This window comes from Anabaena sp. UHCC 0204 (genome assembly GCF_009711975.1).
Classification (GTDB): Bacteria; Cyanobacteriota; Cyanobacteriia; order Cyanobacteriales; family Nostocaceae; genus Dolichospermum.
On record NZ_VIKW01000033.1, the window covers coordinates 1 to 44700 of the forward strand.

The window sequence follows — 44700 nt, forward strand, 5'->3', positions numbered from 1 at the left end:
CACATTTAATTTGTTATCTTTACCAATAATCTCGGCAATGCGTCTGTGTTCAGCTTTAATTTCAATAACTTTGATCCGAGTTGGGGTTTCCTTAATATGCAGAATGTTCTGTGATTCTGGTAATTTGGGCGAAAATTCCAAGGTGAGACGACCTTGTTTTTCTTTTTTCACCAGTAGTTCTGGTTCTCCTTTAACTATTTCTACGCGGATATTAGGAGTATCTTCCCAAAAAACTGCGGGGTGTCCAATTAAAGCTAAGATAGCTTTTTCACTGAAGTTATACTCGACTTTACCGTAATAACCACCATCATTATATGCCTCAATACAACTACAGACCCGCATATCTTGAGATGTAACGTAGTTAAATTCACTCAAATTATTACTCAGACGCTTGATAGCAATGGGGCGACCTTTACTCCACTCACCCTTAGCATTAACTTTTTGTTCCTTTGGTTGCAAAACACATCTACTGGGATAGAAGGTAATAAACCATGCTAACCGCATTTCTGACTCTGGTTTGCCGGGTGTTTGTGGTTGTTTCTGGAGATTTGCTAGGGCATTAAGGCACATTTCCCAAGCAGCTTGGGGTTGAATGAGGTCTACTATGGTTTGGATGCTGCTATCTTCTCGGAGTGCTGCTGCCTGTTGTTTATAGTTACTACTAGGTTTAAGTCGGGAGAGGAGTTCTGCTGCTTCCATTGCCAACCAGTGATGACCGGATGCGATCGCTCTCCGATATAATGGTTCTAATATGTTAGGTAAGCGTTTTTTTGCAATCTCAACATCCATCCAATAAAGACACAAAGAACAAAACAATGTTTGTAAACTATTTTCTTCTTCCACCGAAGCAATATAGGCACTTACTATAAGTTCTTTTTGAGTAATATCACCTTGCTGAACTTGCAGTACCATTTTCAATCTGGCATAAACAAATGTGAGCCAATGATTTGATTGACGGGACATTAATGTGGCATACTCTTCTGCTTCTTTGAGGCGTTCTGCTGAACCATCTTTTAACAATGCTAAAATAAAAAATAAACCACCAATTGTATGAAAATATATTTGGCGTTTACCCATAGCTTTTTTCAGGATTTTTAGAGCATCTGTATAATATTTAATAGCTTGTTCATTTTCACCCCGCAGAAAACTCAACCAACCCCAAACAATAGCAGCGTTATTTTTATATTCTTCTGATATTCGTCCCAAACTATCTTGTGCGTCTTCAGTATCACCCCGTAACAGCAATTGTTCTGTCAAAACCAAATGCAGATAATCTGAGCCATGTTTTCCAGATTCATAACATTTTTCTTCCAAGAGCATAAAGGCATCTTCAGAATTAGACAATTTTAATACTGAATTGAAGAGAATACTTGATATACTAATTCTATATAATTCCGTTGGTAGAGTATTCAGCCAAGTTTCATCAAACGGGTTATTGCATATCTGCTCGAAGATATTTTCTATAACAATTGGTTCTTCACTATCACTATAATTTCGATAATCTTCAATTTGCTTATTAATAAAACTAACATCTTGACGATAAAAACCAATGCGGATTTCCCTAATACATTGACGGAGATTATAGAAAATTCGACATTCATGTTTCCAGTGAGTGTGTATAGGTAATTTGATTTCTACGGCTATAACTAATGTTTCAAATTGTTCAGTTTCCACAGCATGACGAGTAGCAATTTCTGTGAGTAACGGATGACACTCAACCCCGCTGCGGTTTTCCTGAACTAACAAACCTGCTTTTATCAACTTATCAATTATCAGACTCAGGGTTTTAGTCCCCCAAGGTTTGTTATTTTCATCTAAAATATCAGTTTTACTAAGACAACTTATAAATGAATTCTTATCTATTGGTGCATAAATTACCGAAAACAATTGGATAATTTTTTGTGCAGAAGGGTGTAACTCAAAGTATTTTTCAGTGAGTTGTGTTTGTACTTTGGTGTTATCAAGTTTAAAATTAATCATAATACAACAGGAGTCAAGAGTCAGAATTTGTAGGGGCGAAGCATTCGGAAAATAGCCTTAGACAAAAACCGATAATTTATCGCCCGAATGCTTCGCCCTTACTTGGAAAAAAACCGATAATTTATCGCCCGAATGCTGATGCTTCCAATCCCGTTAGGGATACGCCCCTACAGGCTTTGTGTATAGGTTTCAATTTAGATTTTATAGGAGTTATAGGAATCCTATTTGATTTTTATTAGCGCAGCGTAGCCGAGCCACCAAAGCAAATAAGCTGCATAAAGCTCTTAAAGACTTGCTTAACGCACCCTACAAATACTAAGATTTTTTCAAAATTCAAATACTATTGCCATAGTATCATTTGGCGTTACAGAATCGAAATATGAAAGTTAAAAATCTCATCTTTCCCTCTTTGCGCCTCTGCGCCTCTGCGTGAATAAAAAAAATAAAGAGATGCTCCACAGAACATCTCTAACTTAAAAATGGGTGGCCCGGGATTCGAACCCGGAACAAATCGGTTAAAAGCCGAGTACTCTACCGTTGAGTTAGCCACCCTTTTGCTGTTTTTCCAACTTTCCCAATATACCAAACAGCCATAGTCTTGTCAAGGGGTTTTTAGAAAAAATTTGCCGTTAACTGGAAAGAAGCCGTACAACTAGCTCCTGGTGCTAACACAGTCAGATTTTCACCAGTGTTGAAAGCATTGCGAGTGGCGCTCCAAGGCTCTAGACAGTAGAATTCTTTGCCCTTAATAGTCCAGAACACCAACCAGGTAGAGAAATCATCGTAATCTAGAGTTAACTTCAACTTGCGGCTGTTATCTGTCACAGATGCAGATTTACTGGTTAATCCTCCAAAAGCAAAATCAATTTCCTCTTGATTAAAATCAAACTTGCCGTTAAAAGCGTGAAATTCCTTGGTTTTGTTGTCTTGATATTGACTAGAAGGAAGTTCCACTTCTAGCTGATTCTTATCACCACAGAGAAAATAAGGATGGAAACCAGCGGAAAATGGCATTGGTGTAGATGACAGATTTTTATATTCCTGACGCACTACTAAAGTATTACCTTGAAGTTCGTAGGTAAAAGCCAATTGAAAATCAAAAGGATAAACTGCCTTTGTTTCCTCATTGCTGGTGAGAACTACAGTTAGACTAGCGTTATTTTCTGTCTTTTGCTCTGTTGCTGTCCAAGGCAATTCCCGCGCAAAGCCATGTTGTTTAATAGTATACTGTTTTCCCTCGATGCTGTAAGTATTATCAGGTAAGTTACCGCAAAGAGGAAACAAAATTGGATTACCACCCCGAACACTCAAATCAGCATGAGTAAAGCGTTCTGTATCTAAATAGAATATTTCTTGACCATTAATTCGCCAACGAGTGATGATACCGCCTCTTTCTGGAACAACTTCTATCTGTGAACCAGCGGTTTTATCAGACAGGATGTAGGTTTTGTATTGTTCTTGTTGAATGTCAATGGTGAACATAATAGTCAGTAGATTGGTGTGGAGATTTGTGCTTATGGACAGTTAGGAGGAAACAGGCAATAGTTAAGAGGTTTTGGGCAATTTTACTCTTGATTACATCTTGCGATTTTTCTACCTTTCTCCCCAATTGTAGGTTGTCGTGCCAACAAATTCCACCATGATCATTTAATCTCAAACCTTCAAAAAATAGGTTTTGTCAAGTAAACTTTTCGTCCCCTTGCGGGGAAGTGGGTTTAGAAAGTCGCATTTTTGATCACAAAATGAACGATGTAATAACACCGTTTCCATCCCCTTGCGGGGAAGTGGGTTTAGAAAGGAAATTTTAGCAGATAAACTGTACTTCGCCGTGCCAGTGTTTCCATCCCCTTGCGGGGAAGTGGGTTTAGAAAGTCATGGCATACAGGGCTAGTTTGCAAGATGAAAAATTGTTTCCATCCCCTTGCGGGGAAGTGGGTTTAGAAAGTTGCCAGCACCCTCTCGATTAAAGAAGTTTATGAGGGTTTCCATCCCCTTGCGGGGAAGTGGGTTTAGAAAGTTCTTGCTTCGATTTTCCCATCTATTGCTCAGACTGTTTCCATCCCCTTGCGGGGAAGTGGGTTTAGAAAGGGTTCACTTCTGGAAAGCTTACTGGGTAGGGGTTTCAGATACCCATTTCGATACACCTCAGAAAAATGGAAAAATTTTCCGACAAAGTGGCGAATTTTATAGGCTAAAACCTTTAGTGTGCAAGACTTCGACACACTTCAACGAAATTATAGAGTTTTCAAGGTTCGGGGGAGGTGTGTCGAAAAAATTTAACCCACCAATCTAAGTTTACTACTTAACAACTAGAAGAGTCAAGAATTTTATTGTATAAATTCGATTTAATGAATCGAATTTGTACTATAGCAGTAAGCAAGAAACAATAATAAAAACCTTGCCAGGTGCGTCACTTAGAGACAATCAGTTTATTTACCGAATTATCCCCTAACACACCCTACAAGCAATAGTCCTACTTACTTGAATGTCCATGGTAAACATGATTTTATTTGATGATTCGTAATTGATAATTGTCAATTGTCAATTATCAATTATCAGCTTATACGTCTTCAGCAAAAATGAAACGATATAACTCGCTAGGATCTGGTTCAGGGCTGCTTTCAGCAAATTTAACTGCGTCCTCAATCACAGCCTGAATTTTCTTTTCAATATCTTTGAGTTCTGCTTCTGTAGCTAGATCATGTTCTAGCAAATAAGCAGCTAACTTTTTAATGGGGTCACGAGCAAACCAAAAATCCTTTTCTTCCTTGCTGCGGAGTTCGTCTGGATCAGCCAGAGAGTGACCCCGGAAGCGATAGGTCATGGCTTCAATTAAAGTTGGACCTTCTCCAGCCCTAGCACGAGCTACGGCTTCTTGAGCCACTTGTCGCACTGCTAAAACATCCATTCCGTCTACTTCCACACCCACCATGTTAAACACACTGGCTTTTTTGTAAATTTCTGGTTGGGAAGTTGCCCGTTCGTGAGCCATACCGATCGCCCACTTATTATTTTCTACCACAAAAAGAATCGGCAGTTTCCATAAAGCCGCCATATTCAATGTCTCAAAAAATTGACCGTTGTTAGCCGCACCGTCACCAAAGAAGCAAGCCGTTACTTGGTCAGCATTTTTGTCTTGAAGAACTTCCCGACGGTATTTAGATTGGAAAGCCGCACCAGCAGCTACAGGAATACCTTCAGCAACGAAAGCATAACCACCTAATAGACGATGTTCCGCAGAAAACATATGCATTGAACCACCACGGCCTTTACTGCAACCGGTGGCTTTACCAAATAATTCTGCCATGACCTCTCGTGCGGGGACTCCGGCACTTAAAGCATGAACATGGTCACGGTAGGTACTGGAAACGAAGTCTTCACCGGGACGCATTGCACCTTTAACAATGCCACTACAAACGGCTTCTTGTCCGTTGTAAAGGTGGACGAAACCAAACATTTTTCCTCTATAGTACATTTCGGCGCATTTATCTTCAAAGAAACGGCCTAATGTCATATCTTCGTATAAGCCCAATCCTTCTTCTTTGGTGATTTGGACTGTGGCAGTATTAAATACGGGTAACGTGCGCTCTTGAACCATGCTTGTAAATTATCCTTATCGTAAAACTTAAAGTTAAGTGGGTCTTGGATCACGTTAGCTATAAATCAGCCAGCGTGGACAAAACTAATTTATCAAACCTCATTTTATAGGATAGCAATGAGGATAACTGGCTTTCTGCATAGCGATTAACAATTAACCTAAATTGCTGTTTGCCTTTTTCCACCCGCGCTTACGGCAATTTTCATGTATTTAAAGCAAATATTGAATAAATCTCTTTTTTCCTTTATTCCTTTGCGTCTTTGCTCCTTTGCGTCTACCTTTTGGGATCTCTAAGAGAGATGGCGCGAAATAAAATTAAATGTTATTCATTTACCTGTGAGTTTTACCAGTCCAATCCCACCAAAGTATAATCCTAAAACAGCACCAGCTAAAAGACTTTGGGTGAGAGGATCAGTAGAAGGTGTAAGCACCGCTCCCAAAACTACTGCTGCCATAATCACATAGCGCCAACCTTTTAACATGGTTTGTGAAGAGACAATCCCTAAAGTAGCCAGCAATAATTGAATAACCGGAACTTGAAATGCTAATCCTGTGGTGAATAACAATAACAGCACAAATTCAAAATACTTATCAATTGACCAAATTTGCTCAACAACATCAGCACCGTAATTAATGAAGAATTGTAAAGCAGCCGGGATGAGTGCAACATAAGCAAATGCCAACCCCGCTACAAATAGTACACTTGACCCCAAGACTACAGGGATTAACAACCGACGTTCCCGTATGGTGAGTCCAGGAAGTACAAACTGGATAATTTGGTAGAGAATGAAGGGAGTAGCCAGCATTAAACCACTGTAAGCTGCAACTTTCATGGAGACAAAGAAAAATTCTCCTGGAGCTAATTGCAGAAATTTAACTCCTTGAGCAGGAACTTCTAATAACTGCACTAGGGGTTTAACTACGATAAAACAACCAATAACACCCACCCCCACCACAATGAGGGAATAGAAAATTCTTTGTCGTAACTCCTCCAGGTGGTCAAAAATGGACATTTCCACTTCACCTGGTAATTCATCCAGCGGGTTAATAGAGGGTTCACCGGACGTTTCTGGATCTAAATCGAGGGATTTTATTTGATCTAAGTCTTGTGAAGAGGTCATGATTCAGTTATTAGGAAACATTTGTTAGGCAATCTTCGTTAACTATTTTATCTGGGTCGGTGACTACCAAGAGAGGTTTTTACTAGCTTCCTAGATTTTGTTTATTATTTTTTCACTTTTGCGCTTATGACCAAACATGATTACTGCTTACTCAAACACATGATTTTTTAATACAAAATTTTAGTTCACATCCTGATCCAAGTTACATTAATTCTTGGTAATATTTTTATCTCTATTTTTAAAGTTGCATTTTTAATTTATTTTATTAAAAGTATTAATTATTACTATTGTTTACTAAACCACTAAATTGTTCTTGATTAATTAATCAGTATTAACTATTACAGTTATAATTTAATATTATGAAATATCAATTGGCTTTATCGCTTGTTAAGGCTTATTTAATATGCGATTGGGGAAATATTCTATATTTTAACTCCCATAAGCACAAGTATTATATATTACAAAGCTTTACGTATTTATCTATGGTACTCATGTTTATTTATTATCGAAAAAAATATTTTTGTCCGGTTGGTTGCTCATTACATTTGCATAGGTATAAAGAACGTTATCTTGTGGCTAAATTAACTCTGCCAGGGGGGTAAGAGTGAGGTTAGCAATCATGGATCTGATTTTGATCTGTGAATAAATGAAAACAACTGCTTGTTTGTCTCATGTACGGATAAATCAAAGGTGTACCAGGGATATAACCCAGGAATAATCTAGATTTACTCTGACCTTAAACAGACAGGGATAGACTAATGCACCTGAAAATTGCATCCTTTGTAGTGTCTAATTTGATACTACAGACAGAATTTTTCTGGCAATTTTTAGAACTATTAGCCGATTAATAGGTTTTCAAAGTTGATCAAGATGACGTTGCTGATTATGCAATCATCAATCTGAGTTGAATGTCTATATGAAGAAAACAATTGGTTTGGGACTAATGGTATTGTCAGTTTATCTGTGCAATTCCAGTGCTTGTTTTGCAGGTAATAAGCTGTCCGTAAGCAATACTCAACTAAATAGCGTCAATGATGCTCAATTGCAATTAGTGGCTAATGTGTCTGCTAGAGATGATCAAACGGGGGATTGTCTTCGTCGAGGTAATTGTCGGGATTAAGGTGCTTTGATAGCGCAGTGTTGGTCATGTTTTGTTTTCACTTTATTTACTGACAATTTAGTAACTTCGTCTAAATTAAGACGGGGAAAATAAGTATTGCAGATATCCAAAATAATTTAGGGCGTTGCTGAATCAGAGTATGAAATTTAAAAATTAGATTTCTTTAACTCTTAATTCTTTGCGCCTTTGCGCCTTTGCGTGAGGCTAATTCATACATTCAATCAGCAACGCCTAAATTCGTTAATGCCAAAAAAAATAACCTCCAGTTTTGGGGGTTGTTTTTTGTACTTTATGAATTTAATTAGGGCTTGTTGATAGCGTAGCGTGGCGTTAGCCATAGTCCTGACTGCTGACTCTTGACTGGGCGCAGCCCCTGCGCCCCTACGACTTTTTTCGCAAACGCTGATTATTTTATGCCTATTAAACAAAGAGAAGCTAAAAAAGCGGCGATGATATAAAAAACTGCGACTACTTGCAATTCTGACCAACCAGTTAATTCTAAATGATGATGTAAAGGTGCCATTTTAAATAATCGCTTGCCTTTGCCATCTGGTCCTTTGGTAGCTTTATAATAGCTAACTTGTGCCATGACAGAGAGGGTTTCTACAAAGAAAATCCCGCTGAGGATGAATAGTATAACTAAAGTATTAGTGAGTAGTGCGACAGCGGCTAAAGCACCGCCAAGGGCTAAAGAACCAGTGTCACCCATGAAAACACTAGCTGGGTTACGGTTATAGACTAAAAATCCTAAACAACTACCACTGACAGCAGCACAGAAAACCATTAAGTCGGGTGAATTAGGAGCAATGACGACACCTAATGCGAAAATAGCGATCGCTACTGTTCCCGCTGCTAAACCATCAATTCCATCTGTTAAATTAGTAGCATTGCTCTCTGCCACTAGGACAAAACCCGCTACAGGCCAAAATAGCAGTCCTAAAGGTAAGGATAAACCTACCCAAGGTAAATAGATATTGGTTATACTAAAATCACCTTTAAACATCAACCATAGGCAAAACATCGCCCCAAAGATAACTTGCAAAGCTAACTTCATTTTAGGAGAGATGCCTTTATTGGACTTACGACGCAGAATTTGCCAGTCGTCTAACCAGCCAATTAATCCGTAACTCAGTGTTAAAGCAGAAACGGCAACTACATTTTCAGAAAAGTTAGATAATATGCAAGCTATTACAACCGCTACAGGGATGAAAAAAATACCACCCATAGTTGGTGTCCCAGCTTTTTTTAGGTGGGCTTGGGGTCCATCTTCCCGGATAATTTGTCCAGTTTTGAGTGCTTGTAAGATGGGTATTACCCACTGTCCAAGAATGGTTACACCCACAGCAGACAATAGAAAAGGTAGGGTTAGGGATGTCGTATGCCAGGGAGTCCTGTTACCCATTCCATCGAAAATCAAGGCTGTTGTTGTCAGTAGCATGGCCAGCATTGAGGCTAACCCAATTCCAGAAAAATTCAAACTTTGGTTAGGGGATAATTTAGCGTCCACAAGAAAAATTTCCTTCACTCCACACTTAAAAAAACCTAAATAAAATAGTAGAAACTATTTTTAGTCACTAGTTCCCAAAATACTATCAGCTAGTCTTCTTCAATAGCTACATCATCGTCGTCATCATAATCAATATCACCAATTCCGTCATCTGCGCCCAGAAAATCAGATATTACTTCTACATCTTCCCGCGAATCTGTTTCTTGGACATCACGGGCTATGAGTCGGCCACCCTGCCGTAACCAGTCCAACATTGAGGACTCTTGTTTTAAGGGAATAACCGCTGCTCGCTGGTTACGGGGTGCTTCACGGAGGGGAGAATCTAACATATTAACTAAAGACTCACAAGGGTTGATCTAACTAGACATTAAGAGTCTATCATTTGATACGAGTTAATTTATTCCTTCATTCAAGTCTTTAATCGCTTAATCCGAATTAAACAAAATTTTCATTTAATTGGGGAATTGTAGCCAAAAAGGCATTATTAATGAGTTGAATGGTTATAGACAAAAACATTACTATTTCATTAATGCTATTTCATCATGCAAATTCTTGAGGTAAAGGGCAATGATAGGCAAATCAACTCTCACAGATATAATTGCCGGCACAAATCGCGGTTTGTTAGCAAATGTAGGACAACAACAAGCTATTTTAGCAGCGATCGCCAACCTTGAAGACTTTAATCCTACACCACGTCCATTAGCAGCGAGTCATCTCCTAGAAGGCAACTGGCGACTACTATACACCACAAGTAAAGCTCTATTAAACATAGATCGTCTACCTTTTTGTAAACTTGGTCAAATTTACCAATGTATTCGGGTAGAAACTAACAGTGTATATAACATAGCTGAGATTTATGGCGTTCCTTCCTTAGAAGGATTAGTTAGTGTCGCTGCTAAATTTGAACCAGTTTCAGAGCGGCGTGTGCAAGTTAAATTTCAACGTTCTATTATTGGTTTACAACGTCTAATTAGCTATACATCACCAGGAGAGTTTATTCAACAAATTGAGTCGGGCAAAAAATTTACAGCCTTTGATTTTCCCATTCAGAGTGAAAAACAACAGGGCTGGTTAGACATTACTTATATAGATGATGATCTCCGGATTGGTAGAGGTAACGAAGGTAGCGTTTTTGTATTAAGTAAAACATAAAACCTTTTGCAAGAAGTGTTTGCGAATGAAATTACTCTAATATGGGTACTTTGTCAAGGGGGAATTGGGAAAATTAATCACCCCATGACACAAACTAACATGACAAATAACTTAACAAAACCACAAGCTCATACCTCCAGGTTGTAAAGTAAAAACAATCAGCCCTACTTTAACGGCAACTCATACTTCAAAAGGGAAGATACAACATGGTTCAACGTGGTTCTATAGTACGTGTTCTCCGCCCTGAATCCTACTGGAATCAGGATCTTGGCACAGTGGTTTCTGTTGACAAAAGCGGCATCAAATACCCTGTAATTGTCCGGTTTGAGAAAGTTAACTACTCCGGTATTAACACAAATAACTTTGCTGTAGATGAGTTAATCGAGGTGCAAGCACCTAAACCTAAAGCAGCAGCAAAGTAAACAGCCAAGCGCCAAGGGGATTGTTTTATGGGAAAATAGGAATGTCAAGGTGAATATCTTGCACATTTTCTATGTCTGACCATAGCTTCCCCTAACCATATTATTTGCTTGAATGCCTGAACTGCCTGAAGTTGAAACAGTCCGCAGGGGTTTAAATCAATTAACCCTAAATCAAGAAATCACGGGAGGAGATGTGTTGCTACAACGCACTATCGCCTACCCGTTTTCTGTTGGTGAATTTATTGATAAAATTCTAGGAAATACCATTGCTACCTGGCATCGTTGTGGTAAATATCTCCTCGCTGAACTTTCTTCTCCTTCCTCTGGTTATTTAGGGGTTCACCTCCGCATGACTGGTCAATTATTGTGGTTAAACCAAAATGAACCTTTACACAAACACACGAGAGTGAGGTTATTTTTTGGGGAAAAGCAAGAATTACGCTTTGTTGACCAACGCACTTTCGGACAAATGTGGTATGTTCCTGCTGGTGTCGCTGTGGAAAGTATTATTACAGGTTTGGCAAAATTGGCAGTTGACCCATTTTCTCCAGAATTCACTGTTGAGTATTTGTCCGAGAAATTAAAAAAATCCCGTCGTCCCATTAAAACTGGGTTGTTAGATCAGTCAGTGGTGGCAGGATTAGGTAATATTTATGCTGATGAGGCTTTGTTTAAAAGTGGTATTTTACCCACAACTCTCTGTACAGAATTACAACTTCCCCAAATCGAACTTTTACGAACTGCAATTATTGAAGTTTTATCAGCGAGTATTGCTGTAGGTGGCACAACTTTTAGTAATTTTCTCAGTGTTAAAGGCGTTAATGGTAATTATGGCGGTGAAGCCTGGGTTTATAACCGAACTGGACAACCTTGCAAAGTTTGTGGTAATGTCATCCAGCGAATTAAGTTAGGTGGGCGTTCTAGTCATTTTTGTTCTCAATGTCAAAGTTAAGTAGTCTGGGAAGGAGCAAAGGAGCAAGGGAGCAGGGGAGCAGAGGGGCAGGGGGCAGGGGGGGGAGAGAGAATATGTTTTCTACTGACAACGGACAACGGACAACTGACAACTGACAACTGACAAATCACCCCTAATCTTTAAATATCACGATGAGTAAATGATTTTGCATTTGCACCTGTGTAGGTAGTCACAATATGTCCATTACCAGACATTTGATATTTATATGTAATCAAACCCTCTAAACCAACTGGTCCACGAGGTGGCATTTGTTGGGTACTAATTCCCACTTCTGCACCAAAACCATAGCGGAAACCATCAGCAAATCGGGTAGAACAATTATGATAAACTCCTGCTGCATTTACTAAGCCTTGGAAAGTTTCTGCGGCTGTGATATCTTCAGTAATAATTGCTTCTGTATGCCGAGAACCATAATTGTCAATATGGGATATTGCTTCTGTTAAAGAATCAACTATTTTAATTGCTAAAATTAAATCGCTGTATTCTGTTTCCCAGTCTGTTGCTTTGGCAGCGACAATATTAGGTAAAATTTTTAAAGTGCGTTCATCACCTCTTAATTCTACATTTTGAGTTTGTAAAGCAGTGGCAATTTGTGGGAGAAATTGGGCAGCAATGCTACTGTGAATTAGTAAGGTTTCAATGGCATTACAAGCAGCGGGATATTGAGTTTTAGAATCTACAGTAATACTAATAGCTTTAGCAATATCAGCGGCTTCATCTATATAAAGATGACAAATTCCATCGGCATGACCTAATACGGGAATGCGGGTATTATCTTGAACAAATTTCACAAAAGCATTAGAACCTCTGGGAATAATTAAATCTACATATTTATCTAATTGCAAAAGTTCTAATATTTCTGCTCTGGTGGTTAACAATTGCACTGCATCTGGGTTAACATTAGTATTAGCCAATCCTTTTTTAATGGCTTTGACTATCGCTTCACAAGAATGTAAAGCTTCTTTACCACCTTTGAGAATGACACCATTACCTGATTTAATTGCTAAAGAAACAATTTGAATTGCGGCTTCGGGACGGGCTTCAAAAATGATCCCTAAAACACCCAAAGGACAAGTAATGCGTTTGAGAATTAAACCAGTGTCAATTTCCCGGTGAATTTGTACATTACCCACAGGATCATCTAGCTTACCAACATCTCGCACACCAGCGATCGCATCTCTTAATTTATGTTCATCTAACTGCAACCGTTTATAAAGGGGTTTGGTAATTCCTTCTGTCGTGGCTATTTGACAATCAGCTATATTTGCTTGGAGAATATCATCCTTAGCTGATTCTAAAGCCAGAGCGATCGCTTCAATAGCTTGATTTTTCTCCTCAGTCGCCAGCAGTGCCAACTTACTAGCAGCTTGACGGGTTTGTTGGGCAATTTGAATTAACGCAGAAGCACTTTGCATAGTTAAAAATAACAGTAGGCTAATTTAAAAACATTTACTTTTTATCCTATCAATAATTTTCGTAGTAATAACTTTTGCAAAATTCTGATGACAAATGCAGTATACATTGAGTATTGATAGATAAAAATCTCACATTTTGATCACGGAGATTATATGTCATTGCAATCAGGGTTAGATGCTTTTAATCAAGGGCGCTATGAAGAAGCAATTTATCTTCTAGAAGAATTCTCCCAGAATTCCATAGAACTAAATTCTCCAGATTACCTGACTTCCCAAATGTGGCTAGTCAAAGCCTATCAAGCCATAGGAGACCTTGAAGAAGCGACAATTTTGTGGCAAAAGTTAATTAATAGTCCTAACCAAAAAGTCCAAGAATGGGCTAGAGGAAATCGTCCTACCCCGCTACCACAACCGGAAACTGAGTCTCGTAAATTTCCCAAGGCTGGAAGGGCTGTTACCACGGGGGTAAGTTTAGCTATGGGGGGAGTAGGTGGTAGTTTAACCCTAGCATCTGGTGTCACCATAGCCTTGCTATTTGGCATGGTTTTTGTTTTAGGTTTAAGTGTAGTCTTAATTACTAACAGCAGCGATCCTGGGACTGGACTAGCGATCGCTATTGGTATTACCTTAGTATTCAATCTCGCTGCTTTTTTCTTCTCTCCCCTCCTCATGGACTTAAGCCAAAAGTGGCTTTACCAGACTCGTTGGGTGAACTTAGCAGAAATTGAAAACCTCAGCCCAGAAACAGCAAAAATCATCCGCCAAGTCTGTCAACAAAAAAACATCACCACCCCCAGACTAGGAATAATTGACGACCAAAACCCCACCGCTTTTACCTATGGTTCTTTACCTAACAGCGCCCGGTTAGTCGTCAGTCAAGGACTTTTTACTTACTTAGATGATGATGAAGTCGCTACCGTTTACGCCCATGAATTAGGTCACATCGTCCATTGGGACTTTGCTGTCATGACCGTAGCTTCTACTTTAGTGCAAATTTGCTACCTAGTTTACAGCACAGCCCGAAGATTTACCCGTGGCGGTGGCGACAATAAAGTTAAAGATGCGTTAGAAACTGCCGGTTTTGTTGCATATATCTTTTATGTTATCGGTACATATCTGCTGTTATATCTTTCCCGAACCAGAGAATATTTTGCAGATCATTTCGCCGCTGAAACCACAGGTAATCCCAACGGATTATCTCGCGCCTTAGTCAAAATTGCCTATGGGATTGTCGAAGAAGGTTCACGCGCCCAAGAACCCAGCCGTTTAATTGAAGGGACTCGCGCTTTAGGAATTTACGACCACAAAGCCGCAGCTTCTACAGGTACAGCTTACCGCATTTCTTCAGATCCGCAAAAAGTTGGTCGCGTCTTTTTGTGGGATATGTTCAACCCTTGGGGTTGGTGGATGGAATTAAATTCTACTCATCCCCTTACAGGTAAACGAGTCCGCGCCCTCAGCACATACTCAGAACAACTAGGTTTACCTACTGAATTTGATATGGGGCGAGTTATGGGTGAAGGTAAAACCCTTGATAAAACAAAACTTTACGGTAACTTCTTCTTAGATATCGTTCTTTATGGTGCAGAAACCATTGGCTTTATTGGTGGTTTGATTATCGGTTTCTTCATGTTATCAGCTTCAGACAACTCTGGCTTAATACTAGGTATGCCATTAGTAGGTTTAGGAATCGGAATTGTCATTAAAGCCTTGGTGATGTTCCCTGACTACAGCAAAGCCGTTAGTACAGATATTCTCACTTTAATGTCAGACCCTTATGCTAGTCCGTTGCGGGGACAACCTGCCAATTTAGAAGGGGAATTAATTGGCCGGGGTGATGCTGGTTATAAATTTGGTTCTGATTTAAAACTCCAAGATCCTAGCGGAATGCTTTATTTACGCTATGCTTCCCGTTTTGGTCCAATTGGTAATTTTCTGTTTGGGATGAAACGAGTAGAAAGCCTAATTGGTCAAAAAGTAGGGACTATTGGCTGGTTTCGCCGGGGAATTATGCCTTGGATGGATTTAATCCAACTAGAAGGAGAAAATGGCACTTTTGTCCATAGTTATCACCGTTTTTGGTCATTCATTATGGGTGGCGGATTCATTATTCTAGGAGTCGCATTAACTGTCTTTTTGAACAACAATTAATTTTACCAATTTGATTTTTTTAGAGGTAGTTAAAAACTGCCTCTTTTTTATTAATTATCAATTGTCAATTGTCAATTGTCAATTATTGAACTAATGACCTCGTTTTTGTATTTTTTGTAGGTTGGGTTAAGCGACAGCAAAACCCAACCAACCGTTGTAAAGGGACTTCCAAGAAATAAATTATCCAGATTAACGGACAAGTATTGAATTGTCAATTGTCAATTATCAATTGTCAATTATTAACCTAATGACCTAGTTTGGCTTTAGCCTGTTGCCAAAGTGCATCTAATTCTTCCACACTATAATCTGTAAACGGACGTTCAATCACATCTTCCATTTTTTGTAATCGGTGGATAAATCTTTGGCTTGTACCTTGTAAACCTGCACTCGGATCAAGATTATGCCATCTAGCAACTTGAATAATTGCAAATAGCAAATCACCTAATTCTGATTCTTGTCTTTCTTGAGTTTCTTCAGCTAAAGCTGCTTGAAATTCTCCTAACTCTTCATGAAATTTTCCCCAAACTTCATCAACATTATTCCACTCAAAACCAACACTAGCAGCTTTTTGGGAAATTTTCATCGCCGCATTTAAGGGAGGCAAACTCCGCCGATAACGATTAAGTTTATCAGTGAGTTTTTGGTCTTCTACTGTTTCTCCTTTTTCTGCTGCTTTGATGGTTTCCCAATTTTGTCGCACTTCATCAATATTTTGTACAGTCACATCACCAAATACATGAGGATGACGACGAATTAACTTTTGAGAAATACCCTCAGCGACTTCTTGGAGGGAAAAATCTCCGGACTCGTTGGCAATTTGTGCTTGTAATACTACTTGTAATAATAAATCACCTAATTCTTCTGCGATCGCCTTTTTATCTCCTGTTTGAATTGCGTCTACCACTTCATAGGCTTCCTCAATCACATAAGGTGTAAGACTTTGGGGTGTTTGTGCCAAATCCCAAGGACAACCTTCAGGCGATCGCAATTTCGCCACTACATCTATTAATTCTTGTAACGCCAGCAAAGTCTGATTAACTTCCATAAAACCTCTGGATTTTTTATCGCTTCTTCACACTGCGACGACTGCGGGTAACTTTACGTTTTTTAATTTTGCCACGGGGAAGCAAACCTTGAATACCCTGTTTTTGAAATCGCTTATAAGCAGAACCAGTCCAATCGCTGAGAGAATGACTCATTGCACCCAGTTCACAGCCAATAAATAGGGCAAAAAATTCTCCATAATATATATAGATAGTCTTCCCCACTGTCCCCCACACTTCCCCCCAGTTCCAAGTCACATTTCCCAACTTGGCGAAAATCATCACAGCCACAATTACCACAAATGCCAAAAAAGTCGTGAGATACACTACTCTTAAAGTCGTGCCAATAATTGGACCATGGGATAAAAAAGACCGATGTCGCAGACTTTTTTGATAAGGTAGCCAAATCCACCGCAGAAACCCCCAACGCTGAAATTGACGGGAATAAATATCCAAGTCGGGTCCAAACATCAACCCCCCAAACATATATCCACCCGCTACCAACAAAGTCATGTTACTGCTGCGAGTGGAAACTAAGGTTATACCCGCTACCCAAGGCATAGACCAAATAGTAATGCGATCGTGTGTTTGACCAGAGGGCATATTTACAAGTCAAAAGTCAAAATTGAATCCTGAGTAAGTATAGCTGACAACCTCCCTCCAGCCTGAAAAAGTTTTTTCCCAAACCCCTTGCAAAATTTGAAAAGGCTATGTTATATTAATTAAGTGAAACAAACGGGCGGTTAGCTCAGTTGGTAGAGCGCCTGCCTTACAAGCAGGATGTCATCAGTTCGAGTCTGGTACTGCCCATTTAAAAGAAGCAATAAGTTTTTATAAAGCGGTTCGCAATTTTCATTGTGAACCGCTAAAACTTTATGTAGCTAAATTTCAATAACCCATTTGCGCTAACTCCCCTTCTGGAAAATCGCGTAAGTGGGTTTTATTTATATAGGGTTTGCGGAGAAAGTCTATTAGGAGTCAGGAGTCGTAGGGGCGATAAATTATCGGTTTCTTCCCAAGTAGGGGCGAAGCATTCGGGCGATAAATTATCGGTTTTTTCCCAAGTTTATTTTCCGAATGCTTCGCCCTTACACCGAATGCTTCACTCTTACACTGAATGCTTCATATCTACACCGAATGCTGATGCTTATCTTCCCTATTACCTGTCACCTTCTTCATCTGTCAATTATCAAAGTCTTATTACAACTATTTACTATTTTTTGTCAATTCCTCTTGACACTTCGTAACAATCTTGTTATATTAGTTTACATAAGGTAACAAAACAAAAAAAACATTATGTATACTACCGTTAACGAAGAAGGCATTCTCAATAACTACGCTCCCGAAGCCAAACTTTATTACGCCGAATTTCCTACAAAAGCGCAACAACGCCGCTACGCCTTCCAAGGTGCAGTAGCAGTATTATTTTTAACTTCTATAGTTCTAATTGCTTTGGGGGTTAGCTAAAATTCTCAGCTTCGGTATTTGTATCTAATCGTCATTCATATTTCTCCTAATTAACTCCGGTCAGTTTCGCCGGGGTTTTTTTTTGCGAAATCACAGCTAGTATATTTTCACACTAGTAAAAGGCTCTACCATCTAAATTGCATTCCCCGATTCTACTTGGGAATCAGAGACAGTACAATTAGATATACTTAGTCAAAAATAGCAAATGGTTCTCATTCGACCTAGAATAACTGATTTCTACGACATCACAGCAACCCAAGCACAGTTAGATTTTGCCATAGCATTTCTAGATGAAGATATTCCCCTCTATGTTGACCCTTTTCTTTTATGGAAGTCTCCCTCATTACAAGACCAGGCACTTCATACCACTCTCATTAATGCCTTTAACCACCTAAATTTTCTTGTTCAGAAAGGCAAAGTAGATGAGGCGCGAAACAACCTGATTATTGCGTCTGAGTGCCAAGAAGTGGGACTTGGTTTGTCAAAAAACCGAAAAGGTGTCAGGATTAGTGCTAACAAAGCAGATGAGATTATCTCTATATTCCAAAAAATTCCAGAGTATGGTAAATATGGCTTCGTCCACTTTGAAGAAATACAGTTTTATGTAGATGGAATCTCTAAAGATCGTATTAGTGATATTTCCTGTAACTTTATCAAATCATTTTTAATAGACTATACTATACAACAATGTGAAGAAGTAGGAATACCACTAGATAAAACTAATATTTCTACACTATATGAATACCGCAAAAATTCATTTATTCTAGATTCAGAAATCACATTACCTGTGAATCCTGAAACTAAAGAACCTTTAATTTTTGTTCCTAAAAGATGGCTAAAATTCTCTCCGTGGATAAACTTTGAGGACTATTTTAAGGAATATTGCCCTCGTGATGAAATTTTCAACCCTGGAGAAACGGAGGAACGTGTTAAAGTTTTAAACTTCAACCGGGAAAATTATGGCGTTGTGCAGGAATATATCAAGGTAAAAGAACGAACTCAGGAAGACTGTAAAAATGATCCTCTCTTTAAACAGATACCTATTCTTTCCGCCACAAGGAAATTAACTGAAATACAAAAACTGCCTACGGGAAAAGAAGATCAGGCAGACATTCAGTACGAAAAGAATATCTGTCAACTGCTTGCATCGCTTCTTTATCCAGACCTTGATTTTGCAGCCGAGCAAAGTCGTACAGATTCTGGAAGACTGATTAGAGACCTTATCTTCTACAATAATCGGTCAATAGATTTTCTTGAAGAAATTTATCAAGTCTATGGTAATAGACAACTTGTATTTGAATTAAAAAATGTGAAGGCAGTTGAGAGTGAACATATTAACCAACTTAACAGATATCTTGATTCTGGACTTGGTAAATTTGGTATTCTTGTTACAAGAAATCCTCTTTCTAAAGCGATGTTTAGCAATACTGTTGATTTATGGTCTGGTCAAAGACGATGTATCATCACACTTACAGATGAGGATATATCGTTAATGGTTAATATCTTTGAAAGTAAGCAGAGATCGCCAATTGATGTCCTCAAAAAGAAGTATGTAGAATTCCGTCGAAAATGTCCTTCATAAAAGGTGAAATAGATGAAGCGTAAAGATGTTGATGAATTTGAAAAAATATCTGGTCAGATCCAAGTAGTTTACGATGAGCTTTCGGTTTTATCTAAAAAATCTCCCAATGAAGCGGTTAACAAGTTTAAACTCAACTTTGTTAATAAATTATTGAATGACTCAAATGTATTCCTTGGAGAAAAATATCGACCTTTTGAAGACTTTTCAGAGTTTGATATAGATGACGTACCAATAAACAGTGATGTAGTATTCATCCTTTCACAGTATCTACAATGCTTTGAAAAAATGCGTGCAGATAATGTAAAATACAAGCATCCAAATTGGAATTGGTTGGTAGATGCAGAGGAAAATGAACCTGGAGATGAAGCAGGCAAAGTTTACATTAAAACAATTCGTCCAAAACGCTTAAGAGAATAAATAATTATGATTAAAAAAGATCAAAAACAGACTAGTTTTGAAAAAGCTGAACTTTATGAAGTCATAATATCTCTGCTAATGGCTATGCAAAAAGAATTCCTGGAACTGACTAAAAAGAAGCCAGAAGCTGTGTTAAACAAGAGTAAAATAAAAATGGTCAATCGGCTTTTAAAAAAATGTCGTATCGTACTAGCCTGGGAGCAATCACTTGAATATCTTGATCTAATTGATGAAGATGATGTCCCTCAAAATAGTGATGTAGCGCTGATGTTATCTCAGTATGTAGCTGCTATGAATCAGTTCCAATCAACCTATTATGGTTGGGATGGTAAAGAGTCTCGTTGGTTTATTTATGAAGAAACCTTGCCTCTTCCTTAGATTGCTAGTAGTTGAGTATAGTGAATGCTGTTTACCCTTATTTTACCCAATCCTAATTCCCTATTCACCCATTACCAAGAAACTTAGCTTTCATTTCTTCTAGTTCTTTATCTATGGGATCATTGCTAGTAGATTGCGATTGAGAATTAACATTTTGAGGTGGAACTTTACCACCTGTAAATTGAGTTTTCATTTCTTGCAATTCCTTCTCGATTTGACTAGAAGTTTTAATGACAACTGTTGCTTGAGAAGTGAGTGGTGTAATGAGTGTGGGGGGTACAGATGATTGTTGGTAATTTAAATCTTTGAGAACTTGATCCACAGTTTTGTAACGGTGACTGGGGACACTTTCTACCATTTTGTCAATGATTAGACTTAATTCTTTACTTACAGGAGTTTTGAGATATTGTTGCCATATCCAAGTAGCGTTATGGGTATCGTAGGAATCGAAAGGCGATCGCACTGTTAATAAATTAATACAAGTTGCACCTAAACTATAGATATCACTGGCAAAAAGTGCCTTTCCTCGCATTTGTTCTGGGGCGACATATTCGGGACTACCTATACTTGTACCAGTTTTGTTCAGGGCTGTTCCTGTGGCGGATTTGGCTGCTCCAAAATCAACTATAACTAATTTGCGATCGCTACTGCGACGAATAATATTTTCTGGTTTAATATCTCGGTGTATGACTTGTTGTCCGTGACAAAAGTGCAACACTGGCAATAAATCATTCAGTAATTGTCGAATCTGTGTTTCATTGAAAGCGCCATTTTGTTGTAGTTCTTGGTATAAATTCAGTCCATCTATGAATTCCTGAACTAGATACTGTCTGTCATCTTGGTTACAATATGCTAAAAGTGATGGAATCTGGGGATGTTGACCCAATTCATCCAACTGTATAGCTTCTTGGTTAAATAACTCTACTGCCTTTTGTACCGTATTTGTACCTTGGGCTTGAGGGTAAAATTGCTTAATTACACAAGGTGGTTTTGAGGGTTTATCCTCGTCTACTGCTAAAAAGGTTCTACCAAAACCACCTTGTCCGATAGGTTTAATAGCGCGGTAGCGTTCTTTCAGCAGTAATTTTGTCCCACAGGTTTGACAAAACTTAACATCATTAGTGTTTTCTGGGTGGGAACAATGGGGATTAAGACAATAACTCATAAATAAATAAATGATACCTATCCTTATTGTGCCTTGTGCTTTGCCAAAAGGTGTTTATGAACGTTTATTTTATTTTTAAGTAATGTTAAGGGATTTTTTTAAAGCTATTTCTACAAGATTAAATAGATAAGATGGTAAAATTCCTAATTTTTTGTGAAATACTGAATTATGGACAGTAGCAATTTTATCAGCCCTAATCAATGATGTTTTTTTCAGCCCTGTTTTTATAAAGTCATTAATACCCAATTTTCACTCAAATCATCAGTCGGAATTTTGGAAAAAATACCCAATATAATAAATTCTTCTCGATGCACTGATAAAATAAGGGCTGGTCTTAATTTTGTAGCAGTTAAATTGCTAAAAGGGAAACGAACTAACCAAATTTCTAAAGATTTAGGCTTCATCATTATAAATATCTTCTTCTGGATCGTTCCACTCCTGAAATCCAGTTTCTGCAAGCTGCATCATTGTTAATATATTACCATGATCTGCAAGCTTCATTTTAGAGGTAAAAGCTTCTATTCCTAGAATTTTTGATTCTTGATTTAAAATTCTATCTTCTAATTCTTTCACGCGATTTACTAATATTTGGTAACTTTCAACTGAGATAATTCCACTGCTAATAGGTTTAGTCATAATTTGAGATAATTGCTGGTTTTGGATAACTGGTTCAACTTTCGCACCTTGAAAACTATTTTCATCTTTGGGTATACCTGTAAAAGATTTGATTGTTGCAGGAGTTAAAGACCTAATTAATTCAGGATTATCTTTAATTTTAGAAATTAGTTCTGGTTGTATTTCATCTTCGGGAATACCTGTACAGGAGTTTATTAATGCAGGATTTAAAAAGTTAATGAATTTAGGACTCTCTTTGATCTGACCTAAAATTACTTCTGTCATCATTTGGAAGTGAAATTTTCTTTCTGCTTCTCTTTCTGCTTCTTCTCGTTTTTTATCCTTCAATACTTGCTGACTAAGAAATGCTTTAATCACAGAACCTTCTGCTACAAATGCAATGTGAGGATGTAGAGATTCAAAAGCCAAAATTACCTGATCTTTATAGCCCTGATCATTCTCGCATATCCAGACCGCCATCAACTTTGTACCCAGAACCAGTGAAGACAGTAATTGATTATTACCAATATTACCATCAGCATGAAAATGGGGATTTTTTTTTGTTGCTTTTTTGATATTTTTTTCTATTTTTACGTCAATTTCATCAGTATCAATAATAGGAGATATAGTTATCCATGTAATCTTATGTTCTGTATCTTCAAAATAAAGTTTAACTTGATCAAGACAAAGTTCATCACCATCAAATTCTTGATCTTCCTGTGTTGATACTCCTAGTAGAGTTTGTCCAATAGGAAATTCATTGATTACCATATTTATCACCAGCAATGAAGTCATCTTTAATATTAACAAGATTGCCTTCAGTCCACCAGATGTGACGACAACTTTTAACGCCCACCTACTTAGTTTCTAAGTCCTAACTAACAGTTTTAAATAAAAATAAAGTCTAAACATCTAAAAACCCGATCAAGGTTGACCGGGTTCTAGGAAATTTACTGGTTTCAAATGATTAAAGTACGTTATTGTAACTTACTAAGGTGGACTTTTGAAAACACAAACACAGCATCTTCACGTTTTTCCGCTCTGGGATTTGGCTTCGCCATGTATCTAACACGGGCTATTTGCCACTTGATTACTCAATAATGCTGTAATTTGTTTGGGCTGATGACAGGGGACACTATATCATTTGCCCTTTTTGGTTGGTTTCTTATTTGCTTGGTGTCCTATAGATTCAATATATCATTTCATTTTGGAGATGTAATATGTCCTTTACATTTATTAACAAATAGGTGTAAGGGAAGGGGTGATAGATAACAATAAAGAGCAGAATAGATGAAAAAAAGCTTATTTTCGGTTATTTCCTTTTTGCCAAGTTTGACTGTTGGCTGGTTTGCTAAATTCTGCTTTAGGAAAAAGTCGCTGTTCTATTTGTTCATAACTTCCTTCCAACTCACATTTACCAAAGTGGGGACATTGACGACAATAAACGCTGTTGGTGTAACGTTCTAAATTCTCGCGGTTGAAAAAATAGGGTTTATGACTAAATGTACTCGCTACCCATTGCCATGACATATTGTTACTTGCTGGATCACCATCGAGTAAATGTTGCAGAAACCATTTTGCACCGGCTTGCCATTGAATGAGCCGCCAATGAATAATATAGGCTGCTAACCACATTCTGATATGGTTGTGGAGATAGCCAGTTGATCGTAATTCCTGACTAAAACTGTCTATGCAAACTAGTCCGGTAGTTCCAGTGGTGATATCTTCCGGGAGTTCTGTGGAGTAATCTGTGACTTTGTAGCCGGTTTTGTATTCTTCCTGATTTTGCCAAATCCCATTTCCAAGTTTGACATATAATCTTTGCCAATAGTCACGCCAAGCTAATTCATTAATTAGTTTATTTGCATCATCTGGTTTTTCAACTTGTGCAAGAACATATTCTCGAATTTCTCGCAAACTTAATACACCATGACGAATATAAGGTGATAATTTAGTAACGTCACCAGTTAATAAATTCCGTGTTTTTCCGTAAGCGACAGGGTTGATTTTCTGTAATGCTTGTTGTGCGGCTTTTCTGCCTCCGGGAATGTCGCTAACTTGATTGTCTTGGGCTGCGGCTTGGGGAAACTGTTCCCGCAGGTATGTAATTAATTCAGTCCGACTATTAAAATCACGTAACATAATTTTGTGAATTTGGGTATAAATTTATGAAGAAATAATCCAGTAATCAGGAGTTATAGGAGTCCAAAATAAAATAAATAGAAGTCAAACACCACGTATTCACCTAAAGGTAGTCTACAATCAGATGTGGTTTTATACCGCAAATAATTGTTCTATACTCTCATTCATTGTACCTGTTATGACAAAGCAACCATCTTTAAGTGAACAAAAAGGTTATTATCGCTATAATTCCAGTAATTTAGAGCAAAAAGGGGCTGCACGGTTATTTCCCTATACGGGGGAAGATGGGGCAGTACGCTATATTTTGACTAAGCTATGTGAAAATCTGTTAGCACAAGGAAAATTATCTGAACCTTGGAGTTTGTTGTTAACTGAGTTAGAAAATAAAGTTAACAAATTGGAGGAAGATTGGATAAATATAGCGACTTTGTTGGTAGATTGTGAAATTTTTCAATCGGGATGGTTTAATTTTGATTTACCACCTAATGAACAGTTTAATAGTAGTTATATCCAAGAAAGGAAAAAGTTAATTAAACGACTTTCGGCTGCAAAAAAAGCAGTGGAAAAATTAGATAAAAATCTCCCTGTTCTCCAACGAAATGAGGAGCAGAGAAACCTATTTTTTGCGGCTTTAACTAAAGCTGATGGGACACCTCCACCAATTATGAGTGTAATTCATAAACGGGATGGAGGATTAAGCGATCGCGAATTTGCCCGACAAAGATTAGCAGGTGCTAACCCAACAATAATCCGCCGAGTACAACCAACTGATCAAGGTTTAATCCAATCTTTAGCAACTCAACCTTATAAATTAGCAAATAATGGGACTGTAGATTTAGTTAAAGCCGCAGGGGACAATCGTTTATTTATTGTTGATTATCCATTGTTGAAAGATTTAGAAGTTACTGATTTGCAACCTGGTAAATATGTTGGTAGCCCAGTAGCTTTATTTTATCGTACTGATCAAGGATTAGAACCAGTATTAATTGAAGTTGAAAAAGGGAGGGTAGTAACTCCAGTAATTTCTGGAAGTGCGGCTGATGATTGGATGCGAGCGAAATTATATGTGCAAACGGCTGATGCTACCCATCATGAATTAATTTCTCATTTGACTTATACTCATTTAGCAATGGAAGCTTTAGCTATTGCTACTCCCAGACAGTTACCATATAATCATCCTGTCCATCAATTACTTGCTCCCCATTTTAAGTTTTTAATTGCCATTAATAGCCGGGGAAATAGTATATTATTGGCAGCAGGAGCAGCAATTGATAATCTCATGGCTCCTACTATCCAAACTTCTGGAAAGCTCATGAGTAAGGCTTATCGGGAAAAATCTTTTTGGTATTATTCCCTATTAAATGATATTGAATTACGGGGAATTGAACCCAAGTTTTTACCAGAATATCCTTATCGTGATGATGCTTTGTTATTATGGGAAGCGATCGCTAAATATGTGACTCGGTTTTTACGAAATTACTATCCAGACGACAAAGCCGTACAACAAGATCCCTATTTACAAGCTTGGGCTGAAGAATTAGCTGCACCTTTAAATACCCGCCCTAAATCAGATTTTCCCCAAGCACCTGCATGGCTACCTAAAGAATTAGTTGCAGAATCAGGAATTGAACCCCAAGAATTACCTAACTATCCGCGAATTCCGGGATTTATCAAAATTGGTAGTTTACAACAATTAATAGATATTGCCACTATTACCATTTTTACCTGTGGACCCCAACACGCAGCTTTAAACTTCAGTCAGTTTGATTATATTACCTATACTCCTAATGCACCTTTAGCTAATTATAGCTATCCTGATACACCAGCTAGTTTAGAGGAATTTTTACCACCAACAGATAAAGATTTACTGCAAATGCAGTTAACTTCAGCTTTGAGTGGAATCCATTGGGGTAAATTAGGAAGTTCTGATTTAATTCAATTCGCCAAAAAGAGCGATCGCCAAATTCTCGCCCAATTCCAAAATGATTTATCATTAATTGAAGGTACAATTAAAGGACGTAATCAACAACGCTTTACAGATAGCGATGTTGAGTATCCCTATCTTTTACCTTCGCTGATTCCCAACAGCATTAATATTTAATAGGAGTCAGAAAAAAGAAGTTGTGGCGGGGAAATCCCGCCCATAAAAGAGTCACTACGAAGCTACATTAAAGGAATTTAAAAATCCTTCGATACTCTTAGTTAAATATTTCTGTCTTCTTTTTGTAGTTTCCACACTTACTTGATACAATCTTTTATCAACCAAGTATATTCTTTGTTTAACAATTTTGTCCCCAGGTTTACTATAGCTAATTTCCTTACCAGAATAATTACCTAAAGTAATTTTTTGTTCACTAATTAAAATACCTTTGGCTTTTTTTACCACACTATCACGCCCATTTTCTAAAGCCTTTTCTACAAGATTATTCCGATTTAATAATTCAATATACTCAGACGAATAATCAACGTATCCCACCACATATTTAACGTCCTCTTGTTTGCGTTCCACAGTAAACATATTTAATTCAATATTGCCAGATTTCGTCTTTACTGTTTGTTTCTCCACCTTGGGATTACCCGGCATTAAAATCCGGAAACTACTATCAGGACTATAAAATAACTTCCATATAGATTGAGCTATTTGTACTGGTTGATTAGCTGATACAGATGTATTCATTGTATATCCACCACAGATAACCAATAGCGCCAAGGAATAATTTAGAAATTTAGGTTTCATAATTCTCAAATTCGATACCATTGAATTTTATACAAAAAAAGCCACAGTAATTCCAGCATAATTCATGATTTAGAGTAAAATAGACTTAATTGAGAATTTTATCTTCTCTTCTCAATAATCCGCTGTATATCTTAATCAAGACTAGCAATTATTTAATATTACAAACTGTTAACAAATGTCGCCAGAATTCCCAATAGGTAGTAAAGTCCGCGTGATCTCATTACCGCCTTATGTTAAAACTGCTGAACCTATGCCGATGTTACGTCCTGCTGATGTCATTCACATTGGCGAAGAGGGTATAGTTATTGACCGTCGTCCTGGTGGTTATTGGGGTGTACGTTTTACTAGAGGTAGTTTTCTCATAGATAGTCAATACATTGAAAGTATAGAAAAACCATCTGAACCCCAGTCGGAGTGATCCAAGTGTAAAAAAACGTTAATCCTCAAGGCAGAATATAGTCATACTCTGCCGAATGCAGCTTTCACAAAAGGATGTACCAATTCATGAGGCACTTGATTTTGTTCAATATAATCATTCATTTCTGCCTGATAATCAAGATAAAAACTCAACACATCAAATACTTGTGCAAGTTGTAAATTTAGAAGAGGAGGATTTTTAATTATGACTCAAGCAGTAGAAAGGCAGAAATCTATTTTGGAAATAGTCCAAAATCTAACCCCTCAACAACAGGAGGAGGTTTTGAATTTTATTGAGTTTTTACAGTTCAAGTCACAAAAACAGGATATATACACAAAAGGTAAATCTCAGCAAAAATCACCGGAGGAATTAGGCTGGCCTCCTGGTTTTTTTGAACAAACTTATGGTAGTTGTCAAGATGATCCTATTGTTATTGATGATGAGGATAATTTTGCCCAAAGTGAAGAAGCTGCATGATTTATTTGCTAGATACTAATGTTTGCGCTCGTTATCTTAAATCTAAAGCAATTTCACTACTCCTTTTTATCCACCTGCCGACATTCAGCAATTGATTGGTTTATCTCTGTTGCTTCTGTGTGGCTTAGAATTCCTGCAAATTTGGCTAGAGGATGATCTTTTCGTGTAGCTTTCACACGGTGTAAATAATCTAGTAAAAGTTGTACAATATCATCAGGAGCTTGTTCTAGTTCTTGGATTAATTGCTCACGGTTTGTCATATATTGAAACCTCTAAAGCATAATAAGTTAGAATCGCTCCCCTCTAGTTTATCTCATGCGATCGCCTATCCATCCTAAATAAAGTACAGCGATCGCTTTCCTCTTCGCAGGCATCGCTCCCATGCAAATAAAAACGGTGGGTTAATAAAATTTAACTCTACAAGAGGGGCGATCCTACTAATGTAAAAAGGCACGTAACTTCTCAAGCTCATGTTCCTGAAAACATTTGGCAAAAGACTTAGGAGCAAATGCGTTTGGATGTGGGAGAAAAGCAAAAAATCTTTCACGACTCCCAATCATAATTGGCTCAGATACTGAAATTTCCGCAGAGATATTAAATTGACTTTGAATTGCTTTTCGTGCGGGTGATCCTAGTACCACGACTACTTTTGCTCCTGCTAGTTCTAAAATCCTCAGCAAATATGCTTCAACACATTTATTTTGTGCTTGTTTTACACCAATTTCCTCACAGGATTTACAATGCACTATTTCGGTAAGCGCATAATCAGTTCCTGGATGCACATCACGTCTAAGTAACTCCATAGCACGTTGCCTAATTGCTGCCCAGAAATTAACAGAGGAGCTATATGTCCCATCTTTTTGCAAGGATTTTTTACCATTTACGATCCATTCCTTGCGTCCTCCTCCAAAACGATAATTGAAATAATCATCTACATCATCATCTGACCAAGAGCAAATTGGGTAGTCCTCACTAAAACTAATTGATGGATTTGAACTTAGAAAAAGAATAGGAGCTTGCTCTATTTTCCCACTCCACGGCTCAGGTACTTGATACTGATCTAAATTGATAGAACCTTGAGAAAGTACAATTTCACGACATGGATGCTCAGTATCAGGATTCTGTAAACAGAATCGCGCATGGGGACAATGAACAATTTCATTTAATAGAGTTCTTATAGACATTTCTAGTATGGTGTTAATTAATACAGCTTAAACTACGAGCATAAAGCAGGAATCTTCAGGGGTACAAGAGCTTTATGTAGTACACTAGGTTTAGCACTTAAATATACTTCCCGAAAATTACTCTCATTGTATCCAACCACAACCGCGCCTATAGTTGTACCAATTTCTGGATACATTTCTGGACTCATTCCCCCTTCAGCTAAAAAATCCGGGATTTTGATCAACCCCTTAACTAAAGACTCATCAATATTGACAAAAACGCCAAAGGGTGTATGAAATTCTACTTTTCCCAGAACAAACAGACCTAGCTTATATTTAGATTTAATATTTTCCCAACTTGTAATATCCATAAAAAATCATATTCACCCAAGTTGTTAGTTATCAAGTTAAGGCTTGTACAGTTGATGATACGTAATTATTGATGAAATCCCAATCTTCATCCTGTTCATCCTTTAATCCTGAAAATCCTGATTCAGACATCCTCACATACAACAGGCAAATTGAGAAAAAAGTCAATTAGTCTTAATTTTAGTTACAGTTAGATCACAAATAAATCGTGAGGGGTGATACTATGCGTGTTTTGCTAGTTTATCCAATATTTCCAAGCACATTTTGGTCTTATGAGAAAATTCTGGCACTAGTTGACAGAAAAGTGTTGTTGCCACCTTTGGGTTTAGTGACAGTAGCGGCAATTTTGCCCCAAGAGTGGGAATTTAAACTCGTAGATCGTAACATCCGCGCCGCCACAGAAGCAGAATGGGCATGGGCAGATATTGTCATTTTCTCTGCCATGATTGTCCAAAAACAAGATTTACTAGAGCAAATCCGGGAAGCAAAGAGACGCGGTAAGTTGGTAGCTTTAGGTGGTCCTTATCCTACCTCCACACCCCATGAAGTCGAAGCCGCAGGGGCAGATTACCTGATTCTCGATGAAGGGGAACTGACTTTACCTATGTTTGTGGAAGCAGTCAAAAAAGGGGAAAAATCTGGAGTTTTCCGGGCTGCTGAAAAACCTGATGTCACAGGTACACCGATTCCCCGCTTTGATTTATTAGAGTTTAATGCCTATGATATGATGTCCGTGCAGTTTTCGCGGGGTTGTCCCTTCCAATGCGAATTTTGCGACATCATTGTATTATATGGACGCAAACCCCGAACCAAAACACCAGCACAACTGTTAGCAGAGTTAGATTATCTCTATGATTTGGGTTGGAGACGTGGTGTGTTCATGGTGGATGATAACTTTATTGGCAACAAGCGGAATGTGAAATTGTTGCTGAAAGAGTTAAAAGTTTGGATGGCAGAACATCAATATCCTTTCAATTTTGATACAGAAGCTTCCATTGATTTGGCACAAGACCAAGAAATGATGGAGTTGATGGTTGATTGTGGATTTAAAGCGGTATTTTTGGGCATTGAAACCCCCGATGAAGATAGTTTACAACTAACTAAGAAATTCCAAAATACTCGCAGTTCTTTAACTGAATCTGTAGAAACCATTATTAGAACTGGACTACGGCCAATGGCTGGGTTTATTATAGGTTTTGATGGTGAAAAAGCAGGTGCGGGCGATCGCATTGTCAGATTTGCCGAACTAGCAGCTATCCCTTCCACCACCTTTGCCATGTTACAAGCGTTACCTAATACCGCTCTATGGCATCGGCTCACCAAAGAAGGCAGACTGCGGGAAAACAAAGATGGAAATATCAATCAAACCACATTGATGAATTTCATTCCTACCCGTCCCCTAGAAGAACTTGCTAGGGAATATGTGGAAGCTTTCTGTGCTTTATATGACCCGGCTGCCTATTTAGATCGCACCTATCGCTGTTTTATGATGTTGGGTTCGGCTAAATATACAGTGCCAGCAAAAATGCCAGAATGGGTAGTTGTGAGAGCCTTATTAATTGTAATTTGGCGACAAGGATTTAAACGACAAACTCGCTGGAAATTCTGGCATCACTTATTTAGCATTCTCAAGCATAACCCCAAGGTGATTGAACAATACGTTTCCACCTGCGCCCACATTGAGCATTTCATGGAATACCGGCAAATTGTCCGTGATGAAATTGAAAGCCAATTAGCAGCGTATTTAGCCCAAGGTGCAGAAACACCATACATACCAGTTCAGGCAAAAGCAGCCGAAAAAGCAGAAGCAGTAGTTTAGCAATATCTTGGCACTCCCCGGTCTAAAGACACGGGGATTCTTGGTTTTAAGTTTTTTCAGCCTAATTCCTGATAACCTGCTTTTTGCTATAACTGTAAAACAAAAACTTCCTCACTAACGGAAACAAAAGTTTTCCCCACTGGTAAAACAGCTAAAGCATTAGTTTGAGCTAAATTAATTAAATTGCCAGAATTTAAATTACCACCTGCTTGATAAAATTTATAAACACCATCAATTAAATTTAAATTACCCCAAATATAAGTTTCCATTTTTCCCTGAGATTTTAATTCAGAACCAGATTTTACTTTTATAAACTTCGCTTCCCAACCTGTAGCCACACCCGAAAGTTTTTTAATTGCTGGTTGGACAAATCGCCAAAATGTTACTAAAGCAGAAACAGGATTTCCAGGTAAACCAAAGTAGAGAGAACTGGCAAAACTGGCAAAAGTCAAAGGTTTTCCTGGACGCATTTGCACAGCGCGAAAATGAATTTCTGCACCAAGAGATGCTAAAATTTTATCAATATAATCATAGTCACCGACGGAAACGCCACCAGAAGAAAGAACTATATCAGAGTTATTAATGGCATAATTTATAGTTTCTGTTAAAGCAGTAGGATTATCTTTAATAATTCCTAACATTAAAACTTCTGCATCTAATTCTTTTACTAAAGTGAATAAAGCATATTGATTAGAATCAACAATTTGTCCAGGTTTTAGGGTTTGTTCTGGTGTAATTAATTCATCACCACTGGAAAAAATTGCCACCCGTGGACGACGGAAAACACTAATTTTAGGCAATTGTGTGGCGGCTAAAATAGCAATTTCCGTTGCATTCAGGGGAATTCCTGCTGGTAAAAGTTCCTTTCCTGCTTGGTAAAAATCCCCTTGGTGTCTAACAAACTCTTGCGGTTGAGGTGCAGAAAGAATAGAAACTTTATTTTCCTGTAAATTAGTTTTTTCCTGCATAACTACAGTATCTGCACCTTTTGGCATGATTGCACCGGTGAAAATTCGCGCTGCTTGTCCTGGTTGAATAGTAATTTGGGATTGATATCCTGCGGGAATCTCTTCCACAACTTCCAAAATGGTAGGATTTTCAAGACTGGAATTCTGCACATCTTCATAACGCACTGCAAAACCATCCATTGCGGAATTATCCCAATGGGGAAAATCTAAAGAACTAATTACTGGAGTTGCTAAAATTCGGTGTGAAGCTGTTAATAAATCAACAACTTCAATATCACGTTTTTGATTTAATGATTGGACAGCATTAACAATAATAGTTTCTGCATCTTTGACTGATAACATAATAAATGAGCTATTTAGGGTTTAAGGAAAAAAGGAGTCAGGAGGTAGGGGCGCAGGGCTTGCGCCCATTCAGGAGATAGCGAGGAAGAATTAGAAAGAGATCACAATAGTCTCAAATCTGGTTTATTAAGCGTTGTTAGTTGTCATTTGAATTAAATCTTTGCTAAACTAAATTTACAAAACTTTACTATTAACGTAAGTTGCTAATTAGAGTAATCGTCAGAATCAGGTGGTTATCGAGCGATAGCCTGCGTGGCGTAGCCATAGTCGAGATAATGTCCAGGATTTAAGGATATACAGAATGAAAACTGGAATTTTATCACCAATTACCAATCACCAATTACCAATTACCAATTACCAGCCTCAACTAGATAACTAGCAACTTGGTTTATTAGATAATTTCATCAATCATTATAATATATGCTTTCAGCTAATACACCTCCTAAACCTAGACAAAATTCTGCTTTTAAGCACCTAATGTCAATCCATTGGTGGATGTCAGTTGGTTATATAATATTGTTCGCAACTGGAACATTTATGGCCAGGTTGCCAAGGGAAGTTTTTATTCGTTCTTCCCTTTATGATTTTCATAAATCAATAGCTGTTTTAGTGATGGCTGTACTCACTTGGCGAATTTTAGTATTGTTGCGTGTTTGGTGGCGAAAATATACTAAAAAATTTCCTAAGTTGACTCCAGAATGGTTTAAAACTGTTGCTCTACATAGCAGTTTATATATTTTTATGTGGGCTGTTCCTGTTGCTGGTTTCTTGCTTTCTAACTCATATAAAAGTAATAATGTGAGTTTTTTTGGCATTGTTTTACCAGATATTTTCCCCCAAAATTCAGAAATGGTTGATATTGGGAGAAATTTGCATTTTTGGTTAGCCTATACATTTTTGGCTTTTATTATTCTCCACACAATTCAACAAAGAAAAGTAGTGCGATCGCTCTGGCGTAAATTCATGAAAATCATCAAATTCGATAATAACTTATCCAGGGAATAATATCAAGTAATTTACATAGGGTTTAGGGAAAAAGTCTTTTTGTGGAGAAATCTTGCCAGGTTAAATTTCCCTATCCTTTTTTGGATTTCGACAAAGCACATTCACTTTTTATAAATTAAAAATACCGAACCAATTAGACCGAAATTCTCCACATAAACTTTATTATTATAAAACAACCCTGGAGACATTCCGCCATCAAATAACATCCCTTCTTTAATTGTCCCTAAACAGTTATTTTTAGCAATTCCTGATAACACATCATCAAATTGATTGGGGAGTAATTCTTTATTATTTGCAGAAAACTGCATACTAGAATTAGCTTTCACATCATTTACCAACAAAATTACATAACCTTTACTAGTAATAGCAACTAGAGAACGATTAGTAGCACCTTTACAAGCAAATTCTCCCAAAGCTTGACAGATATCCTTAAATTTTCCTTGATTATAAAATCTACCATTACCTCCCACCATATTGTAATTAAGAATATTTGCTCCTCTTCTTCCTATTCCCATAGTGGCTTGGCGTTGTTGAGGATTTCCTCCTGATATCCCAAAGGAAGAACGTCTATTTTTAAATGCTCCTGAATACTCAACACCGCGAGAAATATTTAACCCTTGGGGTTGATTTTGTGGATCTATATAATCAGCATTAATAGCCGCAATTGGTGATTTACCATTTAATTTAGAATTAGTATCAGTGATGATTTCTCTAAACTGTTTTGGGACATATTTTTTCTGAAATCTTCCTCTAGCATCTTTAGCATAAATTTGATGAGCTAAACCCACATTTACTTTAAAATCTAACTCTGGTGATTGAGGATTAAAAATAATTACATGATTGATACCTTTGCTATATCTTTCACCATTATTATTAGCTTGAAAAAAATCAATACTAAATTGAGCATTTTTACCAGGACACTTAGCAGCCTGTTTGGGTGCTGAATTAGCTACCATATCCTGACAACCTGATATTAAAGTTGTCGTAAGACTTAACAAAGATAAAAAAATCAATTTTTTGGCAAACATAAAATGTAAAAAACCCGCTACAGGAATACTATAGCGGGTAAAATTAACAATTGCAGTTATGGTTAATTTTCAGATACAACAATTATGCAAGCCATTCCAGAACAGCTTCATCTTTGGTATTAGTATTACGAGAAGGTGTTTCGCGCTCAAATTTCATGTGAATAGAACGGGTTTGCTCACCATCAGCCGCAACAGCTAGAATGGGGTAATCAATTACACCATCTTGGAAGGACATTTGGAAGCGGAATGTACCATCGGAATTAAGCTTAATGGGACGACCACCAATAGTTACAGTTGCATCAGGTTCAGTTGCACCGTAAACAATCAATTCAGCGTCAGCAACTAACCAGAATTTGCGAGGACGAACGGGAACAGCGGAAGCGGAGAAGCCGACACCGGACATTCCTACACCAGACATGGTTAAACCAGATACACTAGGAATAGCCCACATACCTACACCAGATGGGAAAATGTAGGAACTGAGAACTTGTTCTGGAGCAGCAGAACCGGGGACGTGCTGCATAGAACCGAATATAGAACCTGCAACCCGTTGGGCTTCGGCAGATTCTGCCATACCAAAGATTTCTTCGTAAATGGGGTTTCCACCACCAGCATTACCGTTAGCTGTTGGTAATTTTTTGGAGGGGGGAACAAGTTCGTAGAAGGTTTTACCGCGCAAGTCTTCTTCAAAATCTACTGTGATGAAGACATCTTCAATCCAGTCGGAAGGATAGACAGGGGGAATATGAACTCTAGCGGAACGTGCTAATACTAACCAGCCACCATCAGCAGTGCGATAACCTACATCAATAATATAATCGCGATCGCTCACTGGAATTGGCAAGTACCATTCTCTGGCTAGTTCATCAGCAGGGTATTCTTGAATACTGTGGGGGCTTTGGTAATCTAGATCCAGATCAGTGACATCATAAATCCGCAGTGCCAGTTGTTGTCCACCTTGACGACGGAGTTCTTCTTTATGATCGTTAGGAATATCCCAGTAAGTATAAGCCCACTGAGGATCGCGGGGTAGTAAAACTATCCGGCTTTCACCATAACCAGCGGGTAAATCGGCTAGAGCTTCATCAACGTCGGCTAGAGAGCCACCAGTACGATCTTCTTGACCTAGCTCGAATTTTGCTGCTTCCACTGTTTCTTGTGCCTCCTGAGTACGAGATGAACTGAGCGAGAATTTACTTTGCTGAACGTCTTGAATTGATGCCAACAACTGCGATTTACGCATTCGACTATAGCGAGATATACCGTATTCACTAGCAACTTTCCGTAATTGCCGTAATGTCATCTCCTCTAGCGGTGGGCGTTCTTTTGCCATTAACTTGGCCTCCAGTAGTTTGAAAGGTAAATTATTTTTTCCGGGTTAAAAAAAGTTGGATGAAATATCATCTACCCAGATTTTTTTATTCCTGACTCCTGGTTTGCCCCAGTTTTAAATTTGTTTACTGTTTGTTTTTTTTATTGAGATACCAGCTCCTCTAATTCCTAGTTATGCTTATGTTTTGCATTTCTTTGGGATCGCAAAGAGTTGTTAAGTAAATATTAACCAGTAAAACTATCCAGGGATCAAGGGGTCTAAAGGTAGGTTTTCCTATATTCTACGTAGTTATCAGCTCTTTGGGGATCAAAATGTCATGAAATCTTAATATATTGATCCGGCACTAGGCTTTAATGTCAAAATTTGATGACATTTAGAGGAAAAGAGATAGGACTTACGCAATAACTCTCTGAAACTCTTCTTTCTCCGTGTCCTCTGCAGTATGGCTAACGCGAAGCGTGGCGTTAGCCATACGTTTCTTCATGATTTTGCGTAAGTCCTGGGAATAATGAACCACGAAGACACGAAGGACGCGAAGGCAAGAAAGTTTGAGAGATATTTTGCGTCTGACAACTAACCACTGACAACTGACCAATTACAAAAACGTCTGTATGACTGACATTCGTTGAATATGCCATTTACCTTCTTTACGAACTAAATCATAACGAACACGCAAGTTTTCATCAGAAGACTTCTTTGGCTGATTATTTTCATAAAACTGGGTAACTTCTTGTACCTTAGCGTCTACGGATACATAATTTTTATCTGTGCCTTTTTTAGAGACAGTGGTTACTTCTACATTATGCTGATATTCTCTATAGCGGTTATTTGCTATTTCGTCTTTAGCTACTGACTGCCATTGTAATAAAACTGAGCCTGTTAAAATATCGCTTAAACCATCAATGTCATGATTTTGTCCTAACGCTGAAGCTTTAGCAGCTAACCAAGTTTCAATCACTTCCTTTGCGGTCTCACTTGTTAATTCTTCATCGTTTGACTGGGGTTGACTGTTGGGGTCAGGAATGGTTGTGAGTGGTTGATTTAGTCCGATCGCTAACTGTTCTCCCTGCAATAATGGACCAGGAAAGAAAGTATTTTTTACCCAACCAAAAGTTGTGGATATTAACAACGAAGAAACTAATATTCCGGCTAATGATAAGAAAACTAGCCAAACTAAACGGGTTTTGGGATCTAGGTTACTGAGAAAATTAGTTTGAGACTGCAAAAAACGCCGGGAAATTTTAGTAGTGTTAGGTTTACGTCGTCTGCGCTTGGGAGTTTGCTGGTTTGTAGTTGGTGTATTCGTGCTATGGCGTTGATTTGGTCTTTGATTAACCGTTGCGGCTGTTGGTGTTGGGGGTATTTGTGATACTTGATTCCCTCCACTGCCATTTGTGGCTGCATTATTCCATCTGGGGATGGAAATCTGAGAAGATTCAGGTTGAGTTCGAGGGGGTGTTTCTAGTAATTCAGGGTTGGATGGTTGGTGATAATAGGGGTGTGTTTCTGTGGTGTTATGAGTATGGTTAATATCTGCTTGCGGAAAGGATTGATGATTAATGACTGCCCATTCATGAGTTATTTGGGCATCAGTGGGCAAAGATTCTAAATAAGCCTGTACTTGTCTATCGGCAAAGTAATCTTTTAAAGAAGCTTGTTGTTTCGCTAAATCACGAAAGTGAGGAAATACTTCTTGCTGTAGCCACTGCTCGGTGTATAAACACAGTCCTGGTAATAGGTCTGGTGAATCTTGGGATTTTTCCCGAATAAAAGCTAAAGCTTCATATTCTTGACTGAGTTCTAAAACACGGGTAGCCTCTTCGGTTTGTCCCATCAGCAAGGCACAGAGAGATTGTTCCAAATGTACATCTTGGCGTTTTCCCAAGTGCATTAACATTTGCTTGGCTTGGCGGATTAAAGCTGGTTGGCGTTGAGTAAAACCTCTGGCAATTAAAGAGTATACTGCTAAATATGTGGCTACCGCTGAGGGACGTTTGCTTTCTATTTCAAATAGCTTATGCTGTTCCGCTACTGTTAAATAATGGCGGATTTGTTGGATAAAACGTAAAAAATCGTCTATATTTAAGCCAGATTGATCGTTGTTGCTGCCATCAATACCGCCACGATCTTCAAGGATGCTTTGTAATAGTTCAAAGCCCTGACGACGTTGGGCAATCTGTGCTTGTGGTAAGGCTAATAGTTCTAAGATGCGATAGGGACGCAGTTTATAAAGATCAGCGGTCATTTCTGCCCGGACGCTGGGAAATAACCCTTCTCGTGCTAATAATTCTTCACCGGTTTCTAAAGATACGGCTGCATTTTCATGATGACCTTGCTGCCATTGTTCTCGTCCTAGTTCTAGGCAAGCTAAAGAGACAGTGAGGATAATATCTGGTAAGTCTGGATTTCCTAGAACTTCTGTTTGAGTGAGATAATGACCTGTTTTGACACTAACTTTACTAGGTTTATTGACTAAGTACGGACGACCTAGTTTTAATACCAATTCATATTCTCCTAGTTCTTGGAGAATTAGCAAAGAGCCAACAAATCGGTCTGGGGTAATTTCGATGCTGAGATTTTGAGCTTCTTTATATTTGGAGTTGTGATCTGTGAGGGTTTCTAAGGGAATTTTAGCGGCATTTTGATTAGGAGTATAAGCGTGAGCGGAGTAAAGCTGATCATAGTCACTGCGTTCTTTTGGATCTGATAAGATCATATAAGCTTCTTCTATCAACTCTTTGCGAGAAGATATAGCTGCAATCGAATATTCCCGTCGCGGCAACTGGACAATGCGATCGCTGTATGCCTGTCGCAATTGTTCCTCACTGGCCGCTAACGGTAATCCTAAAATTCGGTAGTAATCGAGCGGAATTCGCACAGCTTACGTCCCCTGCACTGTGTTCTCGTAGCGTCTCATAATAATTAACATAATTCACCTAGATGATTCCAGGATTGTCAAACCGTCCCATAATCATAGCCTTATTAATACCGTGTTGATCTAGCACTATAAGTGTAGATAGTAACAGATATCTTATTTTATGCAGATAATTTTTTGATCTTTAGTCGGAAATTTTTGACTTATGGTGATATGAAATTTAGATTGATCCAATATACCTTAAATTCCTAAATAATCCATTCTGAAGCTCGTTCACCTAAGTCTAGGGGGATGCTAACTGCTTTACCCAAACGGGGACGCTCTTTTGTTTCTGTAATAAAAGTTTGCACTTGTTGTATTCCTCCTAAAGCATTGAGATAGTTAGCGATGCTATCAAGATGATCCTGGTAATCTGTTTCACTTAAAGGGAAAGAGGCTTGGCCAAAGTATTTCCACATGATTTGCAGGAATATCTTTCCTTGGGTACGACGAAACTGGACATCATAAGGTTGTCCCCATTTATCAATCAACAGTTGACGTAATTCTTTTCCAGTCATACAAATTTGGTGATTGGTGATTGGTGATTGGTGATTGGTGATTGGGAAACTTATTTCCTGCTCCCCTGCTCCTCTGCTCCCCTGCTCCCCTGCCCCCCTGCTCCCTACCCCCCTCCCCTGAGCTTATTTAGATTTTACATTTAGTTATGATGTTAAGTTCCGTAACTCAAGTATGATAAGGATATAAAGAAATGTAATGCTAACAGAAAAGATGCTAACTATCATCTGGCAACAAAGAAGTATGGCATCGCTGCGGGCGTTATTATTTCGATTCAGATAAGAGTGGCTCAAGTGCTGGTACTCTTGTCAAAATGCTTAATAAATTACACAAACAGCGCGTAGATTATGGCTCAATTTTCTGAATCAGCAGATGTACCCGATATGGGTCGTCGTCAATTCATGAACCTGCTTACTTTTGGGACTGTTACCGGAGTAGCTTTAGGTGCATTATATCCTGTTGTTAACTATTTCATTCCTCCTGCTAGTGGTGGCGCTAGTGGCGGTACAGTAGCAAAGAATGAATTGGGTAACGATGTTAGTGTTAGTGAATTTCTAGATAGCCATAATGTAGGCGATCGCACTTTAGTACAAGGACTAAAGGGAGATCCTACTTATATTGTAGTGCAAAGTAAAGAAGCGATCTCTGACTACGGGATTAATGCTATTTGTACTCACTTAGGTTGCGTTGTACCTTGGAACGTAGCTGAGAATAAGTTTAAATGCCCTTGTCATGGTTCACAATATGACGCTACAGGTAAAGTAATTCGTGGTCCTGCACCAAAATCCTTACCTTTAGCTCATGCCAAAGTTGAAGAAGACAAAATTCTGTTAACCCCTTGGACAGAAACTGACTTCCGCACCGGGGATGCCGCTTGGTGGGCTTAATTTCCACATTACACAAGTGCTGAGTCGTTAAGAGTGACTCTTCGATTCATTCTTGACAACTGACAACTGACAACTGACCACTGACAAATGACTTTATAGAGATGAGAAATGCCCGTACACCTGCGAGGTTAACTCGCACCGCTAAAGCGATGGTTAACACATTGCTAATAGCGATCGCTACCGTAACCTTTTTCTTCAGTAGCGATATTGCCATTCCACAAACTGCTGCTGCTTATCCATTCTGGGCCCAGGAAACCTATCCTGAAACTCCCCGCGAACCGACAGGACGGATTGTTTGTGCTAACTGTCACCTAGCGGCCAAACCTACAGAAGTGGAAGTTCCTCAATCTGTACTTCCTGATACCGTATTTAAAGCGATCGTCAAGATTCCCTACGATACCAGCGTGCAACAAGTAGGCGCTGATGGTTCTAAAGTTGGCTTAAATGTTGGTGCTGTATTAATGTTGCCCGACGGCTTCAAGATTGCGCCAGAAGACCGCATTCCGGAAGAAATGAAGGAAGAATTGGGTGATGTGACATTCACACCTTACGGCGACGACAAGGAAAATATCGTCATCGTTGGACCTCTACCCGGTGAAGAATATCAAGAAATTGTCTTCCCTGTTCTTTCTCCTAACCCCGCTACAGACAAAAATATCCACTTTGGTAAATACTCTGTTCATGTGGGCGCTAATCGTGGACGTGGACAACTTTACCCCACAGGTGAAAAAAGCAATAATAACGCTTACAACGCTTCTGCTACTGGTACAATTAGCACAATTGCTCAAACAGAAGATGAAGACGGTAACGTTAAGTATTTGGTCAACATCAAAACCGAAACTGGTGACGTTGTTACTGATACAGTTCCCGCCGGTCCTGAACTAATTGTTGCCCAAGGACAAGCAGTTAAAGATGGTGATGCTTTAACTAACAATCCTAACGTTGGTGGTTTTGGTCAAAAAGATGCAGAAATCGTCTTACAAGACTCCTCCAGAGTGGCGTGGTTAGTTGCTTTCATCTGTTTAGTGATGTTGGCACAAGTAATGCTAGTGCTGAAGAAGAAGCAAGTAGAAAAAGTCCAAGCGGCTGAAATGAATTTCTAAATTTAAGAGTCAGAACTATGATTTGGGTGATTATTTTGATTGATTAATCAGCAAAATCATGGTTCAGAATTCTTACAAATTCTTTGCTAAATCATCAGCTATGTGACAGGCTTTTTGCCTGTCCTTTTTTTAGGTAATTGGTGGTAAAAAATGGTAGAACCGACAAAATCGTTTCATGTTGATCATTTGTTGGTGCAGATTTACACTTCCGAAGTAGAAATGTCGGCAGATGTGGCTAAAATCACACACCAGTATTTACAAAATCTGCTGGAGAAACAGGATCAAGTTGCTATTTTATTGGCTACAGGTAACTCCCAAATTCAATTTTTGAATGCTTTAATTGCTTTAGGAGGAATAGATTGGTCACGAATAATTTTATTTCATTTAGATGAATATTTGGGCATTACATCAGATCATCCGGCGAGTTTTCGTCGTTATTTGCGGGAACGGGTAGAACAAAAGGTATGTCCCCAGAGATTTTATTATATAGAAGGGGATACATTACAACCACTAGCCGAGTGCGATCGCTATACTCAACTTCTAGAAAATCAACCCATAGACCTCTGCTGTTTAGGTATTGGTGAAAACGGTCATTTAGCATTTAATGACCCAGCAGTAGCAGATTTTCAAGACACTTCTAAGGTTAAACTTGTCAAACTTGATCATATCAACCGTCAGCAACAAGTAAATACCGGATATTTCCCCAACTTAGCAGCCGTTCCCCAATACGCATTTACTCTCACTATTCCCATGATTTGTACGGCTAAAAAAATAATTTGTCTAGCACCAGCAACCAGAAAAGCTGAAGTAGTGAAAACCTTGTTAACGGGAGATATCACAACTAATTGTCCAGCTTCTATTTTACGCCAACAACCTCAAGCCACCTTATTTTTAGATATTAATTCTGCTAGTTTATTAGCTGATCATGAAGATTAAATTCTTGACTACGAGAGTCGCTATTACTTGTTAAATTAAATGGCCATCTTCCATACTAATAATCCTATCAGCAATATCTAAAATCCGGTTATCGTGAGTAACAATTAAAATAGTACAATTCTGTTCCTTAGCTAATTGCTGCATCAAATTAACCACATCGCGTCCGGATTTACTATCTAAAGCAGCCGTCGGTTCATCAGCTAATACTAACTTAGGATGACTAACCAAAGCACGAGCGATCGCTACCCGTTGCTTTTGTCCCCCAGAAAGATCAGCAGGATAATAATTAATTCTATCCCCTAATTTCACAGTATTAAGCATAGTTTCTGACTGCACATAAGATTCCCATTGAGAAATATTGCGTTGTAATTCCAAAGACATTTGGACATTTTGTCTAGCCGTTAAAAAGTCTAATAAATTATGGGCTTGAAAAATATAGCCAATGTGCCGACGGACTTGAACTAATTCTTCATTACTAGCATTTAATAATTCATATCCATTGAATTTCAAACTCCCCTCTTGTACAGAACGTAAACCACCAATTAGCGTTAGCAAAGTAGTTTTTCCGGAACCAGAAGGTCCCGTCATAATCACAATTTCTCCGGCTTTGATAGTCAAATTAATATCAAACAAAGTTTGAGTACGTAACTTACTATGACCAAAATAATGATTGAGATTTGTGATTTCTAAAATATTAGCAGCAGGTAAATATTGCATCATTAGTTAATTAAATATTTCTGCTGGATCTACTTTCCGCAGTTTATTTGTCGAAAAGAAACCAGAAGTTAAACACATAAAAATCACGGAAGTAAATACTAATAATCCCTTGCTTACATCCATAACAATCGGTAATTTAGTCGCATCTTTCGCAATATCATATAATCCCAGTGATATAGCAAACCCAGGAATATAACCTAAAATAGCTAAAATCAAAGCTTGCTGAAATACAACATTTAAAAGATATTTATTTCTAAATCCCATCGCTTTCAGCGTAGCAAATTGGACAAAATGGGTGGATATATTACTATAAAGAATTTGATAAACCACAATTACCCCAACCACAAAACCCATAATTACCATCAAATTAAAAACAAATCCAATCGGTGTTCTTAACGTCCAATAGCTTTTTTCAAACTCAATAAATTCTTGGCGTGTCATTACTATTATATCCTTAGGTAACTTAGCCGATAAAGTTGCCAAAATTGTTTGTGGATTAACATTAGGTTGGACATGAATTGCGCCAATATCTATCTCATTTGCTCTGCGTTCTGGAAAGATTTTCAAAAAAGTAGAAGAACTAACAATTAAATTACCATCAACACCAAAAGAAGGACCAAGACTAAATAAACCACTAACTTTAACCCTGTAACCAATAGTACCTAAATAACTAAATATTTCCATACTTAAAGGTTTATTCTTTTGAAAATATTCAGCAATTGGTCCAAATTCTGGGCGTGAAGCCCGATCAAAAAATACTTGATCAGGAATTTTTAGCAATTTAAAATCCTGTTCAACTTCCGGTAATTTAAAGATAGATTTAACTGGTTCAAATCCTAGTACATAAATAGGATATTTGCGGCCATTTATGGGATTTTTAAGTTTAGCAAATTGTACATATAAAGGTTCAACTGATTCTATGCCATTAAACCCTAATGTCTGATATAAACGACTGCGGGGAAAGCTTTGAGTAGAAGTCAAAGACTTATACTGGGAGCTAATTAAAAACAAATCACCCCGTAGATGTTTATGCACTTGAGTAGCACTAGCATAAAGAGCATCTTGAAACCCAATTTGCATAAACATCAAAACAGCAACAAAAGCAATACCAGCTAAAGCCACGAAAAAGCGCACTTTTTGTTTAACCAATTGTAGCCAAGCCAGGGGTATATTTAAAATCATAGTTCTAACAGTTTTATATCTGAATAAGTGCCTGTACTTGTAAATTAGTTAAACTAGAAACTCGTTGATTATCCGCTGAATTATCAATGCGAATTTTTACATCAACTATTTTATTATCTGTATCTGAACCAGGATTAGTATTAAAGATATTTTGTCTACCAACTTGCAAACCAATATCTGTAACTGTTCCCTTGATTTTTCCTGTAAAAGCTTCTCCAGTGATAGTTACCGATTGACCTAATCGGACTTTTTTGATATCAGTTTCGTAGACTTCTGCCACTACATACATTTGTTGTGTTTGTCCTAATTCAACTATGCCATTATTACCAATTGTTTCTCCTGGCCAAGCATTAATTTTTAGCACTTGGCCATCAATGGGTGAACGAATAGAACTTAAATTTAGCTCTGCTTGAGCTTGTTGAACAGATGCTTTCGCACTTTCAACATTTGCTTTGGCTGCTTCCACATCTGTAGGACGAACTTCTGCAATACTATTGAGTCTAGCTTTAGATTCAGTTAACTGTTTTTCTAGAGTTTC

General features: G+C 38.1%; 42 protein-coding genes, 2 tRNA genes, 1 pseudogene and 1 CRISPR repeat array. Of the genes and pseudogenes, 18 read left to right on the forward strand and 27 right to left on the reverse strand.

From position 1 onward, the window contains the following. The 5 genes and pseudogenes from FJR04_RS20570 to tatC all read right to left on the reverse strand — a co-directional run. Positions 1-1980 (reverse strand): annotated as a pseudogene (locus FJR04_RS20570) (ATP-dependent helicase); the annotation flags it as partial. A 480-nt stretch (positions 1981-2460) separates the two neighbouring features. After that, positions 2461-2532 (reverse strand) — tRNA-Lys (locus tag FJR04_RS20575). Between the two features lie 60 nt (positions 2533-2592). Then, positions 2593-3462, reverse strand: coding sequence for an aldose epimerase (locus tag FJR04_RS20580; RefSeq protein WP_168498253.1), 870 nt, complete (start codon positions 3460-3462; stop codon positions 2593-2595). 205 nt (positions 3463-3667) lie between these two features. Beyond that, positions 3668-4068: a CRISPR direct-repeat array (repeat unit 36 nt; unit sequence GTTTCCATCCCCTTGCGGGGAAGTGGGTTTAGAAAG). 472 nt (positions 4069-4540) lie between these two features. Continuing rightward, the gene (gene pdhA, locus FJR04_RS20585) at positions 4541-5578 is read right to left on the reverse strand and encodes a pyruvate dehydrogenase (acetyl-transferring) E1 component subunit alpha (protein ID WP_168498254.1); all 1038 of its coding nucleotides are present in this window, start codon (positions 5576-5578) and stop codon (positions 4541-4543) included. A 326-nt stretch (positions 5579-5904) separates the two neighbouring features. Further along, positions 5905-6699: a twin-arginine translocase subunit TatC gene (gene tatC / locus FJR04_RS20590; RefSeq protein WP_168498255.1), complete on the reverse strand. Its 795-nt coding sequence runs from the start codon at positions 6697-6699 to the stop codon at positions 5905-5907. Positions 6700-7615: 916 nt separating this feature from the next. Between tatC and FJR04_RS20595 the strand changes: the two genes are divergently transcribed. Continuing rightward, positions 7616-7819 carry a hypothetical protein gene (locus FJR04_RS20595; protein WP_168498256.1) on the forward strand — a complete coding sequence of 68 codons (204 nt, stop codon included), beginning with the start codon at positions 7616-7618 and terminating at the stop codon, positions 7817-7819. A 406-nt stretch (positions 7820-8225) separates the two neighbouring features. Here the strand turns inward: FJR04_RS20595 and mraY are convergent, their stop codons facing one another. Beyond that, the gene (gene mraY, locus FJR04_RS20600) at positions 8226-9326 is read right to left on the reverse strand and encodes a phospho-N-acetylmuramoyl-pentapeptide-transferase (protein ID WP_168498258.1); all 1101 of its coding nucleotides are present in this window, start codon (positions 9324-9326) and stop codon (positions 8226-8228) included. An 89-nt stretch (positions 9327-9415) separates the two neighbouring features. Next, positions 9416-9655: a DUF3134 domain-containing protein gene (locus FJR04_RS20605; RefSeq protein WP_168498260.1), complete on the reverse strand. Its 240-nt coding sequence runs from the start codon at positions 9653-9655 to the stop codon at positions 9416-9418. A 238-nt stretch (positions 9656-9893) separates the two neighbouring features. Between FJR04_RS20605 and FJR04_RS20610 the strand changes: the two genes are divergently transcribed. The 3 genes from FJR04_RS20610 (at position 9894) to FJR04_RS20620 (ending at position 11852) form a co-directional block, all read left to right on the forward strand. Further along, the gene (locus FJR04_RS20610) at positions 9894-10478 is read left to right on the forward strand and encodes a PAP/fibrillin family protein (RefSeq protein WP_168498262.1); all 585 of its coding nucleotides are present in this window, start codon (positions 9894-9896) and stop codon (positions 10476-10478) included. 206 nt (positions 10479-10684) lie between these two features. Next, positions 10685-10900, forward strand: a complete 216-nt coding sequence (locus tag FJR04_RS20615; protein WP_168498264.1) for a photosystem I reaction center subunit IV — start codon at positions 10685-10687, stop codon at positions 10898-10900. 112 nt (positions 10901-11012) lie between these two features. Next, positions 11013-11852 (forward strand): DNA-formamidopyrimidine glycosylase, encoded by an 840-nt coding sequence (locus FJR04_RS20620; protein WP_168498266.1) that lies wholly within the window; start codon positions 11013-11015, stop codon positions 11850-11852. Between the two features lie 140 nt (positions 11853-11992). Here FJR04_RS20620 and FJR04_RS20625 read toward each other — a convergent pair whose 3' ends face one another. After that, positions 11993-13288: a glutamate-5-semialdehyde dehydrogenase gene (locus tag FJR04_RS20625; protein WP_168498268.1), complete on the reverse strand. Its 1296-nt coding sequence runs from the start codon at positions 13286-13288 to the stop codon at positions 11993-11995. 153 nt (positions 13289-13441) lie between these two features. Between FJR04_RS20625 and FJR04_RS20630 the strand changes: the two genes are divergently transcribed. Then, positions 13442-15439 (forward strand): zinc metalloprotease HtpX, encoded by a 1998-nt coding sequence (locus FJR04_RS20630; protein WP_168498270.1) that lies wholly within the window; start codon positions 13442-13444, stop codon positions 15437-15439. A gap of 244 nt (positions 15440-15683) precedes the next feature. On the opposite strand, the gene mazG is transcribed toward FJR04_RS20630, so the two are convergent. Together mazG and FJR04_RS20640 are read right to left on the reverse strand one after the other, a co-directional pair. Continuing rightward, entirely contained in the window at positions 15684-16484 is an 801-nt protein-coding gene (gene mazG / locus FJR04_RS20635) for a nucleoside triphosphate pyrophosphohydrolase (RefSeq protein WP_168498272.1), read from the reverse strand. Positions 16485-16500: 16 nt separating this feature from the next. Beyond that, the gene (locus FJR04_RS20640; protein WP_168498275.1) at positions 16501-17085 is read right to left on the reverse strand and encodes a metal-binding protein; all 585 of its coding nucleotides are present in this window, start codon (positions 17083-17085) and stop codon (positions 16501-16503) included. A gap of 134 nt (positions 17086-17219) precedes the next feature. Between FJR04_RS20640 and FJR04_RS20645 the strand changes: the two genes are divergently transcribed. From FJR04_RS20645 to FJR04_RS20665, 5 genes are all read left to right on the forward strand, one after another. Further along, positions 17220-17292: transfer RNA gene (locus FJR04_RS20645), tRNA-Val, on the forward strand. A 486-nt stretch (positions 17293-17778) separates the two neighbouring features. Continuing rightward, on the forward strand, positions 17779-17949 hold the full coding sequence (gene psb34, locus FJR04_RS20650) for a photosystem II assembly protein Psb34 (RefSeq protein ID WP_168498277.1): 171 nt from the start codon (positions 17779-17781) through the stop codon (positions 17947-17949). A gap of 205 nt (positions 17950-18154) precedes the next feature. Continuing rightward, positions 18155-19531, forward strand: coding sequence for a hypothetical protein (locus FJR04_RS20655; RefSeq protein WP_168498279.1), 1377 nt, complete (start codon positions 18155-18157; stop codon positions 19529-19531). Between the two features lie 12 nt (positions 19532-19543). Beyond that, entirely contained in the window at positions 19544-19948 is a 405-nt protein-coding gene (locus tag FJR04_RS20660) for a hypothetical protein (protein WP_168498281.1), read from the forward strand. Between the two features lie 6 nt (positions 19949-19954). After that, positions 19955-20326: a hypothetical protein gene (locus FJR04_RS20665; protein WP_168498283.1), complete on the forward strand. Its 372-nt coding sequence runs from the start codon at positions 19955-19957 to the stop codon at positions 20324-20326. 64 nt (positions 20327-20390) lie between these two features. On the opposite strand, the gene FJR04_RS20670 is transcribed toward FJR04_RS20665, so the two are convergent. The 5 genes from FJR04_RS20670 to FJR04_RS20685 all read right to left on the reverse strand — a co-directional run bounded on the left by FJR04_RS20670 (position 20391) and on the right by FJR04_RS20685 (position 24248). Next, positions 20391-21491 (reverse strand): serine/threonine-protein kinase, encoded by a 1101-nt coding sequence (locus FJR04_RS20670; protein WP_168498285.1) that lies wholly within the window; start codon positions 21489-21491, stop codon positions 20391-20393. A 75-nt stretch (positions 21492-21566) separates the two neighbouring features. Then, the gene (locus tag FJR04_RS26695; protein WP_217359453.1) at positions 21567-21737 is read right to left on the reverse strand and encodes a type II toxin-antitoxin system PemK/MazF family toxin; all 171 of its coding nucleotides are present in this window, start codon (positions 21735-21737) and stop codon (positions 21567-21569) included. Beyond that, entirely contained in the window at positions 21716-21898 is a 183-nt protein-coding gene (locus tag FJR04_RS25965) for a hypothetical protein (protein WP_217359454.1), read from the reverse strand. The genes FJR04_RS26695 and FJR04_RS25965 overlap by 22 nt, the downstream gene beginning before the upstream one ends. Then, positions 21885-22877, reverse strand: a complete 993-nt coding sequence (locus tag FJR04_RS25970) for a DUF6334 family protein (RefSeq protein ID WP_217359458.1) — start codon at positions 22875-22877, stop codon at positions 21885-21887. The genes FJR04_RS25965 and FJR04_RS25970 overlap by 14 nt, the downstream gene beginning before the upstream one ends. A 531-nt stretch (positions 22878-23408) precedes the next feature. Next, positions 23409-24248 (reverse strand): FAD-binding domain-containing protein, encoded by an 840-nt coding sequence (locus FJR04_RS20685; RefSeq protein WP_168498287.1) that lies wholly within the window; start codon positions 24246-24248, stop codon positions 23409-23411. A gap of 178 nt (positions 24249-24426) precedes the next feature. Here FJR04_RS20685 and FJR04_RS20690 point away from each other — a divergent pair, with 178 nt between their 5' ends. Further along, a complete protein-coding gene (locus tag FJR04_RS20690) occupies positions 24427-26349 on the forward strand; it encodes a lipoxygenase family protein (protein ID WP_168498289.1) in 1923 nt (640 codons plus the stop codon). A gap of 54 nt (positions 26350-26403) precedes the next feature. Here FJR04_RS20690 and FJR04_RS20695 read toward each other — a convergent pair whose 3' ends face one another. Further along, complete coding sequence (locus FJR04_RS20695; RefSeq protein WP_254445332.1) at positions 26404-26925, reverse strand: hypothetical protein; 522 nt, start codon at positions 26923-26925, stop codon at positions 26404-26406. 235 nt (positions 26926-27160) lie between these two features. Between FJR04_RS20695 and sipA the strand changes: the two genes are divergently transcribed. Then, positions 27161-27403, forward strand: a complete 243-nt coding sequence (gene sipA, locus FJR04_RS20700) for a regulatory protein SipA (protein ID WP_168498292.1) — start codon at positions 27161-27163, stop codon at positions 27401-27403. A 204-nt stretch (positions 27404-27607) separates the two neighbouring features. Continuing rightward, the gene (locus tag FJR04_RS20705; RefSeq protein WP_168498294.1) at positions 27608-27880 is read left to right on the forward strand and encodes a DUF2281 domain-containing protein; all 273 of its coding nucleotides are present in this window, start codon (positions 27608-27610) and stop codon (positions 27878-27880) included. 56 nt (positions 27881-27936) lie between these two features. On the opposite strand, the gene FJR04_RS20710 is transcribed toward FJR04_RS20705, so the two are convergent. The 3 genes from FJR04_RS20710 to FJR04_RS20720 form a co-directional block, all read right to left on the reverse strand. Next, entirely contained in the window at positions 27937-28140 is a 204-nt protein-coding gene (locus FJR04_RS20710; protein WP_168498296.1) for a hypothetical protein, read from the reverse strand. A 177-nt stretch (positions 28141-28317) separates the two neighbouring features. Next, a complete protein-coding gene (locus FJR04_RS20715; protein WP_168498298.1) occupies positions 28318-29064 on the reverse strand; it encodes a hypothetical protein in 747 nt (248 codons plus the stop codon). Between the two features lie 32 nt (positions 29065-29096). Continuing rightward, complete coding sequence (locus FJR04_RS20720; protein WP_168498300.1) at positions 29097-29414, reverse strand: RNA-binding protein; 318 nt, start codon at positions 29412-29414, stop codon at positions 29097-29099. Between the two features lie 221 nt (positions 29415-29635). Between FJR04_RS20720 and FJR04_RS20725 the strand changes: the two genes are divergently transcribed. Beyond that, positions 29636-31231 (forward strand): B12-binding domain-containing radical SAM protein, encoded by a 1596-nt coding sequence (locus tag FJR04_RS20725; RefSeq protein WP_168498302.1) that lies wholly within the window; start codon positions 29636-29638, stop codon positions 31229-31231. Between the two features lie 86 nt (positions 31232-31317). Here the strand turns inward: FJR04_RS20725 and glp are convergent, their stop codons facing one another. Continuing rightward, positions 31318-32541: a gephyrin-like molybdotransferase Glp gene (gene glp, locus FJR04_RS20730; protein ID WP_168498304.1), complete on the reverse strand. Its 1224-nt coding sequence runs from the start codon at positions 32539-32541 to the stop codon at positions 31318-31320. A 420-nt stretch (positions 32542-32961) separates the two neighbouring features. Between glp and FJR04_RS20735 the strand changes: the two genes are divergently transcribed. Beyond that, positions 32962-33546, forward strand: coding sequence for a cytochrome b (locus FJR04_RS20735; RefSeq protein ID WP_168498306.1), 585 nt, complete (start codon positions 32962-32964; stop codon positions 33544-33546). A 101-nt stretch (positions 33547-33647) separates the two neighbouring features. Here the strand turns inward: FJR04_RS20735 and FJR04_RS20740 are convergent, their stop codons facing one another. The 4 genes from FJR04_RS20740 to FJR04_RS20755 form a co-directional block, all read right to left on the reverse strand. After that, the gene (locus FJR04_RS20740; RefSeq protein ID WP_168498308.1) at positions 33648-34574 is read right to left on the reverse strand and encodes a phosphodiester glycosidase family protein; all 927 of its coding nucleotides are present in this window, start codon (positions 34572-34574) and stop codon (positions 33648-33650) included. A gap of 82 nt (positions 34575-34656) precedes the next feature. Next, positions 34657-35907 (reverse strand): DUF4912 domain-containing protein, encoded by a 1251-nt coding sequence (locus FJR04_RS20745; RefSeq protein WP_168498310.1) that lies wholly within the window; start codon positions 35905-35907, stop codon positions 34657-34659. 595 nt (positions 35908-36502) lie between these two features. Then, a complete protein-coding gene (locus FJR04_RS20750) occupies positions 36503-38785 on the reverse strand; it encodes an IMS domain-containing protein (RefSeq protein WP_168498312.1) in 2283 nt (760 codons plus the stop codon). A gap of 245 nt (positions 38786-39030) precedes the next feature. Further along, positions 39031-39339, reverse strand: a complete 309-nt coding sequence (locus FJR04_RS20755) for a DUF3067 family protein (RefSeq protein ID WP_168498314.1) — start codon at positions 39337-39339, stop codon at positions 39031-39033. A gap of 345 nt (positions 39340-39684) precedes the next feature. Here FJR04_RS20755 and petC point away from each other — a divergent pair, with 345 nt between their 5' ends. From petC to FJR04_RS20770, 3 genes are all read left to right on the forward strand, one after another. Further along, positions 39685-40224: a cytochrome b6-f complex iron-sulfur subunit gene (gene petC / locus FJR04_RS20760; RefSeq protein ID WP_168498316.1), complete on the forward strand. Its 540-nt coding sequence runs from the start codon at positions 39685-39687 to the stop codon at positions 40222-40224. Positions 40225-40325: 101 nt separating this feature from the next. Continuing rightward, entirely contained in the window at positions 40326-41327 is a 1002-nt protein-coding gene (gene petA / locus FJR04_RS20765; protein ID WP_168498318.1) for a cytochrome f, read from the forward strand. Positions 41328-41477: 150 nt separating this feature from the next. Further along, positions 41478-42263, forward strand: coding sequence for a glucosamine-6-phosphate deaminase (locus FJR04_RS20770; protein ID WP_168498320.1), 786 nt, complete (start codon positions 41478-41480; stop codon positions 42261-42263). A gap of 30 nt (positions 42264-42293) precedes the next feature. Here FJR04_RS20770 and FJR04_RS20775 read toward each other — a convergent pair whose 3' ends face one another. The 3 genes from FJR04_RS20775 to FJR04_RS20785 all read right to left on the reverse strand — a co-directional run. After that, entirely contained in the window at positions 42294-42980 is a 687-nt protein-coding gene (locus FJR04_RS20775) for a DevA family ABC transporter ATP-binding protein (protein WP_168498328.1), read from the reverse strand. Between the two features lie 6 nt (positions 42981-42986). Further along, the gene (devC, locus tag FJR04_RS20780; protein WP_168498322.1) at positions 42987-44162 is read right to left on the reverse strand and encodes an ABC transporter permease DevC; all 1176 of its coding nucleotides are present in this window, start codon (positions 44160-44162) and stop codon (positions 42987-42989) included. A gap of 13 nt (positions 44163-44175) precedes the next feature. Beyond that, a partial coding sequence (locus FJR04_RS20785; protein ID WP_168498324.1) for an efflux RND transporter periplasmic adaptor subunit occupies positions 44176-44700 on the reverse strand: 525 nt, incomplete at its 5' end.

Bases quoted from the DNA above. Each gene is read 5' to 3' on its own strand.
- FJR04_RS20580 (WP_168498253.1), bottom strand. From the start codon at position 3,462: ATGTTCACCATTGACATTCAACAAGAACAATACAAAACCTACATCCTG.
- pdhA (WP_168498254.1), bottom strand. From the start codon at position 5,578: ATGGTTCAAGAGCGCACGTTACCCGTATTTAATACTGCCACAGTCCAA.
- tatC (WP_168498255.1), bottom strand. From the start codon at position 6,699: ATGACCTCTTCACAAGACTTAGATCAAATAAAATCCCTCGATTTAGAT.
- FJR04_RS20595 (WP_168498256.1), top strand. From the start codon at position 7,616: ATGAAGAAAACAATTGGTTTGGGACTAATGGTATTGTCAGTTTATCTG.
- FJR04_RS20605 (WP_168498260.1), bottom strand. From the start codon at position 9,655: ATGTTAGATTCTCCCCTCCGTGAAGCACCCCGTAACCAGCGAGCAGCG.
- FJR04_RS20610 (WP_168498262.1), top strand. From the start codon at position 9,894: ATGATAGGCAAATCAACTCTCACAGATATAATTGCCGGCACAAATCGC.
- FJR04_RS20615 (WP_168498264.1), top strand. From the start codon at position 10,685: ATGGTTCAACGTGGTTCTATAGTACGTGTTCTCCGCCCTGAATCCTAC.
- FJR04_RS20620 (WP_168498266.1), top strand. From the start codon at position 11,013: ATGCCTGAACTGCCTGAAGTTGAAACAGTCCGCAGGGGTTTAAATCAA.
- FJR04_RS20625 (WP_168498268.1), bottom strand. From the start codon at position 13,288: ATGCAAAGTGCTTCTGCGTTAATTCAAATTGCCCAACAAACCCGTCAA.
- FJR04_RS20630 (WP_168498270.1), top strand. From the start codon at position 13,442: ATGTCATTGCAATCAGGGTTAGATGCTTTTAATCAAGGGCGCTATGAA.
- mazG (WP_168498272.1), bottom strand. From the start codon at position 16,484: ATGGAAGTTAATCAGACTTTGCTGGCGTTACAAGAATTAATAGATGTA.
- FJR04_RS20640 (WP_168498275.1), bottom strand. From the start codon at position 17,085: ATGCCCTCTGGTCAAACACACGATCGCATTACTATTTGGTCTATGCCT.
- psb34 (WP_168498277.1), top strand. From the start codon at position 17,779: ATGTATACTACCGTTAACGAAGAAGGCATTCTCAATAACTACGCTCCC.
- FJR04_RS20655 (WP_168498279.1), top strand. From the start codon at position 18,155: ATGGTTCTCATTCGACCTAGAATAACTGATTTCTACGACATCACAGCA.
- FJR04_RS20660 (WP_168498281.1), top strand. From the start codon at position 19,544: ATGAAGCGTAAAGATGTTGATGAATTTGAAAAAATATCTGGTCAGATC.
- FJR04_RS20665 (WP_168498283.1), top strand. From the start codon at position 19,955: ATGATTAAAAAAGATCAAAAACAGACTAGTTTTGAAAAAGCTGAACTT.
- FJR04_RS20670 (WP_168498285.1), bottom strand. From the start codon at position 21,491: ATGAGTTATTGTCTTAATCCCCATTGTTCCCACCCAGAAAACACTAAT.
- FJR04_RS25965 (WP_217359454.1), bottom strand. From the start codon at position 21,898: ATGATGAAGCCTAAATCTTTAGAAATTTGGTTAGTTCGTTTCCCTTTT.
- FJR04_RS25970 (WP_217359458.1), bottom strand. From the start codon at position 22,877: ATGGTAATCAATGAATTTCCTATTGGACAAACTCTACTAGGAGTATCA.
- FJR04_RS20685 (WP_168498287.1), bottom strand. From the start codon at position 24,248: ATGTTACGTGATTTTAATAGTCGGACTGAATTAATTACATACCTGCGG.
- FJR04_RS20690 (WP_168498289.1), top strand. From the start codon at position 24,427: ATGACAAAGCAACCATCTTTAAGTGAACAAAAAGGTTATTATCGCTAT.
- FJR04_RS20695 (WP_254445332.1), bottom strand. From the start codon at position 26,925: ATGAATACATCTGTATCAGCTAATCAACCAGTACAAATAGCTCAATCT.
- sipA (WP_168498292.1), top strand. From the start codon at position 27,161: ATGTCGCCAGAATTCCCAATAGGTAGTAAAGTCCGCGTGATCTCATTA.
- FJR04_RS20705 (WP_168498294.1), top strand. From the start codon at position 27,608: ATGACTCAAGCAGTAGAAAGGCAGAAATCTATTTTGGAAATAGTCCAA.
- FJR04_RS20710 (WP_168498296.1), bottom strand. From the start codon at position 28,140: ATGACAAACCGTGAGCAATTAATCCAAGAACTAGAACAAGCTCCTGAT.
- FJR04_RS20715 (WP_168498298.1), bottom strand. From the start codon at position 29,064: ATGTCTATAAGAACTCTATTAAATGAAATTGTTCATTGTCCCCATGCG.
- FJR04_RS20720 (WP_168498300.1), bottom strand. From the start codon at position 29,414: ATGGATATTACAAGTTGGGAAAATATTAAATCTAAATATAAGCTAGGT.
- FJR04_RS20725 (WP_168498302.1), top strand. From the start codon at position 29,636: ATGCGTGTTTTGCTAGTTTATCCAATATTTCCAAGCACATTTTGGTCT.
- glp (WP_168498304.1), bottom strand. From the start codon at position 32,541: ATGTTATCAGTCAAAGATGCAGAAACTATTATTGTTAATGCTGTCCAA.
- FJR04_RS20735 (WP_168498306.1), top strand. From the start codon at position 32,962: ATGCTTTCAGCTAATACACCTCCTAAACCTAGACAAAATTCTGCTTTT.
- FJR04_RS20740 (WP_168498308.1), bottom strand. From the start codon at position 34,574: ATGTTTGCCAAAAAATTGATTTTTTTATCTTTGTTAAGTCTTACGACA.
- FJR04_RS20745 (WP_168498310.1), bottom strand. From the start codon at position 35,907: ATGGCAAAAGAACGCCCACCGCTAGAGGAGATGACATTACGGCAATTA.
- FJR04_RS20755 (WP_168498314.1), bottom strand. From the start codon at position 39,339: ATGACTGGAAAAGAATTACGTCAACTGTTGATTGATAAATGGGGACAA.
- petC (WP_168498316.1), top strand. From the start codon at position 39,685: ATGGCTCAATTTTCTGAATCAGCAGATGTACCCGATATGGGTCGTCGT.
- petA (WP_168498318.1), top strand. From the start codon at position 40,326: ATGAGAAATGCCCGTACACCTGCGAGGTTAACTCGCACCGCTAAAGCG.
- FJR04_RS20770 (WP_168498320.1), top strand. From the start codon at position 41,478: ATGGTAGAACCGACAAAATCGTTTCATGTTGATCATTTGTTGGTGCAG.
- FJR04_RS20775 (WP_168498328.1), bottom strand. From the start codon at position 42,980: ATGCAATATTTACCTGCTGCTAATATTTTAGAAATCACAAATCTCAAT.
- devC (WP_168498322.1), bottom strand. From the start codon at position 44,162: ATGATTTTAAATATACCCCTGGCTTGGCTACAATTGGTTAAACAAAAA.